The organism is Achromobacter sp. Marseille-Q4954 (assembly GCF_943737025.1).
GTDB classification, from domain to species: domain Bacteria; phylum Pseudomonadota; class Gammaproteobacteria; order Burkholderiales; family Burkholderiaceae_B; genus Achromobacter; species Achromobacter bronchisepticus_A.
In genome coordinates, this window is the sequence record NZ_CALSFQ010000003.1 from 505300 (window position 1) to 561120 (window position 55821).

Consider the following 55821-nt stretch of genomic DNA (forward strand, 5'->3'; position numbering starts at 1 on the left):
GGCGAGGTGAGGCTGAGGGTCGAGGCGTGCGCCGTCTGCCGCACCGATCTGCACGTGGTGGATGGCGAGCTGCCGGGCCTGCGCTATCCGGTCACGCCCGGGCACGAGGTGATAGGCGTCATAGAGCAGGCAGGCGCAGGCGTCGACCCGGACATGGTGGGGCTGCGCGTAGGCGCGGCGTGGCTGGGGAAGACTTGCGGCCAATGCGGCTATTGCCTGTCGGGGCGAGAAAACCTTTGCGATTTCGCGGAATTCACCGGCTATACGCGGGCTGGCGGCTTTGCGTCGCACCTGATCGCAGACGCACGATACATATTTCCGGTGCCTCGGGACCGGAGTGCGGCCTCAATGGCACCTTGGATGTGCGCTGGGCTGATCGGCTGGCGAGCGCTGCGGGCAGCGGGGCCAGCGCAGAGGCTTGGCATCTATGGATTCGGGTCCGCGGGCCAGATAGTGGCGAAGGTCTGCGCCTGGCAGCGCCGGCACGTCTACGCCTTTACGCGGGCAGGGGATTTTCCTGCCCAACAGCAGGCCAGCGCGCTCGGCGCCGTATGGGCGGGAGACAGCATGAGTGACCCGCCGGAGCAACTGGATGCCGCCATCATCTTCGCGCCAGTGGGGGATCTCGTCCCTGCGGCGCTGAAAGCGGTACGCAAGGGAGGTTGCGTAGTGTGCGGCGGCATTCATATGTCGGATATTCCGTCCTTTCCGTACCGACTGCTATGGGAGGAGCGCCAGCTTGTATCCGTGGCCAACCTGACCCGTGCCGATGGGCGGGAGTTCATGGATGTTGCCATTGCCTCCGACGTGCAGTGCGACGTGCGCATATATCCTCTTGAAGAGGCGAACGCGGCGTTGGACGATGTCCGCATGGGTCGTATCCAAGCAACGGCAGTCTTGATTCCTTGAAAGGCCTCGACGCCCGTCACGCTGGGCGAGCTGCCGCCTGTTCAGCGGCGTGCCGATCCGACCCGCTCCGTACCCTGCGCGGTCCGGCCGGTCGCCGCCGCGCCGGCATCGAGTTTGTGATTTTGGTCAACAAGAACGCCGGTGGAAGGCTCAAGATGGGATACATGCCCGCGGCCTGCCGGCGGGGGATGCCTAGCGGCGATGTCCGCAGTTTTCATCTACGCCTTTATCAATGTGCCGCCCAGTCGGCGCGCCCCGATGTCCAGGAGACCAACATGCAACAGCCTGCCAAAACCCCACCCGCCAAACAGGAAAAGGCGCGTTCGGATGCCAAGGAAAACGCCGAGCAACAGCGGCAGAAGGCCGAAACGGCCGAGTTGTTGGGGCGGCACAAGAATACCGGCCAGAAGGACCACAAGGGCGCACGCTGAAACGCCAGCGGGCGTCGTGATGAACCGCGCAGCCGCGAGCCGGAATGCGCCGCAACCCTGGAGGACTCATGAAGACCCGCGTCCTTGCCATATGGCTTCAACTCCTCCTGGCCATCGTGCCGGTTGAAATCGCCTTTGGACAGCCGGCGGATTCGCTCTCGTCGGTGTCTCCCGCCGTACTCAAGCGGGTGGACCAGGAGGCGGAGGCGGCGCTATCGCGTCTCTATCTTCAATCGCGCAAAGCGCAGGCGCTGGTTGCGCGTTCCTTTGGAGTGCTGGTCGTGCCTGCGCTGCATGCGGATGGCGGCATCCTGGGCATGGCCTATGGCCGGGGCGTGCTGATCGACGCGGTGGGAGGGCGCAGCTATTACAACGCCATGGCCAGCCCCCCGGGTTCGGTGCTTGGGCTGGACGGAAAGGCGCTGATCCTGTTTTTCTCCAACTACGAGGCGTTGCGGGCGTTCCAGGCTGCCCCCGGATGGGTGGAGGGCGCGAGCGGAACCATCCAGGTCCTGGACGAGACCGCCATGGCGGGACGCAATCTGGTCATCGAGCCGATTGCGGGTTTTATCCTGTCGGACGCCGGGCTGGTGCGGGGGCTCGCGCTGAAAGGCATTCTTTTCATCAAGGTGCCTGTCTTCATGTGCGCACAGGAGAACGGGGCTTGCGACGCCGCGCCCTGAAGATCTTGATCGTGCGCCGCCGCGGCAACCCTGCTGGTCAATTCTGAAGCACGAAGCGCCCTGGGGCAGGCGTCAAGGAGGCGCCGATGGCCCCGGGCTCGCCCAGGGGCCGCAGGCCCGGCTGCGCGGGACCGGAGTGGGCATCGAGCCAGGCATGCCAATCGGGCCACCAAGATCCGGGGCGCAGGGTGCTGGCGGCCGCCCATTCGTCCGGGCCGAGGCGCAGCCTGTCCATTTCGCCTTCCCTTACGCGGTGCCAGCGCCCGGGATGCCCGGGCTCGCTGACGACGCCTGCGTTATGCCCGCCGCTGGCGAGAACGAAGCGGATGTCGGCGTCGGTCTGGTAGTGGATCTTGTAGATGGACTGCCACGGCGCGATCCGGTCGTTTTCGGTGCCCAGGGCGTAGATGGGCACGCGGATGTTGCGCAGGGCGATGATGCGGCCGTCGACCTGGTAGCGGCCCTCCGCCAGCTCGTTGTTCAGGAAGAGCTTGCGCAGATACTCGGCATGCATGCGGTAAGGCATGCGGGTGGAGTCCGCGTTCCATGCCATCAGGTCATTGGGCGCCGTATGCTCGCCCAGCAGATACCTGCGCACGGCGCGCGCGGCCGTATCGCTGACGGGCCGCAGCGCCTGGAACGCGGCGGACATCTGGCCGGCTGAAAGGTAGCCCTGCGCCCACATCAGGCTTTCCAGCAAGTACACCTCGCTGGCATCGATGTACAGTCCCAGTCCGCCCGGTTCGGTGAAGTCGGTTTGCGCCGCCAGAAGCGTGAGCGTGGCCAGGCGGTCGTCCTTTTTTCCCGCCATCGCGGCGGCGGCGATGCACAGCAGGGTACCGCCCAGGCAGTAGCCCACGGCGTGCACGCGGCGGCCTGGCACGATGCGGCAGACGGCGTCCAGCGCAGCCATGAAGCCCATGTGGAGGTAATCGTCCAGGGACAGGTTCCGGTCCCGCGAATCCACATTGCGCCAGGAGATGCAGAACACCGTGTAACCCTGCGCGACCAGATGCCGGATCAGGGAGTTTCCCGGCGACAGGTCCAGCACGTAGTACTTCATGATCCACGCAGGGGTGATGAGTATCGGCTCGGGGTGCGCCGTGGCGGTCGACGGCTCGTACTGGATCAATTCGATGAGATGATTCCTGAAGACGACCGCGCCGGGCGTGACCGCCACGTCCGTGCCTACCTGAAAGCGCTCCGTCCCCTCCTCGGGGGCGTGGCTCAGCCTGCGCTGCAGATCGGCAAGAAAGTTCATCTGGCCGGCAATCAGGTTGCGGCCGCCTTCGGCCAGGGATCGTTCCAGCACGACGGGATTGGACCACGCGAAGTTGGCTGGCGAGAACATATCGCACCACTGGGCCGCGCAAAACGACACCAGATCCGCGTGGTGGGCGGCGACGCCGGGTACATCCCTGGTGGCGTCCATCCACCATAGCCGCGCCGATTGGAATGCGTGCAACCACAGGCTGAAGGGTTCGCGCTGCCAGGCCGGCGGCGCTTGCGCGCTGTCGGCCGCGGGCGTGGAAGCGCTTCGGTTCACGCCCGTCCAGGGCAGGGCGGCGTGCCGGCACAGCGCCGCGGCTTCAGTGCCGCATTTCAACGCCAGTTCGAGCTGCTTGCCGGGCGCGGTGCAAAGGTGCATCCACCAATCGGCGAGCGCGAGCGCGAACGCGGCCGGCGAGCCTCCGCCCGTAGCCTGCGCGATCAGCGCTTCTTTCCAATGGTTCAGCGCCTGGAACGGACCTTCTTCAGTTTGCCAATTCCTGACGCTACGCATTCTTGCCGCCGGCGGAACTCATCGCGTTGCCGTTGGCGAGAAACTGGCCGACGTCGAACGCGACCTCCGAGACCCGCTCCTGCCACGGATTCTTGCTGTCCCTCAAGGTGGCGGACGCAGAGGCGGATGCCGCGCGGGCGATCTTCTCGATCTCGCGCAGGTAGTCCAGTTCACGCCCCAGCAGATCGGCGGCCAGCTTCTGCTGATAGGAACAAATTGCGGCTACTGTGGACATGGATTCCAATTCGGCGTGCGCCTGCTGCGCGAAGGCGAGCATTTCCTTGTCGGTCTTCAGCTGCAGGGCGCGTAGCTGCCGGGCGCTGTCGAAATAGTTCTCGGCCATGGCCAGCGCAGTATTCAGGCCATACTTGTACAGTGCCACATAGGGCTCGTAATCCGGTTGCATGACGAGTTCCTCCGCGAGGGTAGAGGGAGCGCCGCAACGGCGTCCGCCGGGCGCGACCTGTTCAGAATAGGATCTCCTGCCCGGACCGGCTTGACGAAACTCAATTCGCGGCCAACTTTACGGGGATGGCGGCGCGTCCGCCTGCGGTCACCCGCAACTGATCTTGCGGAGCGCTTCGATGTTGCGGATTTCCAGTTGCCTTCTGCGCACGCTGACCAGGGCTGCATCCTGCATGCGCGCGAAGACCCGGCACACCGTTTCCACCTTCATGCCCAGATGATTGGCGATGTCCTGGCGTGTCATCTTCAGAATGAACTCGCGGGGCGAGTACCCGTTTGCCACCATTCTCTCGGATATGCCTATCAGGAAGTGCGCGACGCGTTCCTCGGTGGTCATGCACCCCAGGGCCATGAGCAGCTCGCGGCCTTCATTGATGTCATGGGAGATCAGCCGGTTGAACTGCTGGGCGGCGATGAAGTCCTGCCGGCAGTTTCCCATCAGTTCGCAGAAGGGCAGGATGCAGACGAGGGAATCCTCCAGGGCGATCGCATCGCTGGTGTGCGTACCGGTCTCGATCGCGTCCAGTCCCAGCACGGCGCCAGCGACGGGAAAGGCGGTGATCTGTTCCAGCCCGGACGGATTGGTGGCCCGGATTTTCACCGACCCGGAGCGCAGCCGGTACAGATTCTGCAAAGGGTCGCCTGCGCGATAGATGGCCTCGCCCTGATGGACCAGCCGGCGGGCGTGGGGCGTGGCCGCAGGCGCCAGGCCTGCGTCTGTGCCGGCGTGGCAGATACGGGCGAGAGGGCAGACTTCGCAATCGCCCATCACCTCGGCGCGTAATGGCAATCGGGTTGCGGAAAACGGCGAGAGGGTATCCATGATGGCGCCTCACTGAGTCGGACTGCCGGAAATCCGCGTGGGGCAGGCGGGCGCATGCCCCGCGGATGTACGGACCCAGTATGCGTGGGCGTGGCGCTTCGCGCTATCGGCGCATCCCGCCAGATTGGCGTGGTCTTTACCTACGGCTGTAGGAATATTCCTACCTGGGTTGACTGCCGCGCTCCGGCGGCGGTTCAGGCGTCCGGGCTGTCCTTGTCGTCGATCAACCGGTGCCGGATTGCATAGCGCACCAGGTCGGCTTGGTTGCGCAGCTGCATCTTGACCAGGATGCGGCATTTATAGGTGCTGATGGTCTTGACGCTCAGGAACAGCAGCCGGGCGATGTCCGAGTTGTTCAGGCCCGAGGCCAGATGCCGGAATACCGACAGTTCACGGTCGGACAGCAACAGGTGGGGCAGGGCGCCTGTATCGCCGTGCCGTTCGAAAGCGATGCTCTCGGCCAGGGACTGGCTCAGGTACCGGCCTCCACCCGCGACCTTGCGCACCGCTTCCACCAGCTCCTCGGCGGCGCTGTCCTTGGTCAGATATCCCGCTGCTCCCGCCTTGATCGCGCGCACGGCGTACTGCTGTTCCCCATGCATGGTCAGCACCAGTATCGGGATTTTCGGGTACTCATGCCGGATCTGGCGGATCAGGTCCACGCCGTCACGGCCGGGCATGGACATGTCCAGCACCAGCAGGTCCCACGGGCGCTGGGCCATCAGCTTCAAGGCTTCTGATCCGTTGCCGGCCTCGCCTTCCACCGAGATGTCGCCGGCATGTTCCAGCAGGCGTCGTAGCCCCGCGCGCAGCAGCGTGTGGTCATCGGCCAGAATGACGGTGATCACGCGGCCTCCCAGCTGGATTCCGGGGGTTGCGCGGGCATCTGCGCATGCAGGCGGAAGCCCCCTTTTTTCCGCGTGTGTATCGTGACCTCGCCGTTGAGCAGCCGGACCCGTTCGCGTATGCCTTGCAGTCCCAGCGACAAGGGCAGTTTCTTGGCCAGGCTTTCCGGGGCGGCGCCCACGCCGTTGTCCTGGACGGTCAGCTCGCACGTCGATTCCGTGCAGCGCAGCCGCAGTTGCACCTTGGTGGCCTGGGCATGCTTGGCGATATTGGTCAGCGCCTCCTGGACCACGCGAAACAGCGTGGTGGCTACAGGCTTGCCGGGCTCGGCCGGCCCGATGTCGATTTGCGCTTCCACGTCGATACCGTATCGGGAAACGAAATTCGCCACCAGCCATTCGACCGCGGCGGCAAGCCCCAGATCGTCCAGCATGACCGGGCGCAGGTCGGAAGCGATGCGCCGCAACGAAGCGAAGGTTTTCTTGATCAGGCGCCGCATGGCGCGCACGCGGGCGCGCATGTCGTTGTCGTCGGGGGCGAAGCCGGCTTCCAGCTGGGACAGTTCCATGGTCAGCGCGGTCAGGGTCTGTCCGAGATCGTCGTGCAACTCCCGGGCAATGTGCTTTTTCTCCTGCTCGCGCACATGCAGCAAGGCGTTCGAAAGACGGGTCAGTTCGTCGCGGGACGCGCGCAGCGCCTGATCGACGCGCTGGCGCTCGGTGATGTCCCGCAGGAAGATGGAGAGGAATACGCCTGCCTCCGTCCTGGTCTGGGAAATGGAGGCTTCCATGGGGAATTCTTCGCCGTTGGACCGCAGGCCCCATAGCGGTCCGCCCAGACCCATCTGGCGTTCGGAAATTCCAGTGAGCTTGAATCGGTCGACGTGCCGGGCATGGGCGGTGCGAAACCGCACGGGAATCAGGGTGTCGAGGTTCGCCCCGATGGTGTCGTCCGCAAGGCAAAGGAAGACGCGCTCGGCGGCCGGGTTGAACATCACGATGCGCTGGCGCTCGTCTATCGTGATAATCGGCTCGGTAGCGGATTGAATGATGTCGAGCAGTGGCGGCGCGCTGAACGTGTGCTTCATTGCGGGAACGTGCGAGGAGCCAGCCCTGAGGCGGATAGAAAATTATTGCAGCACACATTCCCGCGCCGCGCTACTGGTGAGAGCGAGGTAATACGAACGCACTAGCCCTTGTAAAAGGGGAGCGATCAATCGACGGCGGGCAATACCGGGTCGTCCCATGCCGCCGGCGCCGCCGCCCGGATTTGCTCCCGGAAGCGGCAAAGGGACGCGTCGCACTCTTCGGCCAGCACGTCGTATTGTTTCAGGAGCAGGATCGAGCGCGGCTTGGACCCGACCAGGGTGGCAATGTCGTCCACGGCGCGAAAGCCGCCGAATCCGGACATGACGCAGATGACGGAGTAGGCCTTGATCAAGCGTCCCTGCATTTTCAGGAAGGCCCGCATGGGCGCCGCCAGCGACCGCAGCCAGACCGGCGCAATCAGGATGACGTGGTCGAAGCTATCCAGGGCCGGGCCTTCATAGCGCACGTCCGGGCAGCGTTTGAGCAGGCTGTCGACGATGCAGCGCCAGTCGCCGCTCAGGCCGAATCTGGGGACGGCATCGCGGATCTCATAGGCCGGCCAACCGCTCAGGGAGGCCAGGCGCTCGGCCGTCGCGCGGGCGGTGCCGGTGCGCGAATAAAAGAAGATTCCGATGCGCTCCATGATGCCTCCCTTCGGGTGCTCAGCCTTCCTGGTCCAGCAGCGCGCGCAGGATGTCCCTGCGGCTGACCACGCCGACCAGCTTGCCGCTGCGGGTAACCGGGACGCGTTTGATGCCGCGCTTGAGGATCAGGTCGGCGATCTGGGCCAGTTCCGTGTCTTCTTCCACCGTGATGACCGGGCTGCTCATGACAGAGGCGGCCGTCTGCTCGCCCAGTTGCAGGCTGTGCAGGAACTCCAGGTTCAAGGCCTCGCCTTCGGCGAGCAGGGCCAGCCAGTGGTCCACCTTTTTCTGATGCGTGCTGTCCTGGCGCCTGACCAGGTCGCCTTCGCTGACCAGCCCGATCAATTTTCCATCGTCGCCCAGCACCATCACCGCGCTGATGTTCTTGTCCAGCATCGCGCGCATGATCTGGGAAACCGGCGTTCTCGCCGTGACGCAATAGGGGTCTGGGGTCATAAGATTCCGCGCGCGCATGTTGCTCTCCAGGACGTCAAAGGCGCAACTCGTAGGTCGAGTCCGACGTTTCCATATTGAGCCTGCCGAGCCGGCGCTCCTTGACATTGATCAAGCATGCGCTGCGTCGCGGAGCTATTCCCGGCGCGCGAACCGCGCAAGAAAGAACCGGCGCTTGATCTCATGGACGGCGGCCAGGTAGCAGACGACCAGGGGGGCGAGCATGAGGTAGAAGAGCGGCGCAGGGGATACGAAGGAAAAGAAGCCGGCCAGCGGCCCCAGTGGCAGCCACAGCGCCGCGGCCACGACCAGGAAGCAGGCTGCCGCCAGCGCGCCCTGCGGCCGGCTGCGCAGCGGGTTGTGCCGGGTCCGGATGACAAAGATGACCAGCACCTGCGTGCAAAGCGATTCCACGAACCAGCAGGTCTGAAACTCGGCTTCCGTGGCCTTGAGCACATGCAGCAGCAGATAGAAGGTGATGAAGTCGAAAGCGGAACTGACCGGCCCGATGACGAACATGAACTGGCGGATCAGGCCGATATCCAGGCGGCGCGGGGAGGAGATGTCCTCCGCGTCCACGTTGTCCAGGGGAATGGGCAATTCCGACAGGTCGTACAGCATATTGTTCAGCAGGATCTGCACCGGAAGCATGGGAAGAAAGGGCAGGAACAGCGCCGCGCCGGCCATGCTGAACATATTTCCGAAGTTTGAGCTGGTACCCATCATGATGTACTTGAACACGTTCATGTAGGTGCGGCGGCCCTCCATGACGCCGTCATGCACCACTCCCAGGCTGCGCCTGAGCAGGATGACGCGGGCCGCTTCCCGCGCCACGTCCGTCGCCGATTCCACGGATATCCCGACGTCCGCGGCGTGCAGGGCCGGGGCGTCATTGATTCCATCGCCCATGTAGCCGACCGTGTGGCCGAGCTGCTTGCAGGCCAGCACCACGCGCTCCTTCTGCGCCGGCGTCATGCGGCAGAAGAGCGTGGTCTTCTCTACCAGGCCGCGCAGGGTCGCCGTGTCCATGGCGGCAAGTTCCGTCCCGGTCAGGACGCCCTCGACGGGCAGCTGCAGTTGCGCGCAGACATGGCGGGTCACGAGTTCGCTGTCGCCCGAAATGACCTTGACCTGCACGCCGCGCGCGCGCAGCGCCTTCAGCGCGGACGCGGCGCCGCGTTTCGGCGGATCCGCGAACGCGGCATAGCCGTGCAGCACCATGTCCGAGGCATCGTCGTTGTCCACCGAGGTCCCGGCGGCCGGCATCGCTTTTGACGCGATCGCGAGCACGCGGAATCCATTGCTTTCCATGTCGTGCAGGGTCTGTCCGGCCGTTTGCCGGACGGCCTCGGTCAAGGGAGCGGGCGCGGCGTCGCCGCCGGGCGCATAGGCCGAGCAAAGGCGCAGCACGTCCTGCGGAGCGCCCTTGACGATCAGGCGGACGCCGGGCGGCCCTTGCACCAGCGTTCCCGCCCAGCGCCGGTCAAAGTCGAACGGCAGCTGGGCCAGCAGGGTCCAAGCGTCCAGGGGCGCGCCGCTGGCGGACAGCACCGCCTCGTCCAGGGCGTTCTTGGCGCCCGCCAGGTAACGGCTGTTCACCTGCAACAGGGCAGCCGCGCTTGCGCTGGGCCTGCCCTCCAGATCCACGGTCCGGTCCAGGCGTATCCGCGCTTCGGTGAGCGTCCCGGTCTTGTCCGTGCAGAACACATCCATGGTGCCCAGGTTCTGGATGACCGGAAGCTGCTTGACGATGACGTGCTTGCGCGCCAGTCTGATCGCCCCTCTGGCCAGGGTCACCGACACCACCATGGGCAGCAGTTCCGGCGTCAGTCCCACGGCCAGGGCGATGGCGAAAAGAAAGGACTCCAGCCATGGCCGATGGAACAGAGCGTTGATCAGCAGGACGAACAGGACCAGGAACACCGTCAGGCGCAGGATCAGGTAGCCGAAGCGCTGTATGTCCAGGTCGAACGTCGTCGGCTTTGCGCGCCTGGAGATGTCGGCGCCGATCCTGCCCAGTTCGCTTTGCGCGCCGGTGAGCACCGCGATGGCTGTCGCGCTGCCGCTGTGGATGGCCGTGCCGGCCAGGACAGCGCGCGGCGCATCGATAGCCTGATCCGTCCCGATATCAGTGGCGGCGGCGCTTTTCTCCACGGGGAAGGACTCGCCGGTCAGCAAGGCCTGATTGACCTGCAGATGGCGGCTGGAAACCAGCCAGGCATCCGCTGCGATGATGTCCCCGGCCTCGAGCGCGAGCAGATCGCCCGGAACCACTGCCGTGGCGGGGATGCGAATGCTGCGGCCGTCCCGCAGCACGGTGGCCTTTTGCGCGACGGATTGCTGGAGCTTCAACTCGGCCTGGGCGCTGCGCCTTTCCTGGTAGGCGTCGAGCGTGACGCTCACCAGCACGATGCCCGCGATTATCAGGGCGTTGCCGAGTTCTCCCAGGGACGCCGAGACGGCGCCGGCGATCAGGAGGATGAGAACCAGCGGGCTTGCGAATCGGCGCAGAAGAAATACGGCGCCCTCCCGCAGGCGGGCAAGCCGCGGCTTGGGCGCCGCCAATGCCTGCCGGCGGGATGCCTCCTGGGAGTCGAGGCCTTGGCTGGTGCAGCCCAGGCGCGCGTAGAGCGCCTGCTCGTCCTCGTTCCACCAGGGATAGACGTCAGGCCGTTCATCCATCGGACCTCCGCGCGGTCACGCGGTGCCGGCGGGGGCTCGCACCAGCAGGACAGGCACGGGGGCTCCCCGCAGGATTCCTTCCGCGCTGCTGCCCAGAACCATGCGGCGCACGCCCCGGCGGCCGTGCGTGCCGATGACGATCAGATCGGCCTTCCAGCTTTCCGCCTCCGCGATCACGCGTTGCTGCACGGTCTTGTCCAGGTTTTCATAGAGCACGCCTTCCACGATGATGCCTTGCTCCCGGACCGCAGCCATGCCTTTTTCAAGGATCTCGGCGCCGCTTTTCCGGAGCAGATCCAGCAACTCGCCGGCATAGTAGCCATAGGAGTCCACAGCCAGGGCGAACGACAGCTCATCGATTACATGAATCAGGCGCAGGCTGCCATGAGTGAGCTGGGCCAGGCGTATCGCTTCGTTCAGACCCAGGTCCGAGGTGGCGCTGCCATCGATGGGTACCAATATGCGTTGATACATGACTGTCTCCGGAAGAGGGGATGCGCAAAGTATCGGCCTTTGGAAGCGGCGGATCTTGACCGGAGTCAAGTCACTTTGCGACAGCGCGCCCAGGGGCGGACCAGTCCGGCCGGTCCTCGCGTTTGGTGTCCACGATGATCAGGTAGCGCCCGGCGCCAGGGACCGGGGTTCTGTCGCGCAGCAGTACCCAGGGACGAGAGATCAGGTCCGCCGCAAGCTCATAGTCGGCGTCCAGCAGGCCATAGCTGTCCAGCAGGCGGTTGAGGGTGGCCGGTATGCGGATGCAGCCTTTGGACTGCGGCGTTCCCAGCTTGGGTTCGAGCAGGACCGGGTCCGTCGCGTGCATTTGCAGGCGCATCGTGCTGGCGCCGCTATTGCCCCATCCCCGGTTTGCCTGCTGCCAGCCGAAATCATAGATCCGCATGCCTTTCGCGCCGTAGCCCAGTATCCCGTTCGCGTTCTTCGTGCCCAGGGCGCGGAAGTCGGGGTTCGCCAAGGAGTGCGCGAACACGCCGGTGGGCGTCTCGAAATGGTCGAACTGGCCGACTTTTCCGGTCGAGACGGAGGAGGCGCCCACATAGACGGGCGGACCGGCGGCGGGCAGCCAATAGAGCAGCACGGCCTGGACCCTGGCGTTCCTGTCGACCAGCAGGACATACTGCGAGCCAAGCAGACCGACGCCGGCATCGGCCAGGGCCTGCAGCGCCAGGCCGCCATAGCGCGCCTGGTCGCCGGCGGACACCTGGAGCGCGGGCATGACTTCCAGGCGAAAGGCGCGGGCCACGTCCTCGGGCGTGGGCTGGGCCGACACCTGGGATGTCGCGGCCGCGCACAGGAGCGTGGCCGCGGCGGTGCGTACCGCGCGGGCGGCAAGTCCGGATGCGCCGGGAATCATCGTGCGGTCTTGCAGTGCAGCCATTTTTGCGTCCTTAGCGGCTGGCCCAGCGGGCGTAGTCCCCGGGCGACCAGCCACACCGTTACCGCCACGAGCCAGGCGGCGGCCCAGCCTCTGACGTCCAGCGGGCCGAATTCGAACAGACGGCGCAGGGCTGGCCATTCCAAAGTCAACACAAGCAGGGCCAGCGTTGACGCTATCGCCAGTCGGGTCGCTCCGTCCCACATGCCAGTATGGTGCCGGTGGGGCGCGCGGTTGTTGATCATCAAGGCCAGATTGCCCAGCACCAGGGCGCAGAAGGCGGTGGCTCGGGCGCTATCCGCAGGCGATTGCATTTGTTGCAGCCCGCCATAGAGCATCCCCACCGCTGCCAGCAGCGCCAGCCCTTGGGCAAAGCCGAGCAGGAACGTCCTCAATGAAAAGAGCGGCTTCGCCACGGGCAGAGGAGGGCGGCGCATGAGGTCCGGCTCTCCCGCGACCGATTCGAACGCCAACCCGCACAGGGGCCCGATCACTATCTCCAGGAATGCCACGTGGGCTGGGCGCAGCAGTTCCGGCCAGCCGAACAGCAGGGGCAGAATCACCAGTCCCGCTATCGGGACATGCGCCGCGACGATATAGACGATCGCCTTGGACAGGTTGTCGAACAATCGCCGGCTTTGCCGGATCGCGTTCAAGATGTCGGAGAAATCATCGCGGGTAAGGATCAGGTCTGCGGCCTCCCGCGCGACATCGGTGCCGCGCCCGCCCATGGCGATGCCGACATGCGCCGCGCGCAGGGCGGGCGCGTCGTTGACGCCGTCGCCGGTCATTGCGACGATGGCCCCCTGCTGTTTCAGGAGCTGGACCAGGCGCAGCTTTTGCTCAGGCTTCACACGCGCGTAAACGCATACGCGCTTGACCAGTTCGGACAGGCGTTCGTCGCTTTCCCGCTCCAGGACATCGCCTTCGGCCACGAGATCGGCCGGTATGCCTGCCTGGCGGGCGATGGCCCTGGCGGTCGCCGGGTGGTCGCCCGTCAGCATGAGCACGCGCACGCCCGCGTCATCGCAAGCGGCGACCGAACGGCTCACGCCTTCCTTCAGCGGGTTTTCCAGCCCGACCAGACCGGCAAACTGCAGAGGTATATCTTCCGGATTATCGGGTAGCGGCGAAGCCGGCCAGCGTGCGCTGGCTGCCGCCAGGACCCGCAGGCCTTCCCCGGCCATGCGCCGGACCTCGGCCTCCAGTTCCGCCTGGCGGTCCGGCGTCAGCCGGCAAAGCTTGAACACCGCTTCCGGCGCGCCTTTGCACGCAATCCGGATGAAGTTCTCCGGCGCGGCCGTCCAGGCGTGGACGACTGCCAGTCGCGCGGAAGAGAATGGATAGGCTTTTGTCAGCTTGAGGGAGCTTGGCGTGGGCGGACGGACGGCAAGTTCCGCAGCGAAGCTGCGGAAGGCGTCCTCCATTGCGTCCCCGGAATCGGGCACGCTCGCCAACGCCAGCGTTTCAGCCAGATTCCAGACCTCGGGCGCTGGGTTGGCGCCGGTTGCGCCCACGAGATCGGATGTGTCCAGGCTCGTGGATCCGACATGCAGCTGGCGCACGGCCATCGTGGTCGTTGTCATGGTGCCCGTCTTGTCGGCGCACAACACAGTCGTCTTGCCCAGGGTTTCGACCACGCTCAGCTTCCGGACGAGTACGCCGTCGCCCGCTATGCGCTTGGCTTCCATCGCGGAGAAGATCGTCACGATGACCGGGAAATCCTGCGGGAGCAGGCTCATCGCCAGCGCGATGCCTGCCAACAACCCTTCGAACCATCCTCCCCGCATGTGGACATACAAGGCCCACGTGGCCAGGGAAAGGATGAAGCCCACCCACATGAACCGCAGGATGAAATGGCGGGTCTGCGATTCCAGGGGCGCGCGTTCGGGCGTCAGCTGCCGCATGGCCTGACCCAGCGCTCCCAATCTGGTGTCGTCTCCGACGGCATCCACGCGCATGACGCCCGTTCCCGACAGCACCAACGCCCCGCAGAGCATTTCGGCGCCGCTTCCGGGAGTGGCCTGTATGCGCTTGAATACCGGCTGGAACTCTCCGGTGAGTGCGGACTCGTCGACCAGCAGGCCTTCGCCGTCGATGAGCTGACCATCCGCCGGGACGCGGTTCCCTTCCGCCAGCAGCACAGAGTCGCCGCGTGCAAGTTCCGCCGATGCGACCCAGTACCGCTTGCCGTTGCGCAGCGCAAGGGCGCGAGGCGCCGCCAGGCGTCCCAACGCTTCCAATGCGTGCGCCGTACGCAGGGACTGCCCGACCGTCAGCGCGAAAATGACCAGCACGAAGAGGAGCAACAAGGCGGCTTCATGCCAGGCTCCCAGAATCGCATAAAGCCCTCCCCCCGCAAGCAGCAGGGCGAACATTGGATCCTTGATCAGGTCCAGGCTGATCGAGATCAGCGTGCGCTGATGATCCGGCGGGGCCATGGCTCATTGGCCTAATTGACCAGCACCACCGGGATGTGAACCGTGTGCAGCACCTTCAAGGTGGTCGAACCCAGCAACAGGCTGCCGGCGGCGCCCAGTCCGCGCGAACCCATGACGATATGGTCGCATCCCTGCTCGGTGGCATAGGCCTTGATGGACTCGGCGACGTTGCCGATCCGTGTCGCCCTTTGATAGAGGATTCCTGACCGGTCCAGCAGGACCTCCGACTCCGCCAGGGCCATCTTCGATTCGTCGTCGTAGTACTCCTGGATCGCCTCCGGCTCAAAAAAGGCCAATACCGTTCCCGAAACAATGGGCATTTGCACGTTCAGCAGGTGTATGGAGCAAGGGCCGTGTTCGCGCACATGGTCGACCATATAGCGCACGGCGCGCAGGGAGTTGCCCGATCCATCCACGGGAATAAGTACGTTTTTCACGGCGCCTCCGATAGAAGTGGATGCCCGGGCCGCATGGCCCCGCATTTATTGCCATCATCGCGCGCATCCGCCAGTTGAAATTGACGCCGGTCAAGTTGTCGCCCGATTGCTTCAACGCAGCCGGCGAGGCTTGCGCATGGGCGGAACTCTTGTCCCCGTTTTCTGGATGACAAAGGTCAACTTGGGCGCCGCACGCTGGAGCAACATGGAAAGGCGGGTGTACCTGAGCCCGCCTCTCATCATCATGGAAAGGAGATAACCATGTCGCGATTGACGCAATACAGCCCATTCATGAGTGAACCGTTGTCGGACGTATTCCAGGCGTTCCTGCGGCCGATTCGACAGAACCTGGATGAACAGACTCCACGGATGGATATCGACGTCACCGAGGCGGGCGACAAGTATGTCCTGAAGGCAGAGGTTCCCGGGATAGACAAGAAGGACATTTCGGTGGAGATCGATGGAAACACCGTGATGATCTCGGCCAACAAGGAAAAGAGCAGCGAAACGAAAGAGGCGGGGAACGTCGTCCGCCAGGAGCGCTTCTGGGGGCGGATCCAACGCTCGGTATCGCTGGCCAGCCCCATAGACCAGGCGGCGGCCAAGGCGGTCTGCGAGAACGGCGTGCTGATCCTGACCCTGCCCAAGGCGGCTGGAAGCCGGAACAAGACGCTGCAGATCGAATGAAGCGTATTTCGCCCGGCAAGTCCTTTCGCTTTCCGTAGAGGTAATCATGTATCGCCGAATTGCCGTTCATCTAGACCATGGATTCGATTGTTCTCGCCGGGTCGAATTCTCCCTGCAACTCGCCCGCGCCAATGACGCTCATCTGACCGGGATATTTGCCAGCTACATCTCGCCCGGCTATTTCTACGATGAGGCAGGCCTGTGGGTCCGTTCCATGGACATGGCCAAGCAGATAAACGAGAAAGGGCGCACGGCTGTCGAGCTGACGTTCAGTCAGGCCGCACGCGAGAGCGGCGTGGCGGCTTCATGGCGGCAGGGCGAGGACGCGCCTGCGGAATGTGTCGTCACCCATGCCCGCTGTTCCGATGTCCTGGTCATCAGTCAGGAGAATCGAAACGACGTGGACGCGGCTGTCGGCAATTACTTCGTGGAGCAGGTCTTGATGTCCGCGGGGCGGCCCGTCATCGTGTTGCCCTCGGCCGGCAAGTTCAATGGAGCGGGCGCCCGGGTGCTGTATTGCTGGAACCGTAGCCGGGAGGCCGCTCGTGCGATCGCCGACGCGGCTCCGCTTCTGCGCAATGCGAACGCCCTGGCCGTTCTGACGACGGACGACCTGGATGCCAGCGGGGGCGCGCAAGTGCCGTTCGAAGACCTGGCGGCGTACTGCGCCTGCCATGGCTTTCCTTTGCCGGAACACCAATCCCGCAGCACGAACGAGGTAGACGTGGGTGACGTCATCCTGAGCACAGCCGCCGATTTCAACGCGGATCTGATCGTCATGGGCGCGTATGGACACAGCCGCATGCGCCAATGGGTGATGGGTGGCGCTACGCGTTCGCTGCTCGCCGCCATGACGGTTCCGGTCCTGTTCTCCCACTGAGGCTTGCGGGGAACGCATATGCGCTCCCCGGCCGCGGCCAGGGAGCGAGCGGCGCCGGGCTAGATTCCGTTCTCCTGGAGATCGCGGCGCCGGCGCGTTCTGACGATCGTTCCGTCGGGAAGCTGGTAGGTTCCGGATCCGATCTGGTCGACCAATTGCCCGTCGGGCAGGCAGCAGTAAAAGAACGTGTTCGCAGGCGCTTCCTGCGGCCGCAGCTGACTGCGTCGTTCGATTCTGTAGGTGGTTCCGTCCGCGGCAACGGCGATGACGGCGATGGCGTTTCGGGAGCGGGTTGGCGTGATCACGGGTTCTCCTTGGAACGAGTGGGGCTTCCTGGCAGAGGCGATGATGGGAAGGCCAGGATCGCGTTGCCGTGAGTGCTGCAGGCCGCTAATGACGAGGCGGGGATATGACTGCCGCCTTGCAGGGGCCATGGCCAGTGGCACAGCGCCAAGATACATGGCCCATGCGCGGGAAAATTGACCTCGGTCAAGTTTCCCCCGGTTCCGTCTTTTAAGCTGAAAGCACGTCTCGCGGTCCGATGGCGACAGGGGCGTACCCTCGCGCGCGCCGAAAATTGAACCATCGTCGTTTCAGAGCAGGAGATAAGCCATGACCTCCATGATGAAAGCAGTCGTGTTTGCCGGGAAGGATCACATCGAGATACGGGAAAAGCGCATTCCAGACGTCGGCCCGAACGACGCGCTGCTGAAGATCACGACCACGACCATTTGCGGCACCGATATCCATATCGTCAAGGGCGAGTATCCCGTAAAGCCTGGCCTGACCATCGGCCACGAACCGGTAGGCGTCATCGAGAAACTGGGAAGCGCCGTGACGGGCTACGCCGAGGGCCAGCGCGTGATCGCCGGCGCAATCTGTCCGAACTTCAATTCATACGCCGCCCAGGACGGCGCCCCTTCCCAGGACGGCAGCTATCTGGTGGCCAGCGGCATGTGCGGATGCCACGGATACCGCGCCACCGCGGGATGGCGGTTCGGCAACATGATTGATGGCGCCCAGGCCGAGTACCTGCTGGTTCCCGACGCGCAGGCCAACCTGGCGCCGGTGCCGGACAGCTTGAGCGACGAGCAGGTGCTGATGTGCCCGGACATCATGTCCACCGGATTCAAAGGCGCCGAGAACGCCAACATCCGCATAGGCGACACGGTGGCCGTGTTCGCGCAAGGCCCGATAGGACTCTGCGCGGCCGCAGGCGCCCGGCTGCTGGGGGCGACCACCGTCATCGGCGTGGACGGCAATGCGCAGCGCCTGGAAATATCGCGCTCGTGGGGCGCGGACATCGTCCTGAACTTCCATGACTGCGACGTCGTGGAGGAAATCTTGCGGCTGACGGGCGGCAAAGGGGTGGATTCCGCCATTGAAGCGTTGGGACAGCAGAGCACCTTTGAATCCGCCTTGCGCGTATTGAAGCCGGGAGGAACGCTGTCCAGCCTGGGCGTTTATTCCAGCGACCTGAAGATTCCGGTGTCCGCGTTCGCGGCTGGACTGGGCGACCACAGGATCAACACTGCGCTCTGCCCCGGCGGAAAGGAGCGTATGCGCCGCCTCATGAGCGTTCTGGAATCAGGCCGCCTGGACCTCGCAAAAATGGTCACGCACCGCTATACCCTCGACCAGATTGCGGACGCCTACGATCTCTTCGCAAACCAGCGCGATAACGTGTTGAAGGTCGCCATCCGGCCTTCTTGAATGCTCTTCGTTCCCGGCCCGGGCGCGGACGCCGCGGGATAACGGCATGCCGGCCCGGAATGCAGCAGTCTGCGGCGTAGGTGCTCTGATGAATATTTCCTTCAAGAACCGGCGGGAGGCCGGGGTGTTGCTGGCGCGCCTGCTGATGCGGTACGCAGGCCGTCCAGACGTGATCGTGCTGGCGTTGCCACGGGGCGGCGTGCCGGTGGGGTTCCAGGTCGCCGCGGCGCTGGACGCGCCGCTTGATGTCGTGATGGTGCGCAAGATCGGAATGCCCGGGTATCCCGAGTATGCGATCGGCGCGATAAGCGGCGATCAGACTCTGTTTCAATCCGAGGCCATCGAGGCTTACGGCATCTCGCCGGGCGCGATAGAGCCTATCGTTCTGCGCGAGCGCAAGGAAATCGAGCGCCGTGAAGCCTTGTATCGCGCGGGGAGGCCGCCGCTGCAGTTGCAGGGCAAGATCGCCATACTGGTCGATGACGGCCTTGCGACCGGCTCGACCATGCGCGTGGCCCTGCGGTCCATACGCAAGGCGGGACCGGCAAGAATCGTGGTCGCGGTGCCGGTCGCCGCTGCCGAGACCCGGCAGCAGCTTGCGGACGAAGCGGATGAAATGATCTGCATCGGCACGCCGGTTCCGTTCTATGGCGTGGGGCAATGGTACGAGGACTTCGATCAGACCGGGGATGAAGAGGTCATACGTCTGCTGCGGGAAGCGGAGCGTAGCCACCCGCTTTCCGCATGGGCCGCGGCTCCTGCGCCGCATCGCGGCTGATGCCCGTTCGGGTCCAAGGCAGACAGACCATGGAAACGACAAGCGATGCTTGCTCGAGAGGATCGGCGACGCACGTGCCGCGGCGCGTCGCCGACAGGTTCGGCCAGTATGTTGACGATTGTCAATGCTCATCATACGGACCGATATACGCTGGCTCTGATCATCCTTTCAGCGCCGAAGCCGTTGGGGATACCAACCACATGGAGACCGATCATGAAGATGCGCGAGCTGGCCTTATACGCATTGTTTGCCTCATTGCTTCCCGCCTTGGCGGGCGCCGCGGCCCCGAAGGAGCAACCCGCTGCTGCGCCGCAGGCTGCGCAATCGACCGAGAACATCGAACAATTTGACAAGAAGGCGGCCGAAGCCAGGGAAAATCTGGAGAAGATGCAGCAGCAGATGAACCAGATCCAAAAGACCAGCGACCCGGCCGAGCGTCAGAAGCTGCTTCGAGAGCATCAGGCGTTGATGCAGCAGACCATGGGCATGATGGGTCAGATGTGGAACGGCGGCGCGATGGGGTGCTGCGCGGCGGATGGCGGCGGGCGCCACCATCAGGGAGGTCCAATGATGGGATGGGGCGCCATGCGGGGGAATTACTCGAATCAGAGTCCCGAACAGATCAGGGAACGCCAGTACATGAGGGACCAGTACATGGGTATGCAGCAGCGGATGATGGAACAGATGATGCAGCAGCAACTCAACGGCGGCGCCCCGAACCGGTGACCGTGGATCGCCGCCGGCAGCATGGCTGCCCGCGGCCTTTCACAAGGAAGCCAACTACTTTCCGTTGAACTGCGGTCCCAGCGCAATCCGCTCCTCGCACCCTTGCTCATGACACTCTTGCACGTATTGCGCGATCGTCCGGATGATCATCATCAGATCCTTCAGATTGGCTTGCGCGGTAGACAGCCCGATGTTGAGATTCTGATACTGGCGCGGATTCAAGAAATCGGCTTCACACCCTGCCGTCAGAGCATCGGCCGCGTCGGCGATCGCCTGGAAATCTTCAAAGCTCGACAGCTCGCCATCGCTGTAATCCGCCAGGAGGTAGCGAAATTCACTGACGACCAGTCCGCCGATGACCAGGCGTCTGCCGCGGTCCAGTCCCATCCTGTGCTGCCGGCGCCATTCTCCCATATGGCGATTGACCTTCGCTTCCGAGATTTTCACAACTGCTTGGGAGATGCATTCCATTCCTGTGCTTCCTGAATCATTTGATGAAGCCCCTGCGTCATTCGCGCATACGTGATGGGGATGCCGCAAAGGCCGGCTTCTGTGGGTGAACGGGCGTGTTTTGCCGGCGCGCACGCAGGTGTGCGGGCCATGGCGGCTGGCCTAAGTGCATACCCTTGGGCATGCAGGCCCTACTTGGCTAGGCGATATACTGGAGCCGCGATTGCTGCGGCATCTGTAGGACGTGGACGCAATTCGCGCGTGACGGCGAAGGCGGCCTGAAAAATCATGGTCGTTTTCGAGAAGGATGAATCGAAGAGGGACACGTGCTTTCCTTTGTCGGTCCATCCGAATGTAGGACACCCATGCCCTAGCAAGAAGGTGCAAGAGTTTTTTAAATTAGTGGGACATGGCTATGGTGGCTCAATACCTGACGCCCAGCCGAGGGAAAGGCGACTCGGTTTATTTACAGCTGTATCGGCGTTATCGCGAGGCGATCGCCAGCGGCAAGCTCAAGCCGGGAGATCGTGTCCCGTCGGTGCGCAGCCTGGCCAGTGAATTGAACCTGGCGCGAGGCACTGTCGAATCTGCCTATGGAATGTTGACCAGCGAAGGCTACTTCGTTGCGCGCGGTGCGGCAGGCACTATCGTGTCTCCCAGGCTGAGGAATTTGCGGGATCCGGGCAAGGCGAAAGTCGTGGCAAACCCTGAGCGCGAGTCCTTGCGTTCGCCGCACGCGTCGCTCGGCGTGGCCTTGCCATTTCAACTAGGTCTTCCCGCATTGGATGCTTTTCCGCGCAAGGTGTGGGCGCGGTTGGCGGGGCGCAACGTGCGTACCTTGGAGACGGCGGCGATGACCGCCCCCGATCCGGCTGGGTACATGCCTTTGCGGGATGCCATTGCCACTTATCTGGGTATCTCGCGCGGCATCACCTGTTCGCCCCAGCAGGTATTCGTGACTACGGGGTACCGCGGGGCGCTGGAACTGGTGTGCCGCACGTTGTTGCGCGCAGGGGACCAGGGCTGGTTTGAGGATCCGGGTTACATCAACGCTCGTTGGTGCCTGGAGTGCGCCGGCATGCGTCTGACACCGGTTCCGGTCGACGAAGAAGGTTTGGATGTCGGCGCAGGCGAGCGGCGAGCGCCGCTGGCGCGTTTTGCGGTGGTCACGCCCACCCATCAAAGTCCGACCAGCGTAGCGCTGTCGCTGCCGCGGCGGCTGGAACTGTTGGATTGGGCCAGGCGCAACCGGGCGTGGGTCATTGAAGACGACTACGACAGCGAATTCCGCTACCACGGCCGGCCGTTGCCAGCGTTGAAATGCCTCGATCGCGACGAACGGGTACTCTACAGCGGCACGTTCAGCAAGGTCCTGTTTCCAGGCTTGCGCCTCGCGTATCTTGTCGTGCCACCCTCCCAGGTCGGCAAGTTTCAGGACATGGCATACAACCTGTCGGGTTCGGGCTCCATCTTGCGTCAAGCCATGGTCGCGGACTTCATCGAGCAAGGCCATTTTGCCCGGCATCTGCGCAAGATGCGCACCTTATACGGCAAAAGGCACGGTCATTTGGTCGATGCGCTGGTCCAGACATACGGCGACCGCGTGCAGGTACAGCCGCAAGTGGGCGGCATGCACGTTCTCGCTCGTCTCAAACACCCGCAAGACGACAAGGCGCTGGCCGCCGCCGCGCATGCTCAGGGGTTTCCTGTTCACGCATTGAGCAATTGGCGGATGCGCAAGGGAAAAGACAGTGGTCTGTTGATGGGGTTTGCCAATTTCGCCACGCCCGAAGAGGCGTTGGCATCGGTGCGGCGGCTGAAGGCCGCGCTGCAGGATCTGGGTGATTGATCTGCGGCTGGCGAGCATGTCCCATTGATTTCGCCAGTTCTTGCACCTTTCTTCCCTCCGGCGAATGGTCCATGATCGCAAGCATGTCTTCTATTCGTAGCACAATGCGCGCCGCGTGGATCGATCAACGTGGCCCTGCGGAGCAAATTCGCATCGAGCCGATCCGTGTGCCAGAACCTGGTCCCACGGACGTACTCGTACAAGTGAAGTACGCGGCGGTAAACCCGATCGACACATTCGTGAGATCTGGCCAATACATGACGCCGCTGCCGTTCCCGTTCGTGGTCGGCAGGGATCTGGTGGGAACCGTCGCGGCGGTGGGCTCCAGCGCAAGTCCCTTCAAGATTGGCGACGCCGTCTGGTCCAACAGTCTGGGGCATGCCGGCCGGCAAGGCTGCACATCCGAGTATGCGGTTGTGGCGGCCGACCGTCTCTACCCTCTGCCGGACGACGTGAAGCCTGAAGTTGCCGTCGGGTCGTTCCACCCCGCGGCCTCAGCCTATTTGGCGATCATCAAGCATGGGCAGGCCCAGGCAGGCGAGACCGTCTACATCGCGGGCGGCGCTGGCCATGTGGGAAGCGCAGCGATCGTCACCGCCGCGCGTGCCGGCGCGCGAGTCATCACCTCCGCGGCGGCGGCCGATCAGGCCTATTGCCGCAGGCTGGGCGCGGACGTGGTGCTCGACTATAGCGATGAGCATCTTGTGGACGAAATCCGTGCCGCGGCGCCTGAGGGCATCCATGTCCATCTCGACACATCGGGCCGCCATGACCTCCACAAGGCGGTTGGCCTGATCGCCCATGGTGGACGAGTGGTCCTGATGGCCGGGTTGAAGGCTCGTCCGGAACTCCCGGTCGGGGCGCTGTACACCCGTGATGCGCGCCTGGTCGGATTTGCGATCAGCAACGCCAGTAGCGCAGACCTGCAAATGGCGGCCAACCATGTCAATCAACTGCTGACAGAAGGCACGCTGAAACCGCGCAACCTGGAAATACTGCAACTGTCCGAAGTTGCAGAGGCGCATCGCCGCCTCGAGAGCGGGGCGGCAAGAGGGGTGCGCCTGATCATAAAACCGTAGCCCTGCCCATGTCCGACGGGGATTGGGTGGGCAACGCGATGACATGCGGCGCCGTTCGTCTCATTTCCTGACGAGAGTAATCCTCGCCAGCCTCTTTCCGTCGTTGCTCGCCTGAATCGCCTCTGGCGTTCCGCATTGAGGCGGCAGCGGTAGGCCGTCGCCTTTGGAGCAGGCGAAATCAGTGGAATATATGGAGTGGATTTTTGCAGGGCGGAATGTTTGGCGGAATCGGAATCAGGCTTTTGTTTGGCGTCACGGTCCATGCGTAGCCGCGGATTTTCGCTGAGTGCAGCATGGCGAGCGATACGAACCCAGTGGCGCTTGTTCTTGCTGGTTTCATCGATCGCGCTCATCGCGGTGACGTGCCTGCTGTTGTACGTGCACGGCTCCGAGTTGACGGAAAGCGTCGCGCTCATAGTCGGCGGCACGGTAATGGGAATGCTCGGCATTGCCTACATGGTCTATAGGCGCTGACTGCTCCCTGCGGCCCCGCAATCCTTCGCTTCGCCGGACCGCGTTCCGTATAGCGGTCCTTCATGAGCGGTGCAGCTCGACGATCTGGACGAGAACATCTGGCATCGCGATCCCGCTGCATCGAGCGCCGCGATCAGGATGTCCCCAATAGCAACGAGGTCCCCGTTACGTTGCGTTCATCTCCTTCTCCTTTTCCTTCTTCTCCTTTTTTTCTCCATCGTAATGGGACTTGATGGCGAGAAACATGCCTGTTCCCAACACGAGGAGCTTGAACGTACCGAAGACTACAGGGACCCAAAAATTCATCATTTCCTCAAAACGCTGCTTCAGCAGCTTCATTTACTACTCGTGGGCCGGGCAAGGACAAACGAGCGATAGCCGCGAGGGCCACGAAGCGCATCAGCCCGATTCCGACGAGTGTGAGATCGGGCTGCCGGATTTCACCTTGCGCTGTGGGGTTGGGGAACACGGACTCTCCGCGTCCCGGCAAGCTCAGCGCGGCGGGCGCCATGTTCCCGATGCACGGCCGGATTCTACCGCCAGGCCTCATGCAAATCGTTGAACTGTTCGATTTGTACTGCGATTCTGGCTTGCGCAAGCTGCAAACATGTCTTGGGTGCGACCTCTTGTCGCAGGCTAAGGCTCTTGGTGTTGTCAAATCTCCACGCCGATACGTGAACTTCAACGAAAAGGGAGAACCCCGTTTCCGCAGCGCAGGGTTTGAGTGGCAGGAATAACGTTCGCCTTTTTGACGGCGCCGTCCGATCCATGCGGCATGTCGGCCGGTGACTTGCTAGCCCTGGACTATGGCCGTTCTCGGCCATGATCGGTCATCAATAGAATTCAACCAAGCGGCCGCTTCAGGCTGATAACAGTCATCAGCACTCACCCCTTAGAGCTATTGGTCGCCAGTTAGGTCGCTCAGCATCGACGATCTCGAGAGAGGTCGGCCGCAATGGTGGACCAGGGAAGTACCGAGCGTACGATGCTGAAAAGCAGTTCCTCAAGCGTGGTCTGCGACCGAAGCCTTACCTGCTGTCCCGTGAACCGCAGCTGCGCATTATCGTGATACGCCTGTTGGAGGCTGACTGGTCACCAGAACAAATTTCAGGAAGGCCGAAGCGTCATTCTCCTGACGGAAAGATCATGTGTGTTTCGCACGAAGCAGTCTATCGATCGCTGTTTGTTCAAGCCCGCGGCGTACTACGTGAAGAACTAGATTCCGCCGACCCCCGCCAAGCGCAGGCGAGCCGGGGTGTGCCGGCTTGACCCCAGGTGGCTACCCAAAGCCGCTATCGGGCATCCTCGGGGGAGGGGCGCCGGCCTTGGGAAGGTGCCGCGCTGGGCGCCCTGGACATGGGGATATAGCCCGGCCGAGCAGATGACTACGCACAGTTCGCGCATGGCGTCGAAGTGGAAGGCGCGGTGCCGCCCGCCAGCCCGGGGGGCGCGGCATCAGCGCGCGGACGCTGCCGTGGGGGGGGCTCGAAGGCCCGGATCGGCGGCAACGGCCCGTCATGGGGCTCGATCTGCACCGTCGTCAATTGGCCGCTGCAACCTTGCGCCAGCGACGAGGTGCCGGCGTCGCGCGTCAGGATGTTGGGATTGCCGTGGCCGCATAGCGTCACCTCGCCGCGCTCGTCCCGCACCGGGTCGTACCAGGCGCCGGTGGGCAGTTGCGCCACGCCGGGCATGATGCGGTCGCTGAGCGTGGCGCTGGCCAGGCAGGCGCCGCGGTCGTTGAACAGCCGCACGATGTCGCCTTCGCCGATGCCGCGGGCCGCGGCGTCGCGGGGATGCAGCGTGCACACTTCTCGCCCCTGACGCTTTTGCGACGCGCTGTGGGCGCCGAAATCCAGCTGGCTGTGCAGGCGGGTGGCGGGCTGGTTGGCGACCAGGAACAGCGGATGCGCCGGCGTCGGCGCGTCCTGTGGCGTCAGCCAGGCAGGATGGCCGGGGCAATCGGGGTAGCCGAAGCCGGCCACGATCGGCGAGCTGATCTGGACTTTGCCGCTGGGCGTGGGCAGCGGCTTGCCAGCGGGATCGTCGCGGAACGCGCGCAGGATGCCACCGTCGTCGTCCTGCTGCGGCAGGGTCAATTCGCCGCGCGTCCAGAACTGGTCGAAGTCCGGCGCCTCCAGGCCTTTTTCCTCGAGGGCCGCGCGGGTTCTTTCATACAGGTGGCGCAGCCATTCGCCGCTGCTGCGGCCTTCGGTGAAGGCCTCGCGCGTGCCCAGCCGTTCGGCCAGGTCGGCGAAGATGTCGTAGTCGTCGCGCGCCAGGCCGTTGGGGGCGGCGATGCGGTGCATGGCCACCAGCAGCGGATCGGTGGGCGCGCCGCCGATGTCCTCGCGTTCCAGCGTCATCGTGCAGGGCAGCACGATGTCGGCGTGACGCGCGGTGGCGGTCCAGCCGATCTCGTGGACCACGAAGGTGTCGAGCGTGGCGAAGGCGCGCGACAGGCGCTTGAGGTCCTGGTGATGGTGGAACGGGTTGCCGCCCGCCCAATAGGCCAGGCGGATGTGCGGGTAGTCCATGCGCTTGCCGTTGTAGTCGAACGGCTTGCCAGGATGCAGCAGCATGTCGGCGATGCGCGCCACGGGAATGAACGCCTTGACGCCGTTCACGCCCTGCGGCAACGACGCCACCGGCACCGCGTTGCTGCGCTTGCCGTAGTGCGCCAGCGTGCCGAGCGCGTAGGCGTAGCCGCCGCCCGGCAATCCCAGCTGCCCCAGCGCAGCGGCCAGCACCGCGCCCATCCAGACCGGCTGTTCGCCATGTTCGGCGCGTTGCAGCGAATGCGCCACGGTCACCAGCACGCGCTTGCCCGGCAGCAACCGCGCGATCCGCGCGATGTCCGCGGCCGGCACGCCGCAGATCGGCGCGGCCCAGGCCGGATCCTTGGCCTGGCCGTCCGCGCGGCCCATCAGGTAGTCCTCGAAGCCATCCCAGCCTTCGCAGAAGTCGCGCAGGAACGGCTGGTCATGCCAGCCATTGGCCACCAGCTCATGCACCAGTGCCAGCATCAGCGCCACGTCGGTGCCGGGCACGGCGCGCACCCACTGCGCCGCCGCGTCCGCCGGCAGGTCGGAGGCCAGCGGACTGATGTTCAGGAAGCGGCAGCCGCGTCGCGCGGCCCGGCGCATCGAGTCGCGCTCGATGTGCCGGCTGATGCCGCCGCTGGCCACGCGCGAGTTCTTCAGCGCCATGCCGCCGAAGGCCAGCACCACGTCGGTGTGCGCCACGATCTGTTCCCAGGTGACGTTGCGGCGCGCCACGTCGTCCATGCTGCCCAGGATGTGCGGCAGGATCACGGCCGAGGCGCCCGCGCTGTAGCTGTTGACCGAGCGCACGTAGCCGCCCAGCGCCGTGTTCAGGAAGCGGTGCACCTGGCTCTGCGCGTGATGGAAGCGGCCGGCGCTGGACCAGCCATACGAACCGCCGAACACCGCTTGCGGGCCGTGCTGGTCGCGCACCCGGCGCAGTTCGGCGGCCAGCAGGTCCAGCGCGTCGTCCCAGCCGAGCGGCACGTAATCGTCGCTTCCCCGGCGCGCGTCCGGACCCGGCCCGCGTTCCAGCCAGCCGCGCCGCACCATCGGCGTGGTGACGCGCGCCGGATGGTCGAGCGCGTTGGTGAAGTTCTGGATCAGCGGGTTGGGGTCGGGATCGCCCGGATGAGGCCGGACGTCGAGCGCGCCGTCTTTCCAGGCGGCCGAGAACACGCCCCAGTGTGCGCTATGGGACAGGCGGCCGCTGTCGGGACGGGGAGGGTGGGAAGAGGCGTCGATCATGGGCGGATCAGGGGTTGGCGCCCGTGGCGACGGGCGCGTCGGGTTGCGCGCTCCATTCGCTCCACGAGCCGGGGTAGAGGGCCGCGCCGGACAGGCCCGCGATTTCCATGGCCAATAAATTGTGGCACGCGGTGACGCCGGAACCGCATTGGCACACCACGGCGTCCGGCGCCAGGCCATCGAGTTGCGCCAGGAAGGCCTGGCGTAGCGCGGCGGGGGGCAGGAAGCGCCCGTCGGCGCCGAGGTTGTCGCGAAAGAACCGGTTGCGGGCGCCGGGGATGTGTCCGCCCACCGCGTCCAGGGTCTCGTTCTCGCCCCGGTAGCGGTCGGGGGCGCGCGCGTCCAGCACCCGGCGCGCGTCGGCGGCCAGCGCCTGGCGCAGCTGGGGGTAGTCCAGCGTGGCTTGGCGGCCCTCGCCGACGGCCAGGGCTCCCGCCGGGCGCGGCGCCGGCGCATCGGTCGTGAACGGCTGGCCCGCGGCCTTCCAGGCGCCTTCGCCGCCATCGAGCACCGCCACGGCCTCGTGGCCGATCCAGCGCAGCAGCCACCACAGGCGCGCGGCGTACATGCCGCCGGCATTGTCGTAGGCGACCACCTGGGTGTCCGCGTTCACGCCCAGCGCCGCCAGGGCTCGCGCCAGCGCGGCGCGGTCGGGCAGCGGGTGGCGGCCGTTGCGGCCGGTCTTGGGGCCGCTGAGGGTGTCTTCTAGATGCACGTGGAACGCGCCCGGCAGGTGGCCGGCATCGTAGTGGCGGCGGCCCGCCTGCGGATCCGTCAGCTCGAAGCCGCAGTCCAGCACCACGATGTCGCGGTGTTGCGGGTCTTGCAGGGCGCGGGCCAGTTCGTCCGCGCTGATCAGGGTGGTGTACATGCGTGGCTCCCGCTCAACCCTGACCCGCCGTCAGCGCGTCCATCGCACGCAACGAATACACATAGGCGGCGCCCGCGTTCAGGGCAATGGCGGTGCTCAAGGCCTCGCTCAGCTCCAGTTCCGTCACGCCGGCCTTGCGGGCGGCGTCGGCGTGCGCGGCGATGCAGCCGTCGCAGCGCGTGGTGACGGCCACCGCCAGCGCGATCAGCTCGCGCGTCTTGGCGTCCAGCGTGCCGGTGGCGCCCTGCGCCTGGTTCAGGGCGCGGAACGCGGTCAGCAGCTGCGGGTTGTGCTTGCCCAGGACCTCGCCGGCCTTGCGGTTGTTGGCGAGGGTGTCGGTCCAGTTCTGCAACATGGTGGGGTCTCCTGAAAATCGGTTCGGTCGGATTGGGTCATTGGCCGATCTGCTTGAGCAGGTCGGGGGTGGCGGCTTTGCGGTAGTTGGCGATGTCGTCGAGGATGTACTGCTTGAACTGGTCCATCGGCAGGTCGCGCTCCATCGCGGCGTCCTTGCGGATCGTGTTCTGCACCGTGGGGTCCGCCAGCGCGCGCGACAGGTGCTCGGACAGCACCTTGAGCACCGCGGGCGGCGTACCGGCCGGCGCCGCCAGGCCGTACCACTGCGTCATGGTCATGTCGATGCCGAGCTCCTTGAAGGTCGGCACGTCGGGCAGGATCGGGCTGCGCTGGCGGCCGGTCAGGGCCAGCACTCGCAACTGGCCCTGCTGCACCTGCGGCACCAGCGGCGATGCGGTGGCGAAGAACATGTCGATCTGCCCGCCCAGCATGTCGGTGATGGCGGGGCCGGAGCCCTTGTACGGCACGTGCAGGAGCTTCAGGTGGCCCAGTTCCTTGATGGTCTCCATGCCGATGTGGGCGGCGCCGCCGGTGCCGGTGGAGGCAAAGGTCAGTTCCTTCTGCTTGGCGGCATCGATCACTTCGCGCGCCGTCTTGAAATGCGACGGCGTGGCCACGAACAGGCCGTGCGGCGCCTCCAGGATCAGGCCGATCAGGGCAAAGTCGTCCGGCACCTTGTACGGCAGGCTCTGCGGCTTGAGCGCCGGCGAGACCGCCAGGTTGCCGCTCATGGCCAGCAGGATGGTGTAGCCATCGGGCGCGGCCTTGGCAACCAGGCCGGCGGCGATGTTGCCGCCCGCGCCCGGCCGGTTCTCGACGATCACGGTCTGCCCCAGGGTCTTGCCCATGGCGGTGGCGATCAGGCGGCCATAGAGGTCGCCGCCGCCGCCCGGCGGAAAGCCGACCACCAGGGTGATGGGACGCTCGGGAAATGCCGCCTGCGCCTGGCCGCCGGCCAGTGCCGCCAGCCCCAGCGCCGCGGCGAGGGCGGCGCGCCGGCCCAGCCGGCGCATGGCGCCGCTTGCGAAGGAAATGCCCATGGTGTTTGTCTCCTGTGTATTTTTTATCAAGGGGAACCGTCAGGCTTGCAGCCAGCCGGCTTGATGTCGCTGCACCACCCTGTCCACCGAGGCGGCACACTGTCCCAGGTAACCCGCGGGATCGGTCAGGCGCAGGATTTCTTCCTCGCCCAGCAGGTTGGCCAGATCCTTGTGCTGGCGCAGCGCCTGGGCGAAATCGAGCTTGTGCGTGATGCCGTGCATCGAGGCTTCGTAGATCCATTCGTGCGCGGTCTGTTTGCCGACGCGCTCGGACAGGTCCAGCATCACGTGTTCGGACAGCAGGTAGCCGCGCATGCGGTCCAGGTTCAGCGCCATGGCGTCGGCGTCCACGCGCAGTCCGGCCAGCAGGTTCTTGGCCTGGAACAGCATGGCGCCGGCGATCAGGCAGCATTCGGGGAGCGCCTTCCATTCGATCTTCCAGGCAATGCCGTCGCGCTCGCCTTCCTGCACCATGCCTTCGAGCATCAGCGTCGCATTGGCGCGCAGCGGCCGGCACAGGCCAGCGAGGTTCTCGGCCGAGGTCGGGTTGCGCTTGTGCGGCATGGTCGACGAGCCCAGCTTGCCTTCCGAGAAGGCTTCCTCGACTTCGGCGAATTCGTTGCGTTGCAGGTTGAACAGTTCATTGCCGATCTTCGACAGCGTCGCGCCGATCATGGCCAGCACCAGCGCGTATTCGGTGAAGCGGTCGCGCGCCGGCGCCCAGCTGATCGGCGCCGTCTCCAACCCCAGCTTGGCCAGCGTGCGGCGCTCGACCTCGGCGGCCTGTTCGCCCAGCGAGGCCTGGCTGCCGACCGCGCCGACCACCATGCCCACTAGCACCCGCGCCTCGCATTCCTTCAGGCGCTCGTGATGGCGCGACAGTTCGTCCAGCCACACCGCGCACTTGTGCCCGAAGGTGATGGGCAGCGCCTGCACGCCATGGGTGCGGCCGGCCATGGGCGTGTCGCGATGGCTTTGCGCCAGGCGCGCCAGCTCGCGGCCGATGGCGGCGAGGTCGCGCATGAAGACGGCATGGGCCTGCTTGAGCTGCAGCGCCACGCCGGTGTCGACCACGTCCTGGGTGGTGGCGCCGTAATGCAGCCACTCACCATGGTCGGGGCCGCAGCCCGCCTGCAATTGCTTGAGCGCCGGCACCAGCGAGTGCTTGATGCGGCGGATCTCGGCCGACATCGCGGCGATGTCGATATTGGCCACCGTCGCCTGGGCGCGGATCCGCGCGGCGGCGGCGGCCGGGATGATGCCCAGCTCGGCCTGGGCCTCGGCCAGCGCGGCCTCGAAATCCAGCCATTGCTGGACGCGGTTCTCTTCCGAGAAGATGGCGCGCAGTTCATCGGTGCTCCACAGGTGCTGGAGCGATTGCATGTCGAAGACGGAAACGGGCATGGTGCGGGTCCTGGAGGCTTAGGAGTGATGGGCCGGGCGGGGCAGCAGCCGGCCCGGATTGAACGTGCCGCGCGGGTCGAGCGCGTGCTTGATGCGTTGCATGACGTCCACCGAGACGGCGGGCTTGTATTGCAGGAAGGCGTGTTGCTTGAGGCGGCCGATGCCGTGCTCGGCCGAGATCGAGCCGTCCAGCCGCGCGGCGACGTCGTGCACGATGTCGTGCACCGCGTCCTCTTGCGCCCGGAAGGCGGCGTCGTCCATCGCCAGCGGCTTGCTCTGGTTGTAGTGCAGGTTGCCGTCGCCGACGTGGCCGAAGCAGACGATGCGGATGCCCGGCATCAGGGCCTGCAGGCGGGCGCCGGCGGTGGCGATGAATTCGGGAATGCGCGACACCGCGACCGAGATGTCGTGCTTGATGGAGGGGCCGTCCAGCCGCTGCGCCTCCGGCACGTGCTCACGCAGCGCCCACAGTTCATGCGCCTGGCGGCCGGAGGCGGCGATCACCGCATCGGTCACGCCGCCGTGTTCCATCGCGGCCTCGAGCACGCCCTCGACGGCCGGTTCCGGGGCCATCAAGGCCGACGTCTCGGACACATCGAACAGCACGGTCCAGGGCGAGGGCTGCGCCAGCGGATCGCGCATGCCGTCCAGCGGGTGCGCCAGCACCTGTTCCAGCGTCTGGCGACCGATCAGTTCGAAGGCCGTGACGCGCTCGCCGACCGCGTCGGTCAGGCGCGCCAACAGGTCCACCGCCGCCTGCGGCGTCGGCACCGCGGCCCAGGCCGTCACCACCTTGCGGGGCAGGGCGTAGAGCCGGAAGGCCGCCGCGGTGACCACGCCCAGCGTGCCCTCGCCGCCGATGAAGAGCTGCTTGAGGTCGTAGCCGGTGTTGTCCTTGCGCAGCGTGCCCAGTTGCGGCAGCACGCTGCCGTCGGCCAGCACCACTTCCAACCCCAGCGTCAGTTCGCGCGTATTGCCATAGCGCAGCACCTGTTCGCCGCCGGCGTTGGTGGAGACCACGCCGCCGATGGTGGCGCTGCCTTCCGATGCCAGCGACAACGCGAACAGCCGGCCAGCCTCGGCGGCCGCCTGCTGGGCGGCCAGCACCGTGCAGCCGGCTTCCAGCGTGATGCTGTTGTCCAGCGCGTCGACCCGGCGCACCGCCGTCATGCGGTCCAGGCTCAGCACCACTTCGCGGCCGGAGGCGTCGGGGGTCGAGCCGCCCACCAGGCCGGTGTTGCCGCCTTGCGGCACCACCGCCACGCCCTGCGCCGCGCACAGCGCCACCACCCGCGAGACTTCGGCCGTATCGGCCGGGCGCGCCACGGCGCGCGCGGCGCCGGGAAAATTGCGGCGCCAGTCCGCCGTGTAGCGGGCCGTGTCGGCCGCATGGGTCAGGACGTGGGACGGCCCGACGATGGCGCCCAGCGCGGCGGCGAGTGCATCGATCTGATTCGGCATAATGCTACGGTGCGCGGCGGCGGGCGTAAGGCTCGCGGGTCGCGCGACGCTTGTCTCCTGGGTTGAAACCCGGACGGCGGTTCCCTGGTCCGGTAGCCGTCTTTCGTTTCATTGATTAAAATACGTTTTATTGAACAAAACTATAGGAAGCATCCGAAACCGTGTCAAGCGAGAATTCCCCTAAGCCGCCCGTCGGCGTGCTCGAACGCGGCATCTCCGTGCTGGAGTGCTTCGGCGAAGACCATCTGCGCCTTTCGCTGCGTGACCTGGCCGACCGCACCGGCCTGGACAAGGCCACGCTGCTGCGCCTGTTGGGCGTGTTCATCAAGGCGCGCATGATCTATCGCTACGACAGCAGCACCTACGCGCTAGGACCGGCGTTGCTGCACATGGGCATGCTGTATCGCGATACCTTCGACCTGGGCTCGCGCCTGCAGCCGGCGCTGCGCAACATCGTCGCGCAGACCGGCGAGACCGTGGCCGTGTACGTGCGCAGCGGCGACGACCGCATCTGCCTGTACCGCGAGAACACCACCAAGGAAGTGCGCCACCACGTCGAGGTCGGCACGCGCATCAGCCTGAAGGACGGCGGTTCGTCGGCGCACGTGCTGCGCGCCTTCACCGGCGGCGCCACGCCGCTGGCGCGCGACATCCATGAAAAGGGCTATGCCATGACCCGCTCCGAGCGGGTCGCGGAAATGGCGTCGGTGGCCGTGCCGGTGTTCGATGCCGACGATACCTTCGTCGGCGCGCTGGTGGTGCTGGGGCTGGCGTCGCGCCACAACGAGGCGGCGCAGTGCAAGGCGGTCGAGATCGCGCGCCACGAACTGGCGCAGCAGGGCTTTCGCACCGCGCCGCCCGCGTCCTGGACGCCGCCCGCATCCGAATGAGGCGCCCGGGCGGGCGCCTCGCGGCGTCGCCTAGCGCGGCGCCGCGCAGCCGAACAGCGCGGGCTCCGGCAGGCACGCCCGCGCGTCATTGCCCTCGTCCGTGAAGCGTTCGCACCAGGCCACGATGGCGCGGGCGGTGGCGTCATCCATGGCCGGCGCAAAGGCGCGCATGCGCGCCTGCAGCGCGGGCCAGTCGTAAGGGTCTTCGGGATCGCCGCGCCGCAACTGGCGCAACGCGCTCAGTCGGCGCCCATCCTTCAATATCAGGGTCACCCGGCATGGCCGCAGGCGCGGAAATTCGCGTTGGAAGGCGTCGCTGGTGCGCACCGTGATGCGGCGCGCCAGCGCCACCAGGTCGGGCGCCTGCAGATCCGTGGACTCCATGTCTTCGATGCCCAGCCCGCCAGTGAGCAGCAGCCGCGCCACCACGTAGCGCAGCGAGAAGCAGGTCTGCGCGGGCGTGGCGGGCCAGTCGACGCCGGCGATCTTCAGCGCGTGCGTGAATATCTCGATGTCGACCGATTCGATTTCGTCGGGCGTCGGCGCGTGCGCGTCCAACAGCTCGCGGGTGGCATCCAGCGGCGTGAAGAGCTGGGCGCAGCAGGGCCAGGCCTTGATGGTGGCGGTGTTCAACCGCTCGCTGGCGTCGAGGCCGCCCGCCAGCGCGTCCAGCGGACCGTCGCCCGCCAGCAGCGCGTACAGCCCGCGCGCGCCGGTGGCGAAGCGTTGCGCGCCCGGCAGGCCGGCGCGCGCGGCATAGGCCGCGGCCAGGCCGTTGCGCACCGCGAAGGCCGGATGCAGCGACTTGGCTTCGTGCGCGTTGTCGTCCACCAGTTGCCACAGCCCCGCCGCCTGGGTGGCGCCGATGCCGAGCGCGTGGTGCAGGGGCGCCGGCGCCAGCCCCAGGGCCACCCCGGCAGCGGCGGCCGCGCCCACCGCGCCCGCCGTCGCGGTGGCATGAAACCCCGCCGCGTGGCGCGTGCCCAGGGCCTCGCCCAGGCGCAATGAAACTTCGTAGCCGGCGATGATGGCATCCGCGACCTGCCGCTGCGTCATGCCGCCATCCGCCGCGAGCGCCAGCGCTGGCGTGACCGACACCACGCCCGGGTGCAGCATGGCGGCACGGTGGGCGTCGTCGATTTCGCGGATATGGGCGATGGCGGCATTGGCGAAGGCCGCGCCATTGGCGTTGACGACCGGGCCGCCGAAGACGGGCGCCGATCCCGCGCCCGGCTGGCAGTCCAGCGCCACGCGCCGATAGCCGGCCGCGGCCGGCGTGCCCGCGGCGGACCAGCCCGCCGTGAACCAGTCCAGCAGCGCCTGCGCCAGCCGCGCGCGCGTGGTCGGGGAGATCTGGCGCCGTTGCAGATCGGCCAGGTGGGTCACCAGGGTGTGCTCAGCGGAGGAAGTCATTGTCGTTTCGTTGAATGGAATATATTTCATTCAACGAAACTGGTGTGGGTTTGTCAAGTGCTGCGGGTGATCCCTCGCTGCGGGTTCCAGCGTCCGCGCCTGCCAGGTCGGAGGTGCCGCCCAGGCGCAGCGGGACCTATCGCCACCAAGCGTCATAGCACTCGGCCACCAGGCACGGCGCAGCGTCGCCAGCCCGTGAACGCGCTCTTCGCTGGCAACCGCGATAGCCTCGAGCCACCTCGGGCGTGATGAGCATCGTGGCCGGCACTTCAGGCAGCGGCCCACGGACCGCCCCCTGGGCGGTTGCTGTGCGCCTCTTCTTCATCGGCATATCCATGATCTCTAGTCCTCATGACATGCCTCGCACCCAAAATCACGGATAGGCCCGGGCGCTTACCATCAACCGCCATAGCATTGCGCGTAAGTAAAGTCGACCAAGCGCTTGTCTGAGGCATCCTGTGGCGTGGACGGCTCTACTTGGAAATGCCCGAACATATCGTCGTTGCAGATCCTCACGTTCTTGCGCTGCGTACCTTCCTGCAATACGCAGGAGCCGCCAAAACTGTGATTACTCCCGGCGACGCCAACCGGTAGATCAATCAGCCGGCTACAACCGATGATTCGGCCGTTTTGCTTCTGATGCGCCAACGATTGGTTGAACGATTCAACACGGGAGTTGGGATCACGAATCGACACAACATTAACGCATTCGCCACTAACGGTTTGGTTGCCCGGCAGCTTGCAGTCCGAGTACACCTCGCCATTGGCAATACGTTTCTCATTGCGCGCCAGCATGGCGATGCGGGTTGTGTATGCTTGCTGCAGGCAGGCGCTGTCTTGACAAATGTCACGAGCGTATTTAATCCAGTTGCGCTGTTCTTTAGCCAACTCTTTCTTGCCATAGGCATCGGTTGCGGCTAGTGCTGTTTTATAGGCCCCTTGCAATTTTCCATCCAGCGCGGATGTCTCGGCATCGCTGCAGATCAACCTTTCCGTAGCGCTCACGGCCTTGTTGCAATCAAAACTTGCAGCTTGGGCGCCAGCCCATAGAGTTGCAAGGCCCAACGTAAAGAGAAGCTTCATCGCAGGTGCATACCGCATCTTCAGTGCGTAAGCGGGTGGGCGTGTTGAATGCGGCTGGGGCATGATCCTATCTTCTCAAGTTGTATGTCGATGATGTCTTGCGTACAGCACAACACATCTCCCTCGTGACACGTCAAATCAGCTTAACCGAGCTAATGCACGTCTCTGGTCTTGTAATCTTGTCGCCGGAGCATCAGAGGCATTCTTATTCCAATACCCGGCTCAGTTTTTACCAGATCTAAGCTGACGCCCGTGCCTTTACCAACTGAAGCGGCGGCTTCATCACAATCTTCTCGGATGAGCCATCGCTACTTTAAGCTGGGCCAGTTCGGTGGTTGAAAGTACCGGCCCCCTGCTGGCCAGCACCTCGGCAGGCCACGGCGCCGGGCGCTTGCAGCAATACGAAAGCCAGCGCAGAAAGCCACCTGCCATGGTGAGCGGCAGGCGGATCAAGGCGACCAGCCCGAAGCGGATGGTCAGAAACCAATATGGGCCCGCCCAGAACTGCATAGCGCGACCGGTTCGGCGCCGCCGTCGTAGACGCTGGGGATGCCCACGCCGAACGAGGCGACGATACGCGTACCGTTGGGCACGTCGGTCTGAACGAGGCGCAAATCCCAACTTGAGTGACGCAATGGGACCAACGTCAATGACGGATTTTTCGTAACTTATTGAGTTGGCGGTGATGTCATTCCCAAGCGCGTTGAACTTCGACACTTGGCGCTGCGTCCGGTTTTTTAAAAATTTCTAGGCCCCGGGCCGTGTCATAGGGGAGCGATAGGTTCTACCAGCTCTCAGAGAACTTCCGCTGTCGACCCGAGGCGGTCCCTCGCCACGGATGCAGAGATGACCGCTTTCTGGAGTCAAACGGCCGTTGGCAGCGAGCCTGTGAGCCTGACATATGATGGTGTTTCGGCGTCGGCGCTGGATGAGTCTGTGCGCTGAGGCTAGTATTGCTTCCACTCTTGCCGGGAGGAGCATACCCGACGCCAATCCGATGTAGCGACCGCTATGCCGATGCTTTGACACTGGTCCGCACGCCGAGGCATGGTGTTCCGTGACATAACGCCAGATCCTGCTGCGAATCCCGTTTTCAAAAGCGTCCCTTTTCGCCAGTTGTTCACGAGCGATAGAGTTTTCTCACTGCAAAAGTGCTTTCACTTGACAGACGAGCTCGTGGTTAGGAAAGCGTTCACAGGCCACTGACCAAGCCTGCTTCGCCTTTGCATGGTCGCCGCTGTTCCAGTGCACTCCGCCGAGCTCGAACATCGCCACAGCATATTCGGGATCTAGGGTGACCGCCCGATGTAAGGCGTCGATCGCCTGGTCCGCCTGCCCAAGATGCGCGTATGCTACTCCGACCTGAAACCAACTCATTGCGTCCGGCTGGAGCGTTTTGGCCTGCTCCAAGAGAATCGGTAGACTTTCGTCAAAGCGGTCTAAAAAGTTCAGCGCTGTTCCGAGGCAATAGCCATAGTGGCCGCCTTCGAGATCGTAGGCCTTGCGGAAACAGCGTTCAGCCTCCTCCCAGTCCCCGTTCTCCTGCGCCCAATGGCCCAGGCGATCCCACGGCAATGCGGCGTCATCCGCGCTGACGTGAGCTATATGGCGGTCGAATTCATTCCTGAATTCGGCGTAGGTTTTCTTGAGGTCATAACCCTGCCCTCGCAAGTAGAAGTTACTCATTAACAGCTCCCATCTCCCATGCGAGCTGTCAGGATGGGTTTGGACGTAGCGCTGCCAGAAGGCGCGAGCGTACACTGCGTTGTTGATCGTGGTGCGGCCGAAACTCGCTACCAGCCGCAGGCACCACGGCCAAATCCATTCGTAGCGGTCGGCCTGACCGATTAGAGCATTGATCTCGCGGAATGCTGCTGCTCCCTGGTCGAGATTGAATAAGACGTTGACGCGCCACCCGGAAACCGCCGTCATCTTTCCCTGGTTGCGATCTACGAATACGACTTGATCGAAGTGATTTAGAGCGTCCTTGTAACGGCCGATCCGAACGAGATGGTTGCCCATGGCATTGTGGGCCTCGGCCAGAGTCGAATCCAGCCGCAGCGCCTCACAATAGTGCTCAACGGCCGAATCTTGATCTCCGAGTCGCTCGAAGCTCGTGCCTAGATTCTTGTGGATCTGGGCCGCCAACTCGGAGGCGCCTATAAGTCCTGGATCTGCAAGGGCGGTTTGATAGGCCAACTTGGCCTGCTCATCATCGGGAACCGCTGAATATGCATTTCCAATGGTGTAATGCAGGCTGGCAGCCTGAAAGCGGCCACTTGCGAGTTGCCGCTGGAAAAACGCGATGCCTTCGACGATCCGCTCTGGATGCCGAGTTCGGCGTGCCATGCCGAGATTGATCTCCGACATATAGGGGATGCCCATGGAGTCGTGATTAGCACCGAGCGCTGCGGCGAATCGCTCGAAGCTTGCGCTGATCACCTCGTCTGCATTCTGGTCATATAGCTGCTGCAGTAGCGTCGCAGCTTGGAGCTGATCCTCCGGGACATGGACATCCGGTACGGCGTCCAAGATGGCGTTGGGTAGGTCTTTAGGACCGGCGGAGGTCTGAGCGACCCGACGGTCCCGCGAAGACGTGGCGCCGGACCGCGCGAGCGCGGCCACCTTACACAATCGATCGGTCGTCATCTCGTGCGTGAAGGAGACGGTGACCGAGCTTTGGTCCGTCCATGAACGTCCGTCGTGCTCGTATTGCCGCAGGACAGCATCGGCCAGACAGATACGCAACGTACCCGTCGGGACGTGGTAGCAGGCGTAGAAGCTGTAGGGATGCATCAACAGGTAGTTTAGGTTCGCGCGCTCGACGGAGACGCTGAGCGACCCGTCGGCATTCAGGGTTCGGGCTGTACCTTTCACCTGAACATGCACCCGGACGTTTGTCGCCAGACCGTCCGCGACGACCTCAATCTGGCAGTCTGTGCCGTAGTCCTTGCGGTCCGACGCTTGAGGGATAAAACAACTGCTGTCGGCCAGCCGCTTTTGGAAGGCGGCAAGAGCCTGGTCCTCCATTTCGTGGTTCTTATCACGGCGCGGCAGTTCGTCGAACGGATTCATAAGTGTCTGTCTATCGTAGGCGGTCGGCGATGCGTTCCAGTCTCATCAATCGTCAGTATCAACGGCATGATCGCATGAGCCGTAGGCAGGCTCGGATGCCGCGCCGGAATTGCTCATCTGCACCGAGTTCGCAATTTTTTCCGTTGTGGATCTGCCGCCTTGCAACTATTTCGGGTAGTGCCGATTCTTGCGGTAGGAAGCACTTGTTCGTCGCTCTCGATGAAGTCTGGATAGACGCCGCTTGCTTCGGCAAATCGAAGTGCCCTTTCCCGTGGGGAGGCCCATCCGGCAGCAAGGCCGTTCTGCACCCATTTCGACTCGATCATATCGATCGCCTCCAGGTAGTGAGAGATTGTTGGTAGCGAGTCCTGAGAGAACCATTCCAGTAGTTGCTCCTGCAAGTCTCGATTGACTGGAGAGCTGCGGCTACGAAGGCGACTCGCCACTTTCGCACAATTGGTGGTTCGATTGGTATTTTCGAGAATGCGCGCGACAGCTGGAAAGTCCGTGTACCCGCAGTTGTCCGTGAGCACCGGTGCCATCGCATAAGGTAACGGCCTATAGGCCCGGTCCCACGTCACGTTGAGCGGTTGCTGGCCGCGCTTGACCGCAATCGGTGGCGTCAGCCCTACAACACGTATTTCGCTATTGCCCCCCTGCAAAAAGACGAGCCTATCGCCAATCTTCAGCGGACTACTGATGGGGTGCATCAGGTTAGTTCGATGACAGCCGGTCTGTCCGAAGCTGCCAAATTCCCAGAACGGATCTCGGCGCGGATCGCTATCGCCAGAGGGGCGACGTAGATAGACGAAGTAGAGCATCAGATAGCTTCCTCCAGCAGGTTCCTCAACCAGGGCTCTGCCTCGGGATAGTGGTCGGCGTCGAGCACAAACTCCTGCCCTTTTGCGGCGGAGCGCAACAGTACGCCTTGGTCATCATGCGCCCATCGCGAACCCACAGGGTGGTATGACAGCGGAGGCCGAGTGCTGTCAGGCAGGAACCAACCCGGTAGGCGCCACAGCGTCCGCGAGCCACCGGCTGCCGTAAGACGAAGAGCATCCTTGAAATGCGGGAACTGCCCCGCACCGAACGAGGCGCGATTTACATATCTTGAAGCTGTACCGGCGACATACAAATTGTTCAAAGCGCTGTCGTAATGGTCGGGTTTTGCCACGTGAGGATGGGCCGCGATCCACGGATGCCGCTTCAGGCAATCTTCGCGTTGAGTCACAACGGGAAGCACTTCTGCGACTTCGAGCCAGCCAAACATTACGTGAAGGTTCGGCGCTGAAGCCGCATATCGCCAGCGACCACCGACTCGTTCGACTTCTCGGAACCACCCGAAGAACAGGAATACGTCTCCCGCACCGAATTTTTGACGGGCTAGATGTCCGTGCGCCGCACCGGTCTGACCGAGCGCCGGCCGCCACCCAGGCAGTCGCTGGTCTGATGCCCGAGCGAGGTCGGGATCCAGATGTATGCGGGTCTCCATGGACAAGCGGCCGCCCGACAGGTCATGGAGCAGGCCGTCCACGTCCACGTTGGCCAGTTTGATATCTTTCATCGTGAGATCGTCATGTGCGGCCGGGATCGGGAGCGGCACTAGACGGCCATCAGGGAGAATCGGACTAGCAATCCGCCCATATTGCGAATCGAAGCCTTTCCGGGAAAAGCAAGTTTTCATCGTCAATCAGAAGATAAAGCGATATGGAAACCTCCACCGGACGGGCATCAGCAGTCCGGGACCATTGCAGTATGCCGGATGTTCGGCGTACTTGTTTGTCCGCTTTTGGAATTGATGTAGCCGTTCCAGCGGCGCAACTCTTTTTCTTTGAATGGCCCTTCCTGGCCGAAAACGGCCACTTGCCACAGGGGCCTTCCATACGAAGCACTGCGCTTCCGACGCCGAAATTGTCCAATAGCCGAGTGCCTCGAGACGTCCATGTCTCCCACCTAATTCCATACGGGCATATCCCAAATCTGCCGGCTTGAACTGTCGCGCTGATTTAATCGCGCTTATCGCAAAGTTCGCCTTTCTTCAGCCTGCAGGCCGTCCATCTGCACAGAATAAGAGAAGATGCCGGCGCAATAGCAGGTGTTGCCGGCCAAAGCCAAAAGGCGAACTTCAACCAAAAACGCGAACTATATTCCTGCTGCTCAGGGTTTTACCTAATCTTGTTTTCCTTGCGGAAAATCAATCTCCTATAGGACACTTCGTGTCATGATGGTGCCGATAGGCGGCGCCCGTAGGGGGATGACATGAAGATTTCGGGAATTGCCGGCGCGCTGGCATTGGTAGCGGCAATGGTGGCCAGTAGCGCCGAGGCGGCGGCCTATCCAGACCGGCCGATCCGGCTGGTGGTGCCGTTCGGCGCGGGCGGTATCACGGACATCGTGGCGCGTCAGGTCGGCAAGGGCATGGGCGACGCCTTGGGACAGAGCATCGTGATCGAGAACCGGCCGGGCGCGGGCGGGGTGATCGCGGCGCAGGTGGCCGCCACCGCGCCGGCCGATGGCTATACGATCTTCATGGGCACGGTAGGCACGCAGGTGGTCAACCCGCTGATCTACAGCAAGCTCAGTTATGACGCCGACAAGTTCGCGCCGGTGGGCATGGTGTCGGGATCGCCGTATCTGCTGGCCGTGCGTGCGGGCGTGCCGGCCAAGACCTTTGGCGAGTTCGTGGCCTATGCCAAGGCCAACCCGGCCAAGCTGAACTTCGGTTCGGCGGGCAATGCCAGTTCGCCGCACCTGGGCCTGGAACTGTTGAAGCTGACGGCGGGCGTGGACATCGTGCATGTGCCGTTCAAGAGCGGCAGCGAAGCCGTGAACGCCGCCATCGGCGAGCAGGTCGACGTGGTGATGGACGCCAGCCCGGTGATCATGCCGCATGCGGCGTCCGGCAAGCTGCGCGCGCTGGCGGTGGCCGCCGACAAGCGCCTGCCTTCCGCGCCCGACGTGCCTGCCAGCAGCGAGGTGGGCGACGCGGCCCTGCAGATCAGCTCGTGGAACGCGTTCTTCGCGCCCGCCGGCACGCCGCCCGACGTGATGGAAAAGCTGAACGCGGCGCTGCAGAAGACCCTGGCGTCGCCGGAATTGAAGGATCGGCTGGCGTCGCAGGGTACGCAGTTGTATACGGGCAAGCCGGACGAGTATCAGCGCTTCATCGCCGGCGAGAAAGCCAAGTGGACCGAGATCGTGAAACGCGCCAACATCAAAATGGACTGACGATGAACCAGACACCGCATCCGCTGGCGGGCAAGCCGCTGGAACTGGCCGATACCCTGCGTTCGGGCAACGCCTGGAAGATCCGGCTGGCCTGCGGCTACATGGGCCTGCCGATCAAGCGCCGCACCTTCGACATCGTGCAGGGCGACCTGGAGACGAACGCGTTCGCGCGCATCAATCCGTGGCGCCAGGTGCCGGCCTTGCTGACGCCGGAAGGCGAGTGGCTGGCCGAGTCGCAGGCCATCCTCTGGTATCTGGGGCTGGGCACGTCCTGGCTGCCTGGCGGCCGCCTGGAGCAGTCGCAGGTCAGCAGCTGGCTCAGCTTCGAGCAGACCCAGCACATGCACGCCTTTGCGCAGCCGCGCCTGCTGATCCATCTGCGCAACACCGCGCAGGTGGATGACCCGGCGATGCGGGCATGGCGCGAGATCGGCATGAAGGCTGCCGCGCTGATGGATGCGCATCTGGCGGGTCGCGACTATCTGGTGGGAAGCGCGCCAACCATTGCCGACATCGCGCTGTTTCCCTACACGAGCATGGCGGCCGAGGGCGGCTATGACCTGTCCGGCTTCGCCCATATCGACGCCTGGGTGGCGCGCATGCGCGCCTTGCCGGGTTTTACGCCGCTGATCGAAGCGGCATGACAGAGACACTATCTTAGGAGTGACGACGATGGCCGATACGATGCATCTGGGCAAGGACGAACTGATCGCGCGGGCGAAAGCCGAAATGCAGCGCCAGTTCGAGACGCCCGAATGGAGCCTGCGCGAACGCCTGGCGCTGACCTGCCGCATTCTGTTCGACGGCGGGCATGATTCCGGCCTGGCCGGGCAGATCACGGCGCGCGCGCCGGAGCCGAACCGGTACTACACGCAACGCCTGGGGCTGGGCTTTGACGAGATCAGCGCCAGCAACCTGCTGCTGGTGGACGAGGACCTGCGGGTGCAGGAAGGGGGCGGCATGCCCAATCCGGCCAATCGCTTCCATTCCTGGGTCTACCGCGCGCGTCCGGACGTGAACTGCATCATCCACACGCATCCGCTGCACGCGGCCTCGCTGTCGATGCTGGAGGTGCCGCTGGAAATCTCGCACATGGACAACTGCCCGCTGTACGACGACGTGGCCTTCCTGAAGGATTGGCCCGGCGTGCCGGTGGGCAACGAGGAAGGCGAGATCATCTCGGCCGCGCTGGGTTCCAAGCGTGCCATCCTGCTGTCGCACCACGGCATGCTGATCGCGGCGGGTTCGGTGGAAGAGGCCTGCGTGCTGGCGCTGCAGTTCGAGCGCGCCGCCCGCATGCAGCTGCTGGCCATGGCCGCCGGCAAGATCCAGCCCATTCCGCCGGCGCTGGGCCGCGAGGCGCATGACTGGATCCTGACGCCCAAGCGGTCGCAGGTCGGCTTCTCTTACTATGCGCGGCGTGCGCTGCGGGCGCATCCCGACGTGTTGGCCTGATGGCGGCCGCGGGCGGGGCCGGCTCGACGGCGGGGCCGGATTAGGGCATGCTTACCGGTCGTATTCCGCGACTGTATTTCCGCAACCCCGCCCATGATAGACCTGCCGCACCGCCTGCGCGCCCTGCGCCGCCAGCAAACCCTGTCCCTGGAACAGCTGGCGCAGCGCACCGGATTGACCAAGAGCTACCTCTCCAAGCTGGAGCGGGGCCTGAGCGAACCCTCCATTTCCACCGTGCTGCGGCTGGCGGAAGCCTATGGCCTGGGCGTATCGGAACTGGTGGGCACGGACGATGCCGCGCAGGAAGAAGTGGTCAGCGTGGTGCGGGTGGCGGACCGCGAGGCCTTGCAGCGCCGGGGGCTGGGCAGCGAGTATCACTACGAGTCGCTGGCCGGCCGCCGCAAGGTCAAGGCGATGGAGCCTTTCGTGGTGCATCCGCCCCGCGACTTTCCCGATGCGACCGCGGTGTTTCCGCACCCCGGCGAGGAATTCCTGCTGGTGCTCAAGGGCGCCATCGAGGTCCATGTGGGCGAACGCCAGTTCCGCCTGGAGACCGGGGATTCCGTCTATTTCGACTCCGAACTGCCGCACCGCATGCGCACCGTCAGCCGGGCCATGGCCGAAGTGCTGGTGGTGGCCGCCCACTGAGCGGGCCGCCGGACTCATTACCTTATCCGCATACAGGAACTTCCATGAAGAACGATCAATCGCGGCTCGTCCGCATCGATGCAGGCCCCATGAAGAATCCGGTGCCTGGAAAGCCCCGCCGCCCGATCTCGGGCGACGCGGCGTTCCGCACCGTGACCGCGTTCGAGGGCAATGGCGGCAAGGCAGAGGCCGGCGTCTGGGAAAGCAGCGCGGGCGTGTTCCAGTCCAACACCACGGGCTACATCGAGTTCGGCTACATCGTGGAAGGTTCGGCGCGCCTGGTCGATCCGGACGGCACCGTGCATGAACTGACCGTGGGCGAAGCCTTCGTCATGCCCGAAGGCTATACCGGCCGCTGGGAAGTGGACCAGTTCGTCAAGAAGATCTATTTCATCACCCGCATGTAGCGCCGCGTAGACCGCGGCAGCCCAGGAGCAGCCCCATGAGCGCAATCCCCGCCGTTACCGCGCAGGTGGATATCGTTTCCGTCCAATCCCAGGTCGTGTACGGCTGCGTCGGCAACAACGCCGCCATGCCCGTCTTCCGCAAGGCGGGCCTGCACGCGATCGCGGTGCCTACCGTGATCCTGAGCAACACGCCGCACTATCCGACCTTGCATGGCGGCGCGGTGCCGCTGGACTGGTTTGAAGGGCTGCTGCAGGGCCTGGACGAGCGCGGCGTCACCCGGACGGCGCGCGCGGTGGTCTGCGGTTACCTGGGCCAACCCGGGCAGGCCGGGCTGCTGGCCGCTTGGCTGCCTGCGCTGCGCGCATCGCGGCCCGATCTGAAGGTGCACATCGACCCCGTCATGGGCGACCGCAACGACGGGCTGTACGTGAACGAGGGGCTGGTCGAGCAATACCGGGACTTGCTGGTGCCGCTGGCTGACGGCATGACGCCGAACCATTTCGAACTGGAACTGCTGGTGGGGCGCGCCTTGTCGTCGATCGACGAGGTGGTGGCGGCGGCGCGTGAACTGATCGCGCGCGGTCCGGACTGGATCGTCGTGACCAGCGCGGCGCCCATGGCCGCCGCGGCCGGCACCTTGCAGCTGGCGGTGGTGACGCGGGATCAGGCCACCGTCGTGACGCATCCGGAGATTGCGATACCGCCCTCGGTGCACGGCACCGGCGACGTGTTCATGGCCGGTGTCACGGCGCGGCTGCTGAATGGGCAGGCGTTGGTCGAGGCGGTGCGTTCTGCCGCCGCCCAGGTTACGGTGGCGCTGGAGCGCACCCGTGAACTGGGCTGGGAAGAGCTGGCGGTGGAAGGCTAGGGCGCCTACGCGCGCGCCTGGCGGCGCGCCTCGTTCAAGGCACCAGCGACAGGCCGACGCGGAACTGCGATTCGTTGCGCTGGTTGTAGCCCAGCAGGGTTTCGCCGTAGCCGTTGAAGTACTGCAGATGCAGGTAGCCGTTCATGTTCAGCCAGGTGCGCTGCAGCGGCCAGGCGAAATCCAGCTGGGTGGTGCGGCGCTTCTGATCGCCCTGGCGGTACATGGCGGACACCACCGCGCCGTTGTCCTGGGCCCAGCGCAATTGCCAGTCGACGTGTCCGGCGTAGTCGGCGTAGTCGCTGTTTTCGCTGGCGACGCCGAAGTAGGCCTTGACCCGCGGCGCAAAGGTGAGCGTGCTGCCGCCGTCGAAGCGGTAATGGAAGCGCGGCTCGATATAGCCGTCGTTGACCGAGCGCGAATCCGCGCCGTCCTTGCCGTTGGAGTTGTGCTCGACGCCGGTGTTCATGCCGAAGCGCCAGTTCTGGCTGGCGGACTGCCAGATATTGTCGGACAGCCAGAACGCGCTGGGATTGAAGGTGGTGTCGATGAAGGGCATGGAATCGCCTTCCAGGTCCCACAGCGAGGTCTGCGTGTAAGCCAGGTAGAAATTCTCGTCCCAGGTCGCGGGGCGGTCGCCCGCGGGGCTGAAGAGGCGATACTTGGCGCTGATCTGAAAGCGCGCGGTGGTCTGCCCGCGGGTGCCGACGTCGAAGTACACCGGCTTGTACTCCGAGATGGAGCTGCGGAAGCGGTCGAACGCGGTTTGCTGTTGCACGGTCGGCACGACGGACGCGTCGGGCGAGGGACCGCCTTCGGGCGATGCGCCGACCGCGGCCACTGCCGCGGCGGGCACGGGTTCACCGCTGCTGGCGTCCACCACCGGGCCGCGCGCGGGCGTGCTGGCCAGGGTGCCGCTGTCGCGGCCGGTGGCGTCCAGCGCCATCATCGCGGGCTGGCCTTCGATGGACACGGCCTGCAGGCCCTGGGCCGTGGCGGGTACCACGGCGGTCCACGCCATGCGCGCGAAATTGTTGACCGGCACGCTGAAGCTGGCCGGGCCGCCGCGCAGCTTGGCCAGGCTGCGCACGATCTGGCCGTCCTGGCCGCGCCACTGCAGCACCAGTTCCGGCGGCGCCTCCCAGGTGGAGCGGGAAGTGCCTTCGTTGAAATACACCGCCTCGATGGTGACGGTTTCGCCGGGGGCGGCCGAGGGGCGATCCAGCCGGTACGACACACCCGCGGTGGCTGCGCCCGCCAAGCCCATGGCCAGGGCGGCGACCAGGGTGCGCAGGGGGAGGGCGGATCGTGCAGGACGGCTGATGGTCATCGGGTCATAACGTAGTTTTGTGACCAGGAAATGTAGCATCGACCCCCGCTACAGTTTGTAAGGCAGGCTAATCGTATGTAGAAAGCGTAAGCCCCCGCACAGGGCGGGGGCTTGCGTGGACAGCGTGGCGTGCGGGCTTATTCGCCGAACTTAATGCCCTGGGCCAACGGCAGCTGGCGCGAATAGTTGATCGTGTTGGTGGCGCGGCGCATGTAGTTGCGCCAGGCGTCCGAGCCCGATTCGCGGCCGCCGCCGGTTTCCTTTTCACCGCCGAAGGCGCCGCCGATCTCGGCGCCGGAGGTGCCGATGTTGACGTTGGCAATGCCGCAGTCCGAGCCCGCCGCCGACAGGAAGGTCTCGGCCTCGCGCAGGTCATTGGTGAAGATGGCCGACGACAGGCCTTGCGGCACGCCATTTTGCAAGGCCAGCGCCTGATTGAAGTCGGCGTAGCGCATCACGTAAAGGATGGGCGCGAAGGTCTCGTGGCAGACCACGTCGGTCTGGCCCGGCATTTCAGCGATGGCGGGGCGCACGTACCAGGCATCGGGATACTGCTCGGCCAGCACGCGTTCGCCGCCCGTGACCTTGCCGCCTTGTTCGCGCGCCGCCGTCAGCGCCGCCTGCATGGCGTCATAGGACACGCGGTCGATCAGCGGACCGACCAGCGTGGCGCTGTCCAGCGGATTGCCGATGGTGGCGCTGGCATAGGCCTTGTGCAGGCGCTGCACCAGGTCGTCGGCCACGCTCTCGTGCACGATCAGGCGGCGCGTGGTGGTGCAGCGCTGGCCGGCCGTGCCGATGGCGCCGAACACGATGCCGCGCGCGGCCATGTCCAGGTCGGCCGTGGGGCCGACGATGATGGCGTTGTTGCCGCCCAGCTCCAGCAGCACGCGGCCGAAGCGCTGCGCCACGCGCGGGCCGACCTGGCGGCCCATGCGGGTCGAGCCGGTGGCCGACACCAGGGCCACGGCGTGCGAATCCACCAGCGCCTCGCCGATGTCGCGGCCGCCGATCAGCACTTCGGACAGGCCGGCGGGCGCGTCGCCGAAGCGCTGCGCGGCCTGGGCGAAGAGCGCCTGGCAGGCCAGCGCGGTCAGCGGGGTTTTTTCCGACGGCTTCCAGACCACGGCATTGCCGCAGACCAGCGCCAGCGCGGCGTTCCAGGACCACACGGCCACCGGGAAGTTGAACGCGCTGATCACGCCGACCACGCCCAGCGGGTGCCAGGTTTCCATCATGCGGTGGCCGGGGCGCTCGGAAGCGATGGTCAAACCGTAGAGCTGGCGCGACAGGCCCACGGCGAAGTCGCAGATGTCGATCATTTCCTGCACTTCGCCTTCGCCTTCGGCGACGATCTTGCCGGCTTCCAGGCTGACCAGGCGGCCCAGTTCGCGCTTGTGCTGGCGCAGCGTTTCGCCGAACAGGCGCAGCAACTCGCCACGGCGCGGCGCCGGCACGTCGCGCCACGCCAGGCTGGCCTGGCGCGCGCGGGTGATGGCGGAATGGGCCTGGGCCACCGTGTGCTCATGCACCTGAGCCAGTTCGGCGCCGTCTATCGGGCTGCGCGCGCGCAGCGTGCCGCCCGTGAGCGATTCCGGGTTCAGCCCGAGCGCGCGCAGGATGTCTTGGGGAGTGTCCATGCCGGTTCCTTGGGTTGCCTGCGAAGAACCTGTCTTCGCTTAAGGGTTATGCCTAAGTGGCGATTCTGGAAAAAAATTTACTATACGAAACTCCAGCGTGAATTGCGAAACCTTTTTAACCAAGGCAGCACTCATACGAAGGTGGATCCGTGGCGGAACCTCTGCTGGTAGTCCAGGCAGTCACCAAGACCTATCAACGCGACGGGCAGGCCCCGCATCTGGCGTTGGACGGCATCGACTGCGAGCTCGGCCGCGGCGAGGTCATGGTGGTGGTCGGTCCGTCCGGATCCGGCAAGAGCACCTTGCTGCGCACGCTCAACGGCCTGGAGAGCATCGACAGCGGCGCCATCCGCGTGGACGGCGTGTCGCTCACCGACCCGGCCACCGATGTCAACCGCTGGCGCACCGAAGTCGGCATGGTGTTCCAGCACTTCAACCTGTTCCAACACCGTACTGCGCTGGACAATGTCGCGCTACCCCAGCGGGTGGTGCGCGGGCGCTCCCGCGCCGACGCGGAACGCTATGCCCGCGAATTGCTGGGCCGCGTCGGCATGGGCGAATACGGCGCGCGCTATCCCAGCCAGCTCTCCGGCGGCCAGCAGCAGCGTGTGGCGATCGCGCGCGCACTGGCCATGGACCCCAAACTGATGCTGTTCGACGAGGCCACGTCGGCGCTCGACCCCGAAACCGTGGGCGGCATACTCGAACTGATGCGCGCATTGGCGCGCGACGGCATGACCATGGCGGTGGTGACCCATGAGATGGGCTTTGCGCGCGATGTGGGCGACCGCGCACTCTTCATGGACGCCGGCCGCATCGTGGAAATGGGCACGCCGGACGAGGTGTTCGGCCACCCCAGGGAAGCGCGCACCCGCGCCTTCCTGGAAAAGATTCTGTAGTTCCTAGCAGCAAGGAAGCAACGGGGTCGTCCGCATGCGCGGCGCCCGGCGGTAACCAGGGCCGGTCCGGCTGATCCGGGCGCTGCCGGCGCACTGTGCTTTGCCCGGAATGACGTGAGTCCATTCACCACAAGGGGTAGGAAATGCTGAAAATCAAACAATGGCTGGGCGTGGCCGGCATCGCCCTGGCGGCCGCCACCGTCGCCTTGCCCGCGCAGGCCGACGAACTGGCCGACATCCTCAAGCGCGGCGAGCTGCGCGTCGCGGTGCAGACCTCGGGGCCGCTGATGAGCTTCATGGACAAGAGCGGCAAGCGCACCGGCCTGGCCGTGGAAGTGGCCAAGCGCATGGCCGACGACCTGGGCGTGAAGCTGGTGCTGCAGGATTACGAGTGGAAGGGCCTGATCCCGGCGCTCTTGTCCGGCAAGGCCGACATGGTCGCCGCCGACATGACGCCGACCCCGCAGCGCGCCGCGCAGGTGCTGTTCTCCACCCCCATGTTCTACGCCGACACCGTGGCCGTGGTGCCCAAGGATTCACCCTACAAGTCGTACGAGGAACTCAACAAGGACGGCGTGACCGTGGGCGTGCTGGGCGCTAGCACCTATGCGGAAGTGGGCAAGAAGATGCTGCCCAAGGCCACCATGAAGGAATTCTCCGGCGGCAGCGCGCCGGTCGGGCAGGCCCTGTCCAGCGGCCGCCTGGACGCCGGCATCATGTCGCTGTCCACGGCCAACCAGTTCCTGGTCGACTTCGGCAACCTGCGCGTGCTGGACGGCATCATGGTGCGCGAACCGCTGGCCTTCGCCGTCGGTCCCAACGCCTTCCGCCTGAAGTTCTGGCTGGACAACTGGCAGACGCTGAAGACGGCCGACAACACGCTGCCAGAACAGGTGAAGTACTGGTACTCCACCGACTGGAAGAAAGACCACTGAGCCCATGGACTGGCTGCTCGACTTCTATAACTGGCGCATCGTCAGCCAGTACACCGGCCAGTTCGCCACCGGCCTGGCCAACACCCTGATCGCGGCGGGCGCAAGCCTGGTGCTGTCGGTGCTGGCCGGCATCCCGTTGGCGCTTGCCCATATGTCGCCCCGCGCCGCCGTCTGGCGGCCGGTGGCGGCCTATGTGCAATTCATCCGTTCCACGCCCTTGCTGGTGCAGATCTACCTGGTCTACTACGCGGTGCCCATGCTGGTGCCGGGCGCCAAGGGCTGGAGCGAGATGTTGCTGGGCATCCTCGCCATGACGCTGCACCATGCGGCCTACATGAGCGAAATCATCCGCGTGGGCATCGAATCCGTGCCGCGCGGCCAGATCGAAGGCGCCAAGGCCTGCGGCATGAACTACCGCCAGCGGCTGCGCTACGTGGTGCTGCCGCAAGCCTTCGCCAATACCTTGCCGCCGCTCTTGGGCCAGACCGCCGTGCTGATCAAGGACACCTCGCTGCTGTCGCTGATCACGGTATTCGAACTGGTCGCGGCCGGCGTGCAGATGAACAGCGACCGCATCGTGCCCAACGAAAGCTTCCTGACCATCGCGGCCGGCTATCTGCTGATCTATGCCTGCATGCTGCTGCTGTCGCGCGGCGTGAGCATCTGGCTGGCGGGTCCCGCCTGGAACGCGAGGTAAGCATGCTGGATTCCTATATTTCCACCACCGGCGTGGTGCTGCCGTTCCTGCTGAAGGGCTTCTGGGAGACCTTGAAGATCTCCTTCGTGGCCATCATCGCGGGGTCCCTGCTGGGCTTCGTGATCGGCGTGATCCGCAGCTACCGCATCCGCGGCGTGCACCAGCTGCTGGGCCTGTACATCCACATCCTGCGCGGTACGCCGTTCCTGGTGCAGCTCTACATCTTCTATTTCGTGCTGCCCAGCTCGGGCATCGAGATGCTGCATTGGGATTCCGGCACCGCCGCCTTCGTGTCGCTGTCGGTCTACACGTCCTGCTATGTCGCCGAGATCGTCATGGGCGCGATCCAGGCCGTGCCGCGCGGCCAGACCGAAGGCGCGATGACGCTGGGTCTGCGGCCGTTCCAGATCCTGCGCCTGGTCATCCTGCCGCAGGCCATGCGCCTGATCGTGCAGCCCATGAGCGGCGTCTACGTCATGCTGATCAAAAGCACGGCCATCCTGTCCGTGGTGGGCATCACCGAGCTGACGCGGCAGGGCGAGGTGTTCATCATCACCTTTCCGGCCAAGTCGCTGTTCATCTACGGCATGATCGCCGCCATTTACTTCATCTATTGCTACCCGCTGCTGCGACTGGCCAACTGGCTGGAAAAGCGCTTGACCGGCGGCTTGCAAGGCGCGGGCCTGAACTGATGCCGACCACCATGGCTTCCGAGTACATCGACACCTACTACAAGCGCACGCTGGCCGACGGCGACACCCGTTATGCGCCGCTGTCCGGCGCGGCCAGCACCGACGTCTGCGTGGTCGGGGCTGGAATGGCGGGCTTGTCCGCCGCGTTGGAACTGGCCCGCCGCGGCCGCGACGTCATCTTGCTGGAGGGGCGGCGCATCGCCTGGGGCGCGTCCGGTCGCAACGGCGGCTCCGTCTCGCCGGCATACTCCGCCGGGGCCGACGCCATCAGAAAGCACGTCGACGAAGACCACTACCGCAAGCTCTACCGCCTGTCGATGGAAGGCGTGGAGATCATCCGCAACAACATCCGCGACCTGGACATCACCGAAGCCCGCAAGGTCGACGGCCGGCTGCGCGTGGTGCGCTACGAGGCGACCGACGCCCTCCGGCAGTGGTGCGACAGCCAGCAACGTGATTTCGGCCGCGACGTGCGTCTGCTGAGCCGCGGCCAGGTCCGCGAACGCTTGCTGTCCGACGTTTACTTCCAGGGCGTGGAGGACCCCACGTCCTTCCACTTCCACCCGCTGAACTACGCCCGCGCGCTGGCCCGCGAATGCGCGCGCCTGGGTGTGCGCATCCACGAAGACTCGCCTGTTGTGCAGGCGTCGCTGGACGGCGCGGTCAAGCGCCTGAAAACGGAGCGCGGCCAGATCGACGCCCGCACCGTGGTACTGGCCACCGGCGGCTACACCGAGGACGTGGTGCCTGCGCTGCGCCGCGCGATGCTGCCCATCGCCACCTACATCATGCTGACCGAGCCGCTGGGCGACCGGGTGCAGGAAGCCATACGCACCACCGCCGCCATCGGCGACGACCGGCGCGCCGGCAACTATTACCGCGTGCTCGATGGCGGGCGCATCGGCTGGGGCAGTAGAATCACCACCCGTGTCGACGACCCGCCCGACCTGGCGGAGTCGCTGCGCCGCGAACTCCTCTCCGTCTATCCCCAATTGCAGGGACTGCGCGTGGAAACGGCGTGGTCGGGACGCATGGCCTACGCGCGGCATCTGATGCCGCAGATCGGCCAGCTCTCGCCGGATGTCTGGTACTGCACGGCGTTCGGCGGACACGGCATGAACACCGCGTCGATCGGCGGCCGGGTCGTCGCCGAAGGGATCGCGGGCGACACCCAGCGCTACAAGCTGTACGCGCCGTTCGGGCTGGCCTGGAACGGCGGCGGTCTCGGCACGGCAGCGGTGCAACTTACTTATTGGTCTTACCAGGCGCGCGACTGGTGGCGGGAGCGGCGGTCGCGGGCATGACAGGGTGCATAGATGGAAGGCAACAAACAAAGCGTGTTGGCACAGCGGCTGCGAGCCTTGCGCCAGGCGCGGGCGTGGACCTTGAAGCAGGCGGCCGCGGCCACCGGCGTGTCCGCGTCCACGTTGTCCAAGATCGAAAACAGCCTGCTGTCGCCCACCTATGACAACTTGATCAAGATCGCGGCGGGCCTGGAGCTGGACGTGGCCGAGCTCTTCACCGCGTCCGACGCCCACATGGGCACCGGCCGCCGCAGCCTCAGCCGCCAGGGAGAAGGGCGCCAGTACGAAACCCCGTACTACGACCACCGCCTGCTGTGCACCGCGCTGTCGCACAAGCGCATGATGCCCTTCCACACCCGCGTCAAGGCCCGCTCCTTCGACGAATTCCACGACTGGAGCCGCCACCGCGGCGAGGAATTCGTCTATGTGCTGGAAGGCGAGGTCGAGCTCTACACCGAGTTCTACGAGCCCGCCCGCCTGAAGGCCGGGGAAAGCTTCTACATAGACAGCCGCATGGGCCATCGCGTGATCAGCCTGAGTCCGGACGACGCCCTGGTGCTGTGGGTGTCGACCCATGCGGACATAGGCGAAGAGTAGGGTTTATAGGCCCGTGTTGCGGGCCGGCCGCCCAAGCCGCCCGCAACAAGGTAAAATGCGGCGCCCGGATCCTTTCCGGGCCATCACCACACCGCGCGGCAGTAGCTCAGCTGGATAGAGCACGGGCCTTCTAAGCCTGAGGTCGGGGGTTCGAGCCCCTCCTGCCGCGCCAGAATAGCTAAGTAAATCAAGCTATTGTGTAATGCCAAAAGCCGTTAATAAGGCAATTATCAGAATAAAAATGCCTGCGTTGGAACTTTACTCTGGCGCGATGGCCTTCTTCACCACCCGTCTGTCGTAGTGTTCGTGCGTCGTCGCCGGGTTCGTATGCGCGGCGAAATCATACGCATCGTGGTCACGGTTTTGGATCTTCGTTGTGATCAAAACTGATACGTATATGTCAATTGCAAGGTGTCCAGACCAGGGTTCGGTCGCTTGATGCCAGCATTGGAAAAGTGTGAAAGGCGCAGACCAATACGGTCGTGGCGCGTGAGTAGAAAACCCGCACCGATATGATCGCCAAACTGGAAGGCAGATCCGATGTTCTTGTCTGCAAACCGAGTGCGTGTGAGCGCCGTGACCCCAATGCCCGCTTCGATGTAGAAGCGTTCGGTAGTCCACCAGCGGAACATGGGGATCGCGCTAAATTGCCAGGCTTGACTGGGCGAGCGAGAGCCATCGGCTGTCCAGTAGGAAACGCCGATTTCGGGCGTTAAATCCAGGCGCCCCCAGTTCCCACTGAACTTGGTAGTCCAGACCGACGCTGCTTCATAGTTCAGTGTGTAGCGCTTGTATTGCTTACCTATGCCGTAGTGAACACTAATACCGCCCTGCGTTCCACTGGTATCTGCCAGTGCTGAGTCGGCCATGCCTGCGAGCATTAGACTGAGCACCGCCGGCAAGAGCCGTTGCAGGTGAAACTGTGCCTTAATGGTTTTTTTGCTGTTGGTGTTCATGCGTTGAGATAGGGAGGGTGAGGAGGAGCAGAGTTTGTCCGTCGGAACGAATGCCCTAGAAGCGGCGTGAAAGTCGCCCTCAATTCCGATTTTCAAGTGGTACTGCCCAATTACCCTTTCACTGTATAGATCGTTCAAATAAGAAATATAAAGTTCTGTGAAGTTTTGAGTATTGTTGAGTGAGTCGTCTCGGAAGGGTATGAAGTGCGTACTCCTGGTCCGGATCTGTGTCCCCAGGGTCGGGGGTTCGAGCCCCTCCTGCCGCGCCAACATCCCACGAAAATTCAACGTTTTACAGATAGCCGCCGCCCAAGCCCGCGCGGCCGGCGGCTCACGGGCGTCCGGAGCGCAGCCGCCCCGGACACGCCCTTCCTCATTCGATCCCGTACTTCCCTGGCGCGATCACGCCATTCGGGTCCAAGGCGGCCTTGATCGATGCGCAAGCACGCACCAACTCCGGCATGCGCTGGGCCTGGTGGAACTCGTGATACATGGTCGGCGCGCGTCCCACGAAAATGCCGCGATCGGCGAACAGCCTGGCCAGCGCCCGGTAGCAGGCGTCGGCGCGCGCGGTTTCGTCGGCGTCTTCCCGGTTGTAGATGATCGCGTGGATGGCGCGGGCGAATCGGGCGCCGCAAACGTTCGACAGCAGGTATTCCAGCCCGTGCTCGTGGCAAATGCGGCGCGCCTGTGTTTGCAGGGCGTTGACGATGTCGCCGGCGACGGGGGAGCCCGCCGACAGCCAGATCGCGCCGCCGCCCGGGCGCCAGCCCAGCATCTTCAATTCGCTGTCGGTCGGCACGCCGGTGTTGGAGTTGATGGCGATGTGCAGGGGGCCGATGTCCTCGGCTTCCTCCATGGGAATCTGGCGTCCCTTGCCCGAGGCCAGGAAGTGCTGGGCGATGCGGTCGATCTGGGGTTGCACGGCGGCACGGCTGGCGCCGTACACGGCGCCTGATACCGTCCAGGATCCCAGGTCATACAGCCTGCGCAGCGCGGCGCGTCCCTCGTCGGACATCGAGCGTTTGCCGCCGCTGGCCGCGTATTCCGGGTTGGTGGCGGCCGAGGACA

At 64.8% G+C, this 55821-nt stretch carries 54 protein-coding genes, 1 tRNA gene and 1 pseudogene (2 of these 56 cut by a window edge); 26 read left to right on the top strand and 30 right to left on the bottom strand.

Annotated elements, in window-relative coordinates:
• The 3 genes from NGK62_RS27800 to NGK62_RS27810 form a co-directional block, all read left to right on the top strand.
• Window positions 1-909, top strand: partial view of a zinc-dependent alcohol dehydrogenase family protein gene (locus NGK62_RS27800; protein ID WP_251881307.1) — the 3' portion only. 75 nt of this gene lie to the left of the window's left edge; 909 of the gene's 984 nt are visible here — the last part of the coding sequence; the start codon falls outside the window, past its left edge; its stop codon occupies window positions 907-909.
• Window positions 906-1340 carry a hypothetical protein gene (locus tag NGK62_RS27805; RefSeq protein WP_251881309.1) on the top strand — a complete coding sequence of 145 codons (435 nt, stop codon included), beginning with the start codon at window positions 906-908 and terminating at the stop codon, window positions 1338-1340. The genes NGK62_RS27800 and NGK62_RS27805 overlap by 4 nt, the downstream gene beginning before the upstream one ends.
• Window positions 1341-1408: 68 nt before the next feature.
• On the top strand, window positions 1409-2023 hold the full coding sequence (locus NGK62_RS27810; RefSeq protein ID WP_125471108.1) for a lipid-binding SYLF domain-containing protein: 615 nt from the start codon (window positions 1409-1411) through the stop codon (window positions 2021-2023).
• Window positions 2024-2060: 37 nt separating this feature from the next.
• Here NGK62_RS27810 and NGK62_RS27815 read toward each other — a convergent pair whose 3' ends face one another.
• From NGK62_RS27815 to NGK62_RS27870, 12 genes are all read right to left on the bottom strand, one after another.
• Window positions 2061-3806: a PHA/PHB synthase family protein gene (locus tag NGK62_RS27815; protein ID WP_251881310.1), complete on the bottom strand. Its 1746-nt coding sequence runs from the start codon at window positions 3804-3806 to the stop codon at window positions 2061-2063.
• On the bottom strand, window positions 3799-4212 hold the full coding sequence (locus NGK62_RS27820; protein ID WP_251881312.1) for a hypothetical protein: 414 nt from the start codon (window positions 4210-4212) through the stop codon (window positions 3799-3801). Before NGK62_RS27820 ends, NGK62_RS27815 begins: the two co-directional genes overlap by 8 nt.
• Window positions 4213-4359: 147 nt before the next feature.
• Complete coding sequence (locus tag NGK62_RS27825; RefSeq protein WP_223283457.1) at window positions 4360-5094, bottom strand: helix-turn-helix domain-containing protein; 735 nt, start codon at window positions 5092-5094, stop codon at window positions 4360-4362.
• Window positions 5095-5288: 194 nt separating this feature from the next.
• Entirely contained in the window at window positions 5289-5942 is a 654-nt protein-coding gene (locus tag NGK62_RS27830) for a response regulator (RefSeq protein WP_059371796.1), read from the bottom strand.
• Window positions 5939-7027, bottom strand: a complete 1089-nt coding sequence (locus NGK62_RS27835; RefSeq protein WP_251881314.1) for a PAS domain-containing sensor histidine kinase — start codon at window positions 7025-7027, stop codon at window positions 5939-5941. The genes NGK62_RS27830 and NGK62_RS27835 overlap by 4 nt, the downstream gene beginning before the upstream one ends.
• 125 nt (window positions 7028-7152) lie before the next feature.
• Window positions 7153-7671, bottom strand: coding sequence for a flavodoxin family protein (locus NGK62_RS27840; protein WP_059371798.1), 519 nt, complete (start codon window positions 7669-7671; stop codon window positions 7153-7155).
• Between the two features lie 19 nt (window positions 7672-7690).
• Complete coding sequence (locus tag NGK62_RS27845) at window positions 7691-8128, bottom strand: CBS domain-containing protein (RefSeq protein ID WP_240633388.1); 438 nt, start codon at window positions 8126-8128, stop codon at window positions 7691-7693.
• Window positions 8129-8260: 132 nt separating this feature from the next.
• Window positions 8261-10807, bottom strand: a complete 2547-nt coding sequence (mgtA, locus tag NGK62_RS27850; protein WP_251881316.1) for a magnesium-translocating P-type ATPase — start codon at window positions 10805-10807, stop codon at window positions 8261-8263.
• 15 nt (window positions 10808-10822) lie between these two features.
• On the bottom strand, window positions 10823-11281 hold the full coding sequence (locus NGK62_RS27855; RefSeq protein ID WP_059371800.1) for a universal stress protein: 459 nt from the start codon (window positions 11279-11281) through the stop codon (window positions 10823-10825).
• A 70-nt stretch (window positions 11282-11351) separates the two neighbouring features.
• Window positions 11352-12200 (bottom strand): L,D-transpeptidase, encoded by an 849-nt coding sequence (locus tag NGK62_RS27860; protein WP_251881318.1) that lies wholly within the window; start codon window positions 12198-12200, stop codon window positions 11352-11354.
• Window positions 12173-14638: a cation-translocating P-type ATPase gene (locus tag NGK62_RS27865; protein ID WP_251881319.1), complete on the bottom strand. Its 2466-nt coding sequence runs from the start codon at window positions 14636-14638 to the stop codon at window positions 12173-12175. The genes NGK62_RS27860 and NGK62_RS27865 overlap by 28 nt, the downstream gene beginning before the upstream one ends.
• Window positions 14639-14649: 11 nt before the next feature.
• The gene (locus NGK62_RS27870; protein ID WP_166738309.1) at window positions 14650-15075 is read right to left on the bottom strand and encodes a universal stress protein; all 426 of its coding nucleotides are present in this window, start codon (window positions 15073-15075) and stop codon (window positions 14650-14652) included.
• Between the two features lie 261 nt (window positions 15076-15336).
• Between NGK62_RS27870 and NGK62_RS27875 the strand changes: the two genes are divergently transcribed.
• Window positions 15337-15762 (top strand): Hsp20/alpha crystallin family protein, encoded by a 426-nt coding sequence (locus NGK62_RS27875; protein WP_059371804.1) that lies wholly within the window; start codon window positions 15337-15339, stop codon window positions 15760-15762.
• A 46-nt stretch (window positions 15763-15808) separates the two neighbouring features.
• The gene (locus NGK62_RS27880) at window positions 15809-16642 is read left to right on the top strand and encodes a universal stress protein (protein ID WP_059371805.1); all 834 of its coding nucleotides are present in this window, start codon (window positions 15809-15811) and stop codon (window positions 16640-16642) included.
• Between the two features lie 59 nt (window positions 16643-16701).
• On the opposite strand, the gene NGK62_RS27885 is transcribed toward NGK62_RS27880, so the two are convergent.
• Window positions 16702-16947, bottom strand: a complete 246-nt coding sequence (locus NGK62_RS27885; RefSeq protein WP_059371806.1) for a hypothetical protein — start codon at window positions 16945-16947, stop codon at window positions 16702-16704.
• A 307-nt stretch (window positions 16948-17254) separates the two neighbouring features.
• On the opposite strand from NGK62_RS27885, the gene NGK62_RS27890 reads away from it, so the two are divergent.
• The 3 genes from NGK62_RS27890 (at window position 17255) to NGK62_RS27900 (ending at window position 19859) form a co-directional block, all read left to right on the top strand.
• Complete coding sequence (locus NGK62_RS27890; protein ID WP_125471116.1) at window positions 17255-18355, top strand: NAD(P)-dependent alcohol dehydrogenase; 1101 nt, start codon at window positions 17255-17257, stop codon at window positions 18353-18355.
• Between the two features lie 88 nt (window positions 18356-18443).
• Window positions 18444-19133 carry a phosphoribosyltransferase gene (locus tag NGK62_RS27895; RefSeq protein WP_251881322.1) on the top strand — a complete coding sequence of 230 codons (690 nt, stop codon included), beginning with the start codon at window positions 18444-18446 and terminating at the stop codon, window positions 19131-19133.
• A 213-nt stretch (window positions 19134-19346) separates the two neighbouring features.
• Window positions 19347-19859 (top strand): hypothetical protein, encoded by a 513-nt coding sequence (locus NGK62_RS27900; RefSeq protein ID WP_059371809.1) that lies wholly within the window; start codon window positions 19347-19349, stop codon window positions 19857-19859.
• A gap of 54 nt (window positions 19860-19913) precedes the next feature.
• Here the strand turns inward: NGK62_RS27900 and NGK62_RS27905 are convergent, their stop codons facing one another.
• A complete protein-coding gene (locus tag NGK62_RS27905) occupies window positions 19914-20330 on the bottom strand; it encodes a hypothetical protein (RefSeq protein WP_059371810.1) in 417 nt (138 codons plus the stop codon).
• A gap of 394 nt (window positions 20331-20724) precedes the next feature.
• Between NGK62_RS27905 and pdxR the strand changes: the two genes are divergently transcribed.
• The 3 genes from pdxR (at window position 20725) to NGK62_RS27920 (ending at window position 23711) form a co-directional block, all read left to right on the top strand.
• On the top strand, window positions 20725-22158 hold the full coding sequence (pdxR, locus tag NGK62_RS27910; protein ID WP_251881324.1) for a MocR-like pyridoxine biosynthesis transcription factor PdxR: 1434 nt from the start codon (window positions 20725-20727) through the stop codon (window positions 22156-22158).
• A 71-nt stretch (window positions 22159-22229) separates the two neighbouring features.
• Window positions 22230-23237: an NADPH:quinone reductase gene (locus NGK62_RS27915; protein ID WP_251881326.1), complete on the top strand. Its 1008-nt coding sequence runs from the start codon at window positions 22230-22232 to the stop codon at window positions 23235-23237.
• Window positions 23238-23558: 321 nt separating this feature from the next.
• Window positions 23559-23711: a hypothetical protein gene (locus tag NGK62_RS27920; protein WP_251881328.1), complete on the top strand. Its 153-nt coding sequence runs from the start codon at window positions 23559-23561 to the stop codon at window positions 23709-23711.
• Window positions 23712-23876: 165 nt separating this feature from the next.
• Here the strand turns inward: NGK62_RS27920 and NGK62_RS27925 are convergent, their stop codons facing one another.
• Window positions 23877-24050, bottom strand: a complete 174-nt coding sequence (locus NGK62_RS27925; protein WP_251881330.1) for a hypothetical protein — start codon at window positions 24048-24050, stop codon at window positions 23877-23879.
• Between the two features lie 555 nt (window positions 24051-24605).
• On the opposite strand from NGK62_RS27925, the pseudogene NGK62_RS32390 reads away from it, so the two are divergent.
• A pseudogene (locus NGK62_RS32390) lies at window positions 24606-24980 on the top strand (transposase); the annotation flags it as partial.
• Between the two features lie 116 nt (window positions 24981-25096).
• Here the strand turns inward: NGK62_RS32390 and NGK62_RS27930 are convergent.
• Genes NGK62_RS27930 through NGK62_RS27955 form a run of 6 tightly spaced genes read right to left on the bottom strand, consistent with a single transcriptional unit; the run spans window position 25097 to window position 32635 of the window.
• Window positions 25097-27502 carry a molybdopterin guanine dinucleotide-containing S/N-oxide reductase gene (locus NGK62_RS27930; protein ID WP_251881332.1) on the bottom strand — a complete coding sequence of 802 codons (2406 nt, stop codon included), beginning with the start codon at window positions 27500-27502 and terminating at the stop codon, window positions 25097-25099.
• Window positions 27503-27509: 7 nt separating this feature from the next.
• On the bottom strand, window positions 27510-28373 hold the full coding sequence (locus NGK62_RS27935) for a sulfurtransferase (RefSeq protein WP_251881334.1): 864 nt from the start codon (window positions 28371-28373) through the stop codon (window positions 27510-27512).
• 13 nt (window positions 28374-28386) lie between these two features.
• Window positions 28387-28728, bottom strand: a complete 342-nt coding sequence (locus NGK62_RS27940; protein WP_251881335.1) for a carboxymuconolactone decarboxylase family protein — start codon at window positions 28726-28728, stop codon at window positions 28387-28389.
• A 37-nt stretch (window positions 28729-28765) separates the two neighbouring features.
• Entirely contained in the window at window positions 28766-29770 is a 1005-nt protein-coding gene (locus NGK62_RS27945) for a tripartite tricarboxylate transporter substrate binding protein (protein ID WP_251881337.1), read from the bottom strand.
• Window positions 29771-29809: 39 nt separating this feature from the next.
• Window positions 29810-31174: an adenylosuccinate lyase gene (purB, locus tag NGK62_RS27950; RefSeq protein WP_118933826.1), complete on the bottom strand. Its 1365-nt coding sequence runs from the start codon at window positions 31172-31174 to the stop codon at window positions 29810-29812.
• Between the two features lie 18 nt (window positions 31175-31192).
• Window positions 31193-32635: an FAD-binding oxidoreductase gene (locus NGK62_RS27955; RefSeq protein WP_251881339.1), complete on the bottom strand. Its 1443-nt coding sequence runs from the start codon at window positions 32633-32635 to the stop codon at window positions 31193-31195.
• Between the two features lie 161 nt (window positions 32636-32796).
• On the opposite strand from NGK62_RS27955, the gene NGK62_RS27960 reads away from it, so the two are divergent.
• Window positions 32797-33525, top strand: coding sequence for an IclR family transcriptional regulator (locus NGK62_RS27960; RefSeq protein ID WP_251881341.1), 729 nt, complete (start codon window positions 32797-32799; stop codon window positions 33523-33525).
• 30 nt (window positions 33526-33555) lie between these two features.
• On the opposite strand, the gene NGK62_RS27965 is transcribed toward NGK62_RS27960, so the two are convergent.
• From NGK62_RS27965 to NGK62_RS27985, 5 genes are all read right to left on the bottom strand, one after another.
• The gene (locus tag NGK62_RS27965; protein ID WP_251881342.1) at window positions 33556-34938 is read right to left on the bottom strand and encodes an MmgE/PrpD family protein; all 1383 of its coding nucleotides are present in this window, start codon (window positions 34936-34938) and stop codon (window positions 33556-33558) included.
• A gap of 399 nt (window positions 34939-35337) precedes the next feature.
• A complete protein-coding gene (locus NGK62_RS27970) occupies window positions 35338-36084 on the bottom strand; it encodes a lysozyme inhibitor LprI family protein (RefSeq protein WP_251881344.1) in 747 nt (248 codons plus the stop codon).
• A 1077-nt stretch (window positions 36085-37161) separates the two neighbouring features.
• Window positions 37162-39096, bottom strand: coding sequence for a tetratricopeptide repeat protein (locus NGK62_RS27975; protein ID WP_251881346.1), 1935 nt, complete (start codon window positions 39094-39096; stop codon window positions 37162-37164).
• Window positions 39097-39209: 113 nt separating this feature from the next.
• A complete protein-coding gene (locus tag NGK62_RS27980; RefSeq protein WP_251881348.1) occupies window positions 39210-39917 on the bottom strand; it encodes a hypothetical protein in 708 nt (235 codons plus the stop codon).
• Window positions 39917-40780, bottom strand: coding sequence for an Nmad3 family putative nucleotide modification protein (locus NGK62_RS27985; RefSeq protein ID WP_251881437.1), 864 nt, complete (start codon window positions 40778-40780; stop codon window positions 39917-39919). Before NGK62_RS27985 ends, NGK62_RS27980 begins: the two co-directional genes overlap by 1 nt.
• A gap of 575 nt (window positions 40781-41355) precedes the next feature.
• Between NGK62_RS27985 and NGK62_RS27990 the strand changes: the two genes are divergently transcribed.
• From NGK62_RS27990 to pdxK, 6 genes are all read left to right on the top strand, one after another.
• Window positions 41356-42324 (top strand): Bug family tripartite tricarboxylate transporter substrate binding protein, encoded by a 969-nt coding sequence (locus NGK62_RS27990; protein WP_251881350.1) that lies wholly within the window; start codon window positions 41356-41358, stop codon window positions 42322-42324.
• A 2-nt stretch (window positions 42325-42326) separates the two neighbouring features.
• Window positions 42327-42968, top strand: a complete 642-nt coding sequence (locus NGK62_RS27995) for a glutathione S-transferase family protein (RefSeq protein ID WP_251881352.1) — start codon at window positions 42327-42329, stop codon at window positions 42966-42968.
• A 28-nt stretch (window positions 42969-42996) separates the two neighbouring features.
• Entirely contained in the window at window positions 42997-43779 is a 783-nt protein-coding gene (locus tag NGK62_RS28000; protein WP_059371823.1) for an aldolase, read from the top strand.
• A gap of 93 nt (window positions 43780-43872) precedes the next feature.
• Window positions 43873-44427, top strand: coding sequence for a helix-turn-helix domain-containing protein (locus NGK62_RS28005; protein ID WP_059371824.1), 555 nt, complete (start codon window positions 43873-43875; stop codon window positions 44425-44427).
• A gap of 44 nt (window positions 44428-44471) precedes the next feature.
• A complete protein-coding gene (locus tag NGK62_RS28010; protein WP_059371825.1) occupies window positions 44472-44834 on the top strand; it encodes a cupin domain-containing protein in 363 nt (120 codons plus the stop codon).
• A gap of 35 nt (window positions 44835-44869) precedes the next feature.
• Entirely contained in the window at window positions 44870-45703 is an 834-nt protein-coding gene (gene pdxK / locus NGK62_RS28015) for a pyridoxine/pyridoxal/pyridoxamine kinase (RefSeq protein WP_059371826.1), read from the top strand.
• A gap of 34 nt (window positions 45704-45737) precedes the next feature.
• Here the strand turns inward: pdxK and NGK62_RS28020 are convergent, their stop codons facing one another.
• Window positions 45738-47030 (bottom strand): phospholipase A, encoded by a 1293-nt coding sequence (locus tag NGK62_RS28020; protein WP_059371827.1) that lies wholly within the window; start codon window positions 47028-47030, stop codon window positions 45738-45740.
• Between the two features lie 137 nt (window positions 47031-47167).
• A complete protein-coding gene (gene amaB, locus NGK62_RS28025; RefSeq protein WP_118934003.1) occupies window positions 47168-48670 on the bottom strand; it encodes an L-piperidine-6-carboxylate dehydrogenase in 1503 nt (500 codons plus the stop codon).
• Between the two features lie 149 nt (window positions 48671-48819).
• Between amaB and NGK62_RS28030 the strand changes: the two genes are divergently transcribed.
• The 7 genes from NGK62_RS28030 to NGK62_RS28060 all read left to right on the top strand — a co-directional run bounded on the left by NGK62_RS28030 (window position 48820) and on the right by NGK62_RS28060 (window position 53966).
• Window positions 48820-49569, top strand: coding sequence for an amino acid ABC transporter ATP-binding protein (locus NGK62_RS28030; RefSeq protein WP_059371829.1), 750 nt, complete (start codon window positions 48820-48822; stop codon window positions 49567-49569).
• A 143-nt stretch (window positions 49570-49712) separates the two neighbouring features.
• Window positions 49713-50504: an ABC transporter substrate-binding protein gene (locus NGK62_RS28035; RefSeq protein WP_059371830.1), complete on the top strand. Its 792-nt coding sequence runs from the start codon at window positions 49713-49715 to the stop codon at window positions 50502-50504.
• 4 nt (window positions 50505-50508) lie between these two features.
• Window positions 50509-51201: an amino acid ABC transporter permease gene (locus tag NGK62_RS28040; protein ID WP_059371831.1), complete on the top strand. Its 693-nt coding sequence runs from the start codon at window positions 50509-50511 to the stop codon at window positions 51199-51201.
• A gap of 2 nt (window positions 51202-51203) precedes the next feature.
• On the top strand, window positions 51204-51893 hold the full coding sequence (locus NGK62_RS28045) for an amino acid ABC transporter permease (RefSeq protein WP_251881354.1): 690 nt from the start codon (window positions 51204-51206) through the stop codon (window positions 51891-51893).
• Between the two features lie 11 nt (window positions 51894-51904).
• Window positions 51905-53197, top strand: coding sequence for an NAD(P)/FAD-dependent oxidoreductase (locus NGK62_RS28050; protein ID WP_251881356.1), 1293 nt, complete (start codon window positions 51905-51907; stop codon window positions 53195-53197).
• A gap of 12 nt (window positions 53198-53209) precedes the next feature.
• A complete protein-coding gene (locus NGK62_RS28055; RefSeq protein ID WP_042794587.1) occupies window positions 53210-53794 on the top strand; it encodes a helix-turn-helix domain-containing protein in 585 nt (194 codons plus the stop codon).
• A 95-nt stretch (window positions 53795-53889) separates the two neighbouring features.
• Window positions 53890-53966, top strand: a tRNA-Arg gene (locus NGK62_RS28060).
• A gap of 208 nt (window positions 53967-54174) precedes the next feature.
• Here the strand turns inward: NGK62_RS28060 and NGK62_RS28065 are convergent.
• A complete protein-coding gene (locus NGK62_RS28065) occupies window positions 54175-54675 on the bottom strand; it encodes an acyloxyacyl hydrolase (RefSeq protein ID WP_502803364.1) in 501 nt (166 codons plus the stop codon).
• 448 nt (window positions 54676-55123) lie between these two features.
• Window positions 55124-55821, bottom strand: the end of a protein-coding gene (locus NGK62_RS28070) for an FAD-binding oxidoreductase (protein WP_251881360.1). Its footprint extends 829 nt past the window's final position; the window shows 698 of its 1527 coding nt (coding positions 830-1527); its start codon lies beyond the right edge, outside the window; the stop codon is at window positions 55124-55126.

What these genes read in the sequence shown, in the direction of transcription:
- NGK62_RS27810 (WP_125471108.1), top strand. Translation starts at nt 1,409, where the DNA reads ATGAAGACCCGCGTCCTTGCCATATGGCTTCAACTCCTCCTGGCCATC.
- NGK62_RS27965 (WP_251881342.1), bottom strand. Translation starts at nt 34,938, where the DNA reads ATGACTTCCTCCGCTGAGCACACCCTGGTGACCCACCTGGCCGATCTG.
- NGK62_RS27890 (WP_125471116.1), top strand. Translation starts at nt 17,255, where the DNA reads ATGACCTCCATGATGAAAGCAGTCGTGTTTGCCGGGAAGGATCACATC.
- NGK62_RS28000 (WP_059371823.1), top strand. Translation starts at nt 42,997, where the DNA reads ATGGCCGATACGATGCATCTGGGCAAGGACGAACTGATCGCGCGGGCG.
- NGK62_RS27955 (WP_251881339.1), bottom strand. Translation starts at nt 32,635, where the DNA reads ATGCCGAATCAGATCGATGCACTCGCCGCCGCGCTGGGCGCCATCGTC.
- NGK62_RS27985 (WP_251881437.1), bottom strand. Translation starts at nt 40,780, where the DNA reads ATGAAAACTTGCTTTTCCCGGAAAGGCTTCGATTCGCAATATGGGCGG.
- NGK62_RS27980 (WP_251881348.1), bottom strand. Translation starts at nt 39,917, where the DNA reads ATGCTCTACTTCGTCTATCTACGTCGCCCCTCTGGCGATAGCGATCCG.
- NGK62_RS27825 (WP_223283457.1), bottom strand. Translation starts at nt 5,094, where the DNA reads ATGGATACCCTCTCGCCGTTTTCCGCAACCCGATTGCCATTACGCGCC.
- NGK62_RS27840 (WP_059371798.1), bottom strand. Translation starts at nt 7,671, where the DNA reads ATGGAGCGCATCGGAATCTTCTTTTATTCGCGCACCGGCACCGCCCGC.
- NGK62_RS27855 (WP_059371800.1), bottom strand. Translation starts at nt 11,281, where the DNA reads ATGTATCAACGCATATTGGTACCCATCGATGGCAGCGCCACCTCGGAC.
- NGK62_RS27835 (WP_251881314.1), bottom strand. Translation starts at nt 7,027, where the DNA reads ATGAAGCACACGTTCAGCGCGCCGCCACTGCTCGACATCATTCAATCC.
- purB (WP_118933826.1), bottom strand. Translation starts at nt 31,174, where the DNA reads ATGCCCGTTTCCGTCTTCGACATGCAATCGCTCCAGCACCTGTGGAGC.
- NGK62_RS28005 (WP_059371824.1), top strand. Translation starts at nt 43,873, where the DNA reads ATGATAGACCTGCCGCACCGCCTGCGCGCCCTGCGCCGCCAGCAAACC.
- NGK62_RS28035 (WP_059371830.1), top strand. Translation starts at nt 49,713, where the DNA reads ATGCTGAAAATCAAACAATGGCTGGGCGTGGCCGGCATCGCCCTGGCG.
- NGK62_RS27990 (WP_251881350.1), top strand. Translation starts at nt 41,356, where the DNA reads ATGAAGATTTCGGGAATTGCCGGCGCGCTGGCATTGGTAGCGGCAATG.
- NGK62_RS27860 (WP_251881318.1), bottom strand. Translation starts at nt 12,200, where the DNA reads ATGGCTGCACTGCAAGACCGCACGATGATTCCCGGCGCATCCGGACTT.
- NGK62_RS28065 (WP_502803364.1), bottom strand. Translation starts at nt 54,675, where the DNA reads ATGCTCGCAGGCATGGCCGACTCAGCACTGGCAGATACCAGTGGAACG.
- NGK62_RS27895 (WP_251881322.1), top strand. Translation starts at nt 18,444, where the DNA reads ATGAATATTTCCTTCAAGAACCGGCGGGAGGCCGGGGTGTTGCTGGCG.
- amaB (WP_118934003.1), bottom strand. Translation starts at nt 48,670, where the DNA reads ATGGACACTCCCCAAGACATCCTGCGCGCGCTCGGGCTGAACCCGGAA.
- NGK62_RS27845 (WP_240633388.1), bottom strand. Translation starts at nt 8,128, where the DNA reads ATGACCCCAGACCCCTATTGCGTCACGGCGAGAACGCCGGTTTCCCAG.
- NGK62_RS27880 (WP_059371805.1), top strand. Translation starts at nt 15,809, where the DNA reads ATGTATCGCCGAATTGCCGTTCATCTAGACCATGGATTCGATTGTTCT.
- NGK62_RS27815 (WP_251881310.1), bottom strand. Translation starts at nt 3,806, where the DNA reads ATGCGTAGCGTCAGGAATTGGCAAACTGAAGAAGGTCCGTTCCAGGCG.
- NGK62_RS28040 (WP_059371831.1), top strand. Translation starts at nt 50,509, where the DNA reads ATGGACTGGCTGCTCGACTTCTATAACTGGCGCATCGTCAGCCAGTAC.
- NGK62_RS28055 (WP_042794587.1), top strand. Translation starts at nt 53,210, where the DNA reads ATGGAAGGCAACAAACAAAGCGTGTTGGCACAGCGGCTGCGAGCCTTG.
- pdxR (WP_251881324.1), top strand. Translation starts at nt 20,725, where the DNA reads ATGGTGGCTCAATACCTGACGCCCAGCCGAGGGAAAGGCGACTCGGTT.
- NGK62_RS28050 (WP_251881356.1), top strand. Translation starts at nt 51,905, where the DNA reads ATGGCTTCCGAGTACATCGACACCTACTACAAGCGCACGCTGGCCGAC.
- NGK62_RS28020 (WP_059371827.1), bottom strand. Translation starts at nt 47,030, where the DNA reads ATGACCATCAGCCGTCCTGCACGATCCGCCCTCCCCCTGCGCACCCTG.
- NGK62_RS27935 (WP_251881334.1), bottom strand. Translation starts at nt 28,373, where the DNA reads ATGTACACCACCCTGATCAGCGCGGACGAACTGGCCCGCGCCCTGCAA.
- NGK62_RS27865 (WP_251881319.1), bottom strand. Translation starts at nt 14,638, where the DNA reads ATGGCCCCGCCGGATCATCAGCGCACGCTGATCTCGATCAGCCTGGAC.
- NGK62_RS27975 (WP_251881346.1), bottom strand. Translation starts at nt 39,096, where the DNA reads ATGAATCCGTTCGACGAACTGCCGCGCCGTGATAAGAACCACGAAATG.
- NGK62_RS27820 (WP_251881312.1), bottom strand. Translation starts at nt 4,212, where the DNA reads ATGCAACCGGATTACGAGCCCTATGTGGCACTGTACAAGTATGGCCTG.
- NGK62_RS27930 (WP_251881332.1), bottom strand. Translation starts at nt 27,502, where the DNA reads ATGATCGACGCCTCTTCCCACCCTCCCCGTCCCGACAGCGGCCGCCTG.
- NGK62_RS27915 (WP_251881326.1), top strand. Translation starts at nt 22,230, where the DNA reads ATGATCGCAAGCATGTCTTCTATTCGTAGCACAATGCGCGCCGCGTGG.
- NGK62_RS27940 (WP_251881335.1), bottom strand. Translation starts at nt 28,728, where the DNA reads ATGTTGCAGAACTGGACCGACACCCTCGCCAACAACCGCAAGGCCGGC.
- NGK62_RS27995 (WP_251881352.1), top strand. Translation starts at nt 42,327, where the DNA reads ATGAACCAGACACCGCATCCGCTGGCGGGCAAGCCGCTGGAACTGGCC.
- mgtA (WP_251881316.1), bottom strand. Translation starts at nt 10,807, where the DNA reads ATGGATGAACGGCCTGACGTCTATCCCTGGTGGAACGAGGACGAGCAG.
- NGK62_RS27905 (WP_059371810.1), bottom strand. Translation starts at nt 20,330, where the DNA reads ATGGAATGCATCTCCCAAGCAGTTGTGAAAATCTCGGAAGCGAAGGTC.
- NGK62_RS27900 (WP_059371809.1), top strand. Translation starts at nt 19,347, where the DNA reads ATGAAGATGCGCGAGCTGGCCTTATACGCATTGTTTGCCTCATTGCTT.
- NGK62_RS27945 (WP_251881337.1), bottom strand. Translation starts at nt 29,770, where the DNA reads ATGGGCATTTCCTTCGCAAGCGGCGCCATGCGCCGGCTGGGCCGGCGC.
- NGK62_RS27925 (WP_251881330.1), bottom strand. Translation starts at nt 24,050, where the DNA reads ATGAAGCTGCTGAAGCAGCGTTTTGAGGAAATGATGAATTTTTGGGTC.
- NGK62_RS27875 (WP_059371804.1), top strand. Translation starts at nt 15,337, where the DNA reads ATGTCGCGATTGACGCAATACAGCCCATTCATGAGTGAACCGTTGTCG.
- NGK62_RS28010 (WP_059371825.1), top strand. Translation starts at nt 44,472, where the DNA reads ATGAAGAACGATCAATCGCGGCTCGTCCGCATCGATGCAGGCCCCATG.
- NGK62_RS28045 (WP_251881354.1), top strand. Translation starts at nt 51,204, where the DNA reads ATGCTGGATTCCTATATTTCCACCACCGGCGTGGTGCTGCCGTTCCTG.
- NGK62_RS27970 (WP_251881344.1), bottom strand. Translation starts at nt 36,084, where the DNA reads ATGCCCCAGCCGCATTCAACACGCCCACCCGCTTACGCACTGAAGATG.
- pdxK (WP_059371826.1), top strand. Translation starts at nt 44,870, where the DNA reads ATGAGCGCAATCCCCGCCGTTACCGCGCAGGTGGATATCGTTTCCGTC.